The sequence below is a fragment of the Streptomyces sp. MUSC 14 genome, from assembly GCF_001866675.1.
Lineage (GTDB): Bacteria > Actinomycetota > Actinomycetes > Streptomycetales > Streptomycetaceae > Streptomyces.
Map to the genome: position 1 here is coordinate 1 of NZ_MLYN01000044.1, position 56,964 is coordinate 56,964.

The window sequence follows — 56,964 nt, forward strand, 5'->3', positions numbered from 1 at the left end:
GCTTTCCTCCGGGCTTCCCTTCGGTGTTTCAAACTCTATCAGGGTTTTTCCGTCTCTCTGACCACCGTTCCGCAGACACGCAGAATGGAGATCCGGAGATAGGATCTGACAAGTTTGGGTGCTGCTGAGCGAGGTCGCTTTCGCGTCCCTCCGCCCTAAGCAGGAGTACGACTGTACACGGAGCCTTGAACGCGGTGCAAATCCACTGGGTTGGTGGTCTAGACCACTAGCTGGTAGCTTCTATACGGAACCCCAACTTCCTATGACATACGCTGCTGCTCAGTGCCGTCCGGGACAGGCAGTGGCGGCCCGTAAGCAGCTCCACTCCTGGGAGGCTTCCCATGACCACCGTGACGTCCCCTCTTGCCGGACGCGCCATCGGACTGGCCAACGTGCCCGATCCGGTCTTCTCCGGGGCCATGGTCGGCCCGGGTACCGCCATCGACCCCGTGCGTGAGGCCTCCGAGGCCGTATCACCCGTGGACGGCGTCATCGTTTCTCTGCACCCGCACGCGTTCGTCGTGGTCGACGCAGACGGGCACGGCGTACTCACCCACCTCGGCATCGACACCGTGCAGCTCAACGGCGAGGGCTTCGAGCTGCTCGTCAACAAAGGCGACACCGTGCAGCGCGGGCAGGCCGTCGTGCGCTGGAACCCCGCCGCCGTCGAGGCCGCCGGCAAGTCGCCGGTCTGCCCCGTCGTCGCGCTCGAAGCCACCGCCGAGTCCCTCTCCGACCTCCGCGACAGCGGTGACGTGAAGGCCGGCGACAGCCTCTTCACCTGGAACTGACGGCAGTGCCGTCGCACGGCGGCGTTCAGCACAACCATCGCGGCGGCGGGACCCGCCGCACTATCGGAGACGGGTGAGATGGAAGCAACGCTGCGAGGCGTGGGCGTGAGCCATGGTGTGGCCATCGGCGAGGTTCGGCACATGGGTACGGCGGTGCTGGAGCCGCCGGCCAAGTCGATCCCCGCGGATGAGGCCGAGCGAGAGCAGGGGCGTGCCCGCCAGGCGGTCGACGCCGTGGCCGCCGATCTGACGGCGCGCGGCAATCTGGCGGGCGGCGAGGCGCAGGCCGTGCTCGAGGCGCAGGCCATGATGGCGCAGGACCCCGAGCTGATGGCCGACGTGGACCGGCGGATCGCCGTCGGCAGCACGGCCGAGCGTGCCGTGTACGACGCGTTCGCGGCGTACCGCGAACTGTTGGCCGGTGCGGGTGAGTACCTCGCCGGTCGCGTGGCCGACCTCGATGACGTGCGGAATCGTATCGTCGCCCGGCTTCTGGGCGTTCCGATGCCGGGAGTGCCGGACAGCGACCAGCCCTATGTGCTCGTGGCCCGGGACCTGGCTCCCGCCGACACCGCACTGCTGGATCCGTCTCTGGTGCTCGGTTTCGTCACCGAGGAGGGCGGGCCGACCAGCCACAGCGCGATTCTGGCCCGGGCGCTGGGTGTGCCGGCGGTCGTGGCGCTGCCCGGTGCCGGTGAGCTGGCCGAGGGCACGGTGATCGCGGTCGACGGCAGCACCGGCGACATCTTCGTGGACCCGACCGAGGCGAAGAAGGCGGAGCTGGAGGCCGCGGCCGCCGAGCGCAAGGCCGCGCTGGCCGCTTCCACGGGGCCTGGTGCGACGGCGGACGGGCACAAGGTGCCGTTGCTGGCCAACGTGGGCGGTCCGGCGGACGTGCCGGCCGCGGTGGAGGCCGGGGCCGAGGGCGTCGGTCTGTTCCGTACCGAGTTCCTGTTCCTGGACGACAGCAAGAACGCTCCTTCCGAGCAGAAGCAGGTGGAGGCCTACCGGCAGGTGCTGGAGGCGTTCCCCGAGGGCCGTGTGGTCGTGCGGGTGCTGGACGCGGGTGCGGACAAACCGCTGGACTTCCTGACTCCGGCCGACGAGCCGAACCCCGCGCTGGGTGTGCGGGGTCTGCGGACGCTGCTGGACCACCCGGAGGTCCTGCGCACGCAGCTGACCGCGCTGGCCAGGGCTGCCGAGGGGCTGCCCGTCTACCTCGAGGTCATGGCTCCGATGGTGGCGGACCGTACGGACGCGAGGGCGTTCGCGGACGCCTGCCGTGAGGCGGGACTGCGGGCCAAGTTCGGCGCGATGGTGGAGATCCCGTCGGCCGCGCTGCGGGCGCGTTCGATCCTCCAGGAGGTCGAGTTCCTTTCGCTGGGGACCAACGATCTCGCGCAGTACACCTTCGCGGCCGACCGCCAGGTGGGTGCGGTTTCCCGGCTTCAGGACCCGTGGCAGCCGGCGCTGCTCGACCTGGTGGCGCTGTCCGCGGAGGCGGCCAAGGCCGAGGGCAAGAGCTGTGGTGTGTGCGGTGAGGCCGCGTCCGATCCGCTGCTGGCCTGTGTGCTGACCGGTCTGGGGGTCACCTCCTTGTCCATGGGCTCGGCGTCGATTCCTTACGTCCGGGCGACGCTCGCGAAGCACACGCTGGCGCAGTGCGAGCGGGCCGCGGCGGCGGCGCGTGCCGCGGACAGCGCCGAGGAGGCGCGGAGCGCTGCTCAGGCAGTGCTGTCCGGCGAGTAGTCGCGGCGCGTTCGCGCGGTCGGTTCAGGGGCGTCCCGCCTTGGGTGGGGCGCCCCTGACGTGTGTCGGCGTCCGGTGTCTGCGGTCAGTGGTGGTGGTCCGGGGCCGTGCCGTCCTCTCCGAGGTCGGGGGGCGCGTCGTAGTCGACGCCGGACTCGGGGGAGATGATGTCGCCGGATTCGACGTCGGTGCAGTAGGCGTCGAACACCTCGGCGGCGGTGAGGGGTTCGAGTTCGCCGCAGCGCAGTCGCCAGCCGTAGACGCGGTCGGGCGTCCCGGGGCGGCTCGTGCGGATGACGAGTCCGCCGGGGCTGCGGGTGGCGAGGCCGAGCGCGAGGACGCTGGTGAATTCCAGGGCTTCGGCCTCGTCCAGGCGGGTTCCGCCGGCGGCGTCCTGGTCGGCGTGGAGGACGGAGATCAGGGTGTCCGGTGGGCCGGAGACGCTGGTCACGAGGTGTCGGTCGCCGGGCGGTGCGGTGTCGAGGATGCGGACGAGGAGGTCGGAGGCGCGGGTGAAGGCGGCCCTGCCGATGTCCTCGCCACAGGTGGGGCAGGGGCCGAGGCGGGAGAGGAGCGTGGTGGCGTACTCCCAGGTGGCCTGGCGGACGGCCTCGTCCACGAGGGCCGGTACGAGGGTGGCGAGGGGCCGGCCGTCGTAGGGGATGGTGGGGCCCGTGGCCGCGAGTTCGGCGGTGAACCTCGTGCGGCTGGCCGGCGCTTCGGGGTCAAGGCCGGTGTCCGCGCAGTACACGGCGTAGTCCTCGGGGTCGAACAGGGCGAGGGTGGTGTGGCTGCCCTGGGCGGCGCGGGCCATGAGGAGGGCCTCGACCTGCCGGAGGTAGGCGGTGTGGTCGTCGAAGGTGAAGCTGCGGTAGCGCCGCATGGCGCGGAAGTCGTGTTCGTCGGTGAGCAGGCCGATGGTGCCGGCGATCTCGCGGCGCAGTACGCGTCGCATGGCCCGGTCGTCGGTGTGCGCCATGTTTCCCCCAGAGTGCGCAGTCGATCAATGCTCACTCACCGTAACCGGCGGCACTGACAACGGGTGGTGCCGCCGGTGGACGGAGCGCGGGTGGTGGGGGTGTTCGCGCAGGTGGTGCGGGGTGGGTTCAGGCGCGTTTGCGGGCGAGTTCCTCATAGAAGTCCAGCAGCGAGAGGTTGTCGATGGATCCGGGGTTGACCGCCTTCTCCAGGGGGGTGCCCTGGAGCAGTCGTTTGACGGGGACCTCGATGCGCTTGCCGGTGAGGGTGTGCGGGATGCCGGGCACCTCGATGATCTCGTCGGGTACGTGGCGCGGGGAGAGATGTTCGCGGATGGCCTGCTTGACCCGGTCGAGGAGGGAGTCGTCGAGGACGGCGCCGGGTGCGAGGTGGACGAACAGGGGCATCCAGTAGCCGCCGTCGGGCTGCTCGATGCCGATGACGAGGGACTCCTTGATCTCGGGGAGGCGCTCGACGACCTCGTAGATGTCGGCCGAACCCATGCGCACGCCCTGCCGGTTGAGCGTGGAGTCGGAGCGGCCGTGGATGATCACGGTGCCGCGTGCGGTGAGGGTGATCCAGTCGCCGTGCCGCCAGACGCCGGGGTAGGTGTCGAAGTAGCTGTCGTGGTAGCGGCTGCCGTCGGGGTCGTTCCAGAAGCGGATCGGCATGGAGGGCATGGGGTTCGTGACGACCAGCTCGCCCACTTCGTCGATGACGGGGTGGCCGCTCGGGTCCCAGGCCCGGAGGTCGGTGCCGAGGCCGGGGGCCTGGAGTTCGCCGGTGTGGACGGGGAGGGTGGGCACGGCTCCGGCGAAGCAGGAGCAGACGTCGGTGCCGCCGCTGACGGAGGCGATCCAGAGGTCGGCCCCGCTCTGTGCGAACTCGTCGTGCAGCCAGTGGAAGCCGTCGGGGGGCAGGGGCGAACCGGTGGTGGCGACGCACCGCACGGCGGACAGGTCGTAGTCGCGCGCGGGGTGGACACCGGCCTTGCGGCAGGCCATGACGTAGGCGGCGGAGGTGCCGTAGAGGGTGGCCCGGGTGCGTTCGGCGACGCGCCACTGGGCGCCGGTGTCGGGGTAGCCGGGGCTGCCGTCGTAGAGGACGATCGTCGTCCCGGTGAGGAGGCCGGAGACGAGGAAGTTCCACATCATCCAGCCGGTCGAGGTGTACCAGAAGAAACGGTCCTCGGGGCCGAGGTCGCAGTGCAGGCCGAGCTGCTTGAGGTGTTCTACGAGGATGCCGCCCTGGGACTGGACGATGGCCTTGGGCAGGCCGGTGGTCCCGGACGAGTAGAGGACCCACAGGGGGTGGTCGAAGGGGACCTGTTCGAAGACGGGCTCGATGTCGGCCGAGGTGAGGGCGGCCCAGTCGAGGGCGTCTGCGGGTGCGTCGGTGCCGAGGAGCGGGATGTGGACGACGGCGCGCAGGGTGGGCAGTTCGCGGCGCAGTTCGGCGACGGTGTCGCGGCGGTCGTGTTCCTTGCCGCCGTAGCGGTAGCCGTCGACAGTGAACAGGACGACGGGTTCGACCTGCTGGAAGCGGTCGAGGACGCTGCGGGCGCCGAAGTCGGGGGCGCAGGAGGTCCAGACGGCGCCGACGGCGGCCGTGGCGAGGAGGGCGACGACGGCCTGGGGGATGTTGGGCAGGTAGCCGCTGACGCGGTCGCCGGGGCGGACGCCGAGGGTGCGGAGTTCGGCGGCGAGGGAGCCGACCTGGCGGCGCAGCTCGGACCAGGTCACGGGGCGCGGTTCGTGGGTCTCGTCCACGTGTAGCAGAGCCGGTTCGTCGGCGCGGTCGGCGGCGGCGCGCAGGGCGTGTTCGGCGTAGTTGAGGGTGGCGCCGGGGAACCATTGGGCGCCGGGCATCGAGCGGTCGCCGAGCACGCGCGTGTAGGGCGTGGAGAACCGTACGTCGAACCACTCGGTGACGGCTTTCCAGAAGGTGTCGAGCTGGTCGACGGACCACTGGTGGAGGGCGGGGTAGCCGCCGTCGGCGGGGGCGCCGTGGTGTTCGGCGGCCCATGCCTGGAACCGGGTGATGCGGGCCCGGGCGATCTGCTGGGGATCGGGCTGCCAGAGTGGCTGGGGGTTCGCGGTCGACATGGGGCGGCTCCCGGGCTGTGCGCGTCGTGGGCGTCGGTCCGCGCACGTGCTGGGGTGTGCGCGTGACGCGGCTGACAGGGACGATGCCATGTGATCGACTTCAGCACCAGGGCTCGCCCCACATAGTCCGTGTCGTGAAGATGTGGCCCTGACACAGGTGAACGGCAGTTGAACGACACGCACGCGTGGGGCGCACAGTGGCAGGGTGAGCAGCATGGACGGTCGTGACCTGGTGCGTTCGGTGAGTGTGGTCGGTTCGGGGAGGGCGCTTCGGGGGTTGCGCACCGTATGTGCGGCGTGGCGCAGGCGGCGGATCGACGCTGCCGGGCTGCCGCGGCGGGGGGCCGAGCGGGCGCGGGTCCCGGGGCAGGTGGCGAGTGTGGAGCCGGGGCCGGGCGGCGGTGTCATCCGGTTCGGCCGGTCCGAGCTGCGGATCATGGTCACGGTGAACGGGGCGGTGTTCTGGGGCTGGGACGGGGCGGGTCCGGAGCCGTCGTACGCGCTGGCCGGGAGTTGTCCGGAGCCGGATCCGCGGGCGGTGCTGGAGCCGGACAAGGACGGTGGCTGGCGGGTGGTCGCCGAGCGGGTGACGGTCGTCGTCTCACGGCACGGCGCGGTGCAGGTGTGCACGCCCGGCGGGGTGACGCTGCGGCACGATCTGCCGCCGCGCTGGTGGGAGCCGGTGGGCGGGGGTACGGCGCGGTGGCTGCAGCGCTCGGAGGTGGCGGCGGACGCCCGGTTCTTCGGTCTGGGCGGGCGGGCGTCCGGGCCTCGGCTGCGCAGTGGCTCGTACCGGCTGTGGAACACCGACCGGGGCCGGGCGTTCGGGCCCGAGGCGGATCCGCTGTATCTGACCATGCCGGTGCAGCTCGTGGTGGCCGACGCGGGCACGCATCTGGTGTTCCACGACTCCACGTGGGACGGCACGGTGGTGTTGCGGGAGGGCGAGGAGGGCGCCGGGTCGGGGCACGACCGGGTGGGGCGGTGCGAGCTGCGGATGGACGGTGGTCCGGTGCGCTGCTGGGTGATCGTGGGTACTCCCGCGCGCGTGCTGGCCACGTGGGCCTCGCTGACCGGTGTGCCGGCGTTGCCGCCGGCGTGGGCGCTCGGTCATCATCACGCGCGCTGGGGATTCGGCAGCGAGCAGGAGGTCCGCCGGATCGTGGCGGGCTACCAGGAGCGGGATCTGCCGCTGGATGCCGTGCACCTGGACATCGACCACTACGACGGCCACCAGGTGTTCACCGTCGACCAGGAACGGTTCCCCAAGCTTCCGGTGCTGGCGGAGGAGTTGCGGCGGAACGGGATCCGGCTGGTGTCGATCGTGGATCCTGCGGTGAAGGCGGCGCCGGGCAATGCCGTGTACGAGGGCGGTTCTGCGCTGGACGCGTTCGTGCGGGACGGTTCCGGGCGCGAGGTGCGGGGTGTGGTGTGGGCCGGGGAGTCGGTGTTCCCGGACTTCACGCGCGCGCGTGTGCGTGAGTGGTGGGGCGGGCTGTACGCGGAGCGGCTGGCGCAGGGCTTCGCGGGTTTCTGGCACGACATGAACGAGCCGACGTCGTTCAGTGCCTTCGGGGAGCCCACCCTGCCGCGTTCGGCCCGGCACGGCCTGGAGGGGCGCGGCGGCGACCATCGGGAGGCGCACAACGTGTACGCGCTGTGCATGGCCCGGGCGGGCTACGAGGGGCTGCGCGAACTGGCGCCGCAGGAGCGGCCGTTCGTGTTCTCACGCTCGGGCTGGGCCGGGCTGCAGCGTTACGGCGGCACCTGGTCGGGGGACCTGGCGACGGGCTGGCCGGGGCTGCGGGCGTCGCTGTCGCTGGTGCTGGGGCTCGGGCTGTGCGGGGTGCCGTACTCGGGTCCGGATGTGGGCGGGTTCGACGGGAGCCCGTCTCCGGAACTGTATCTGCGCTGGTTCCAGCTCGGCGCGTATCTGCCGCTGTTCCGTACGCACGCGGGTCTGCGGGCGGGGCGCAGGGAGCCCTGGGAGTTCGGGGCGGAGGTGCTGGAGCACGCGCGCGTGGCGTTGCTGGAGCGGCGGCGGCTGCTGCCGTACTGGGTGACGCTGGCGCATCTGGCCCGGCGGACGGGCGCGCCCTATGTGCGGCCGGTGTGGTGGGGTTCTCCGGAGGACAGGGCGCTGCGCGGCTGTGAGGACACGTTTCTGCTCGGGGACGCCCTCCTGGTGGCGCCGGTGCTGGACCCGGGGGTGAAGCGGCGGGCGGTGCAGCTGCCGCGGGGCCGCTGGTACGACACGGTGACGGAGGAGGCGTACGAGGGACCGGGGCAGGTGTACGTGAACGCGCCGCTGTCGCGGATACCGGTCCTCGCGCGCGCGGGTGCGGTGATTCCCGTGCGCGGCTCGGACGGCGAGGTGGAGCTGGAGGTGTGGGCGCCCGCGCGGGGCCGGACCGGGGGCGGTCTGGTCGTACCGGACGCGGGCGACGGCGGGGAGGAACCGGAGACTCAGCGCTACGTCGCCCGCCGGCAGGGCCGTTCGGTGGTGGTCACCCGGGAGCGGGAGGACGGTTCGGTACAGCCGCCCTACCTGGTGCGGGTGCGGGGGCTGGGCTGAACCGGACGGCTCAGTACCGGCCCTCGAACCAGGCCCGCACGGCCACGGTGTGCAGCGGGAAGGCGAGTTCCTCGGGCCGGCGCAGCAGCCGCCAGCCCTCGGTCTCGTCGGTGGGGCCGGTGGGCGGCAGGCCGTGGACCGGGCGTTCGGGGAGGACTCCGAACAGCAGCAGGTGGCCGTCGGGCGAGCTCATGGCGTCCACGAGCCGCACGTCCCGGGCGGCGGCTTCGATGCCGGTCTCCTCCTTGAGTTCGCGTACGACGGCCTGCTTCCAGTCCTCGCGGTCGTCGACGTAGCCGCCGGGCAGGGCGATGCCTCCGCGCGCGGGGGCGATGGTGCGGGTGATGACGATCAGGGCCGCGCCCTGGGCGTCGTACACGGGCTGGAGTGCGATGGCGACCGGCAGCGGGTTGCGGTAGGCGACGTTTCCGCAGGACGGGCAGGATCGCGGCCAGCCGGTGACGCCCTCTCCATAGGGCGCTCCGCAGCTCGAACAGTGCGAGTTCGGCCCGGAGTTGACAGTTAGGTGTTGAGTTTCGGACACGCGCGGACTGTATCCGATCGGCGGAGGGAGATCTTCCGATGGTCCGCTAGGGGGCGCGGCGGAGCGACTTCCAGGAGACGGGGAAGTCGAAGTAGGTGTCCGGGTAGGGCTCGGGCTGGTACGTGTAGTGCCACCATTCCTCGGCGAGGTTCACGAATCCGAGGCTCTCCATGGTGTTCTTGAGCAGCATCCGGTTGGCACGCTGCACGCCCTGGATGCGCGGGTCGAGCGTGTGCGCGAGGGTGTCGAAGCAGTCGAATCCGGTGCCCATGTCGACGGAGTTGTCGGGGAAGCGCTTGTTCTTGGGCGCGAAGCAGGGCACCAGTGGTTCTCCGGGGCGGTAGGGCCGGGTCGGCCGCGCGGGGAGCTTCACGATCGTCAGGTCCATGGTCGAGCCGCGGCTGTGGCCGGACTTCGCGGCGATGTAACCGTCCTCGAACAGCCGGGTCTTGTCGACGTTCGGGTAGAACTCGCCCTTCATCGACTGGGCGCCGAGGTCCTCGGCCCAGCGGACGAAGTCGTTCACGGCGCGCTGGGGCCGGTAGCAGTCGTAGACCTTGAGTGTGTAGCCCTTGCGCAGCAGTTCGAGCTGGGCCTTGTGGAGGGCTTCGGCGGCGGGGCGGGTGAGGATGCAGATCGGCTGCCGGTAGCCGTCGACGGGCTCGCCGACGAAGTTGTGCGGGGTGAAGTAGCGGATCTCCTGGATGATCGTCGGATCGACGGTGCTCAGGGCGACGAAGTCCCTGGGCGCCTTGGACCGCGTCGTCGTCCCGGCCGTCGCGGTCGCGGGGGTGACGGCCACGGCCAGCAGGGTGGCGAGGGCGGTGACGAGGCCGCGGACCGCACCGGTGAGTCGTGTCATGTCTCCTGCATCTACCAGGTCCGGGCTCCGGCGGGGAAGCGATCGGATGCGATTCCCCCCGGACGCCCTGCCCATTTCCCGCTGCCGGTGGCACACTTCTGACGCTTCGTCAGATTCAACACCGGGGAGGGACCTTGCCGCACACACGCACACCCGCGGTCGCCGGCTGGTTCGACGGAGAGGGGGAGGGGGAGGATTTCCGGCTGCTGGGCACGCGCTGCTCGTCCTGCGGGTCGGTGTTCTTCCCGCGCGAGGACGTGCACTGCCGCAATCCGCAGTGCGCGGGCGGCACGCTGGAGGAGGTTCCGCTGTCGCGTAAGGGGCATATCTGGTCGTACACGGACAGCCGCTATCGACCGCCGTCACCTTATGTGAGCAATCCGGAACTTCCGTGGGAGCCGTACGCGTTGATCGCTGTGGAGCTGGTGGCCGAACGGATCGTGGTGCTCGGACAGGCGGCTCCCGGGGTCACCGTCGCCGACCTGACGGTGGGCATGGAGGTGGAGGCCGTCCCCGGCGTGCTCGACGAGGACGCGGAGACGGCCCGGACGATCTGGCACTGGCGGCCGACGGGGGTGCGCGCATGACGAGGGACGTGGCGGTGCTCGGCGCGGGCATGCACCCCTGGGGCAAGTGGGGGCGCTCCTTCGTGGAGTACGGGACGGCGGCGGCCCGCGCCGCCCTCGCGGATGCCGGGGTCGACTGGCGGGACGTCGGCTCGGTCGTGGGCGCGGACACGGTGCGCGGCGGCTATCCCGGGTACGTCGCGGGGGCGACGTTCGCCAAGGCCCTGGGGTGGCAGGGAGCGCGGGTTGCGAGCGTGTACGCGGCGTGCGCGTCCGGGGCGCAGGCGATCGCCGCCGCGCGGGCGCAGATCCTCGCCGGGCTCGCGGAGGTCGTCCTCGTGGTGGGGGCCGATGCCGCGCCCAAGGGCTTCTTCCGGCCCGCGGGCGGGGACCGTCCCGACGATCCGGACTGGCTGCGCTTCCGGCTGCTGGGCGCGACGAATCCGGTGTACTTCGGGCTGTACGCGCGCCGGCGTATGGCGGTGCACGGGGACACACCGGAGGACTTCGCGCTGGTCAAGGTGAAGAACGCCGCCCTGGGGGCACTCAATCCGTACGCCCGGTACCGCAAGCGGGTCACCGCCGAGGAGGTCGCCGCGTCCGCGGTGGTCGCCGATCCACTGCGGCTGCTCGACATCTGCGCCACCTCCGACGGCGCGGCGGCCGTGGTCCTCTCCAGCGTCGGCTTCGCGCACCGGCACGGCGTGCGCCGGCCGGTGCGGATCCGCGCGGTGTCCACGGTGACGCCGAGCTTCCCGAACACGGTGCTGGACCTGCCGGACATCGCCACGGACTCCGCAGTCGCGGTGGAGCCGCCGGGCGAGACGTTCCGCGCGTCCATCGCGCGCGCGGCCTACGAGGAGGCGGGCATCGGCCCCGAGGACCTGTCCCTCGCCGAGGTCTACGACCTGTCCACGGCACTGGAGTTGCAGTGGTACGAGGACCTGGGGCTGTGCGGCGCGGGCGAGGGCGCGAAACTGCTGCGCGAGGGCGTGACGGCCCCGGGCGGGCGCATACCCGTCAACGCCAGCGGTGGACTCGCCTCCTTCGGGGAGGCGGTGCCGGCCCAGGCCATCGCCCAGGTCTGCGAGCTGACCTGGCAGCTGAGAGGCACCGCGGGCGATCGGCAGGTCGCGGGGGCCCGCGTGGGAATCACCGCCAACCAGGGGCTGTTCGGGCACGGCTCGTCGGTGATCGCGGTGCGGTGAAGGAGACGGAAGCAGAGCGGCGTGTGAGGCGTGGTGGCACAGAGGTTTTCCACGCTCTGTGATCACGCCGGAATCCTGTGTGAACGTCTCATGAACTGCGCCTGGGCACGCCCGGGCGGCGCAATCATGCTCCCGTGCACTCCTGGACGGATACTCTCCGCTTCGCCTTCCAGCCGGTGGTCAACCTGAGGACTGGCGCGGTCGCCGCACTGGAGACGCTCGCCCGCCCGGAAACGGGTGACGTCCTTGCCGAGGCCCGCCGGGATCCCGAACTCGACGGCAGACTCACGGTGTTGGCCCTGCGGGCGGCGACGCACAAGGAGACGCTGCTGCCGCTGCACCTGAACGTGTTCGCGGCGACGCTCGCCGATCTCGGCGGGCTCACCCCGCTGCACGACGCCGTGCGCGCGACCGGCCGCATGCCCTGGGAGGTGACGCTCGACATCGTCCCGCCGTACACGCACGTGCCGCAGCGGGCGCTGCTGGAGGCGGTGGCGGCCTTGCGCGAACAGGGGTTCCGGATCAGCGCGGACGGCATCGGCGACGGCGACATACCACTGCGGCTGCTCAACGACCTCTCCCCCGACCTGGTCAAGCTCGACAGCTCGCTGCTGGCCCGGCCCGCCGCCGTGCGGGCGATGCGGACGCTGTGCGAGGAACTGGGCGCCCTGGTCGCGGTGGAGGGGGTCGAGACCGAGCTCCAGTGTGCGGCGGCGCTCTCGGCCGGTGCCCAGCTGGCCCAGGGCGAGCTGTTCGCGCCGCCCGCGCGGATCCCGGCCGCGGACGTGTACGTTCCGCCGCGCTCCCCCGGTGCCGTGAGCGTGCCCCGGTCCGGGCCGTCCGTGCCCTCCGTGCGGGAGTTCGTGCGCCCGGCCGCCGTCCTGCCGGTGACCGCGTCGGCGGGGCAGGTACGGGCGCTGCTGACCGGGTCGCCGGACGTCTCCGGCGTGCTGCTGGTGGACCAGGCCGGCCGGCCCGTCCGGTCGGTGCACCGCTCGCGCTTCCTGCTGTCGATGTCCGCCCGCTACGGCCACGCCCTGTACGCCGACCGGCCCGCGTTCAAGCTGGGCGACGCGCCCCGCACGGTCGGCGTGGACGCCACGGCCTGGGAGGTGCTGGACGTGGTCGCGATCGGCGGCCGGGACCGGACCTCCGACGATGTGGCGGTGGTCGACGCGCGCGAGCGCTGCGTGGGGGTGGTACGGCTCGCGGACCTGGTGCGCGCCCTGGCCGAGAGCAGGGTCGAGGAGGCGGCCGGGCTCAACCCGCTGACCCGGCTGCCCGGTTCGGACGCGATCACGACCGAGGTCGACCGGTGGATCGCGGACGGGCGGACCTTCGCGCTCAGCTGGCTGGACATCGATCATTTCAAACAGGTCAACGACGGGGCCGGGTTCGCCGCGGGCGACGAGCTCATCCGGTCCGTGGGCCGCGCGCTCCAGCAGGCGGTCGTGGGGCACGCGCGCGTGGGCCACATCGGCGGGGACGACTTCCTGGTGCTGGCCGACGAGGACACACTCGGTCCGGTGGTCGCCGGCGTGCTCGACGCGCCGTGGTCGGCGGGCGGCCGGCCGGTCACGCTCTCCGTCGCGACCGTCGTGTGCGTCCCGGGCAGCGTGGGCGACCATCGCCAGGCCGCGGCCCAGCTCGCACCGCTGAAGAAGGAGGCCAAGGCGTTGCGCGGCGCGAGCTGGGTCCTCGGGCGCGCCGGAGCCGCCGGTCACGAGGTGCGGCGCGGCGGCACGGGGGCGGCTGCGGCGCAGGCCGGGTACGCGGCCGCGGAGCCCGGACTGTGAACACCCCCGTCGTATACGGCCCTTGAGCCACGCATGTGACGGGTGCGCCGGTGTCACCGTCGCCGTCGGCAACCTTGACGCCCCCGGAACACCGGTGAACACTTCCCGGTGTCGGCCGACATCGCCGCACATTCTCGGCGTTATCAGGCACCGTGCCATCGATCCGTCCTGCTCCCCGCCGTCGGCCGAAGTCATCAAGGGAACCGTTCCTGCACGGAGGCCCGGGGCGACGCGCCCCCCAACCTGCGCCAAGGGAGCCGCCATGAGCAACGGGCACATTTTCGTCGGCGAGGTCATCGGCACCGCGATCCTGATCCTGTTCGGTGCCGGTGTCTGCGCCGCCGTCACCCTCAGACACTCCAAGGCGCGGGCCTCCGGCTGGATCGTGATCGCGTTCGGCTGGGGCTTCGGGGTCCTCGCGGGCGCGTACACCGCCGCGCCCCTCTCCGGAGGCCAGCTCAACCCCGCGGTCACCCTCGGCATCGCGATCGACACCGGCAAGTGGGGCAAGGTCTGGGTGTACCTGCTGGGCCAGCTGGTCGGCGCGATGCTCGGCGCCGTACTCGCCTATCTGGTGTACCTCGCCCAGTTCCAGGCCAATGTCCGCGAGGAGGGCGACGGCGAGGCCGACGGGCCGGTGGCGACGCTCGGCATCTTCTCGACCATCCCGGAGATCCGGAACCCGGTCGCCAACCTGATCACCGAGATCATCGCGACCATGGCGCTGGTGCTGCCCGTCCTCGCCTTCGGGCAGACGAAGGGGCTCGGCGAGTCCGGCACGACCGCGCTGATCGTCTCGCTGCTCGTCGTCGGCATCGGACTCTCCCTCGGCGGCCCCACCGGCTACGCCATCAACCCGGCCCGCGACCTCGGCCCGCGCATCGTGCACACCCTCCTGCCGATCCCCCACAAGGGCACGTCCGACTGGGGTTACGCCTGGGTCCCGGTGGTCGGCCCGCTGATCGGCGGCACACTCGCCGGCCTCCTCTACAACGCGGCCTTCTGACCCCCGTACCGCCCCGGCGTCCGGGTACGCCCCGATCCCGTACGTCCTGATCCCCGCACGCCCTTCTCCGACCCCCGCACGCCTCAGCGACCCACCCAGCGACCCCGCACACCAGCGACCCAGGGACTGCCATGACGGACACCGCCGAGAAGTACGTCGCCGCCATCGACCAGGGCACCACGTCCAGCCGCTGCATCGTCTTCGACCACGGCGGCGCGATCGTCGCCGTCGACCAGCGTGAGCACCGCCAGATCTTTCCCAAGCCGGGCTGGGTGGAGCACGACGCGACCGAGATCTGGGCCAAGGTGCAGGCCGTGGTGGCGGGGGCGCTGGCCAAGGCCGGGCTGCGCGCCGACCAGTTGAGCGCGCTCGGCATCACCAATCAGCGGGAGACCACGGTCCTGTGGGACCGCGCCACGGGCAAGCCCGTGCACAACGCCATCGTCTGGCAGGACACCCGTACCGCGGCACTGTGCGCCGAACTCGGCGGCACGGACGGCCAGGACCGCTTCCGCGAGCGGACCGGGCTGCCGCTCGCCAGCTATTTCTCCGGGCCCAAGGCGGCCTGGCTGCTCGATCACGTGCCGGGGCTGCGGGAGCGGGCCGGGCGCGGCGAGATCGCGTTCGGAACCATCGACTCCTGGCTGATCTGGAACCTCACCGGCGGCACGGACGGCGGCCGGCACGTCACCGACGTCACCAACGCCGGCCGCACCCTGCTCATGAACCTCGACACCCTCCAGTGGGATCCCGCCATCCTGTCCGCCATGAACCTCCCCGCGGCGCTGCTGCCCGAGATCCGGTCCTCCGCCGAGGTCTACGGCACGGCGGTCGGGCAGCTGGCCGGGGTGCCCGTGGCCGCGGCGCTGGGCGATCAGCAGGCCGCTGTCTTCGGGCAGGCCTGCTACGACGTCGGCACCGCGAAGAACACGTACGGGACCGGCAGCTTCCTGCTGCTGAACACCGGCAACCGGCCGGTGCCGTCCAAGAGCGGGCTGCTGACGACGATGGGTTACAAGATCGGCGGGGAGGCGCCGGTGTACTGCCTGGAAGGGTCCATAGCGATAACGGGCGCGCTCGTGCAGTGGTTCCGCGACCAGCTCGGGATCATCCGTACCGCCGACGAGATCGAGACGCTGGCGGCGAGCGTGGACGACAACGGCGGCGCCTACATCGTGCCCGCGTTCTCCGGCCTGTTCGCGCCGTACTGGCGCGCCGACGCGCGCGGGGTCGTCACCGGCCTCACCCGGTACGTCACGAAGGCACATCTCGCGCGCGCGGTGCTGGAGGCGACGAGCTGGCAGACGCGGGAGGTCGTGGACGCGATGTACCAGGACTCCGGGGTGCGGATCAGCACCCTGAAGGTCGACGGCGGCATGACGAAGAACAACCTGCTCATGCAGCACCAGGCGGACGTCCTCGGGGTGCCGGTGATCCGCCCGCGGGTGTCGGAGACGACCTGCCTGGGTGCCGCGTACGCGGCCGGTCTGGCGACGGGCGTCTGGAACGACCTGGACGAGCTGAAGTCGCACTGGCGCAAGGACGCGGAGTGGACGCCCGCGATGGAGGCGTCGGCGCGTGAGCGCGAGTACCGGAACTGGCGCCGGGCGGTGGAGAAGAGCTTCGGCTGGCTGGAGGAGGGTGCCGGGGACGGCGCGTAGAGGCCACGCGCGCGTACGGAATCTCCGTACACGCGCGTGCTGTTCGCCGTACGCGCGCGTGCTTCTCACCGGACCACGGCCCGTGCCCCGGTCGGCGGGGGTACGGGTCGTGTCCGTCGTCAGCCGATGGCAGGTTCGCGGTGGTCGGCCGCGTGGTGCATCGCGTGCTGGACGACGCCGATGAGCACCTCCTTGACCGATTCGCGGTCACGCGCGTCGCACAGGACGACGGGGACGTCGTCGTCCAGGTCGAGGGCCTGCCGGACCGCGTCACCGGGGTAACGGGCCGAACCCTCGAAGCAGTTGACGCCGACGAGGAAGGGGATGGAGCGTCGCTCGAAGTAGTCGACGGCGGCGAAGCAGTCCTCCAGGCGGCGCGTGTCGGCGAGCACGACGGCGCCGAGCGCACCCTCGGACAGCTCGTCCCACATGAACCAGAACCGCTCCTGCCCGGGCGTGCCGAACAGGTACAGCACCAGGTCCTCGCGCAGGGTGATGCGGCCGAAGTCCATGGCCACCGTGGTGGTGTGCTTGCCCTCCACGCCGCTGACGTCGTCGACCGGGCGGCCGGCCTCGGTGAGCAGTTCCTCGGTGCGCAGCGGCCTGATCTCGCTGACGGCGCCGACGAGTGTCGTCTTGCCCACGCCGAAGCCGCCGGCCACCAGGATCTTGAGCGTGACGGGCTCGACCGGGGGCTTGCCGCGCTCAGAACGCCCGAAGATCATCGGTCTCTTCTCCTGCTTGAGGGGTCGGGGGGACGGTCACAGGGCCCGCAGGCCGTTGATCACGTCGCGCAGAATGCTCTCGTCCGGCAGCTCGGCCGGGGGTATCGGGCGGGACACACGGACGAGTTCCGCGTGCACGAGATCGCCGACGAGCACCCGGATCACACCGATCGGCAGGTCGACCTCCGCGGCGAGTTCGGCCACCGACTGCGGCTCGTCCCGGCACAGTCCCACGATCGCCACGTGCTCCGGCGAGAGCGTCGGGTCGGCCTCCGCGTCGCCGACGTCCGGTTCCGTGACGACCACCGCGATCAGGTCGAGGCGGTGCTGGGCCGGACCGGTGGTCCGGCCGCGCGTCATGGCGTAGGGACGGACGACCGGGCCGGCCTCGTCGTCGAACCAGTGGCTTCTTCCCTGACCGTCTGTGCTCATGTCATCTCACTACCCGCCTGCGGGCAGATCGGTGCGCGGCGAGGTACCCAGATGCGCACCGACCCGCTTGACCAGCAGGGTCATCTCGTAGGCGACCTGCCCGACGTCGGAGTCGGCGTCCGAAAGGACGGCGAGGCAGCTGCCGTCACCGGCGGCGGTGACGAACAGGAAGGCGTCGTCCAGCTCGACCACCGTCTGGCGGACGCTGCCCGCGTCGAAGTGGCGGCCCACGCCTTTGGCGAGGCTGTGGAACCCGGACGCCACGGCGGCCAGATGCTCGCTGTCCTCCCGGGTCAGGTCCTTCGACACGCCCATGGGGAGGCCGTCACCGGACAGGATGACGGCCTTGCGGATGCTGGCGACCCGGTCGACCAGGTCGTCCAGGAGCCAGTTCAGCTCGCCCTTGTCGGTCGTCGTGTGGCCGGTGGCCTTCGGTGCGGTCATCGACCGTCCCCCTTAGTCGTTCCTGGTGCTGTGCCGTTGCCGGACTCTTCGCCCGCGGCGTTCTCCTCCCGGCCGCGCTGCCAGCCGCGCTGGAGCGAGGCCATCCGGCTGCGGACCTCTTCGGCGTCGCGGTCGGCGGGCGGTCCCGTCCGGTCGGCGCGTCGTGCGGTGTCCTGCTTCAGCTGGGGAGCCAGGCTGGCCTGGCGCACCCGCCGGGGCAACGGCCCGCTGCCGTCCGGTGCCGCGTCCGGCCGGGCGGCCGCGGCACCGGAGGTGAGGTCTGGGGTCCCGTCGCGCGGCGGGGCCGCGTCCGCGCGGGTGACGACGCCTTCGCCGCTCGGCGGCGCCGGGTCGCCGGGGCGTGCCGCATCGCCGTCGGATCCGGCCGTATCGCTGCCGGGTCGGGCGGCGGCGCCGGCAGGCGGGGCTGTGTCGCCCGGCCGCGGCGCGGCGCCGCCCGTGGGCAGGGCGGCGCGGGGGCCGCGCCGGGGTGCCTCGTCCGAGGGGGCCGCGGCGCCGGGACCGCTCGCGGCCGTCCCCTTCGTCCGGGTGCGCCGGGGCAGTGCGGGAATCCCGGGCGACGCGTCGTCGGCGCCGGGGCGGGACGGGCGGCCGTCCTCGACACGCTCGGCGGGTTCGCCGGTGCGCCGGACGGTCGCGCCGCGCCGCCGGGTGGGCAGCGGGGCCGGCCCGCCCGCCTCGGGGCGGCGGGAGCCGGCGGCGGGCTCCTGGTCGGAGTCGGCGCGGGGGCGCTGGTCGGTGACGGGCTTGCCGTGCGAGCTGACCAGCTTGGGCGGCTGACGGCGCGGCGGCGGCACGGGGCCGCGGTCACCGGCCGGGTCACGCGGCAGGCTCTCGGCGGCCGGGGCGGGTGCCCTGTCCTCGTCGCGGGGGCGGGAGCGCCGGTGCCGGAACAGTCCGCCGCGCTCGCTGTCCTCGTCCCCGAGCACGCCGGGAAAGTCGTCGAGGGCGTCGAGATCGACGGGGGACTCCAGCTCGACGGGGCCGTCCAGCAGGGAGGTCTGGAGCGCGGGCAACTGCGCCGGCGGCGCGGAGCGGCTCAGGGCCTGTCCCGGCCCCCTCGCCGAGCGGTCCCGGTCCAGGCGGAAGCCGAGGCCGTTCGTGTCCGGTACGTCGTCGCTCAGCAGCGCGTCGGGGATGAACACGACGGCGGTGGTGCCGCCGTACGGCGAGGGCTGGAGGGAGACCCGGACGTTCTGCCGCTGGGCGAGGCGGCTGACCACGAAGAGGCCGAGCCGGTCGGTGTCGGACAGTTCGAACTCGGGGGTCTCGGCGAGGCGCAGGTTGGCGTCCAGCAGCGCCTCGGCGGTCATGCCGAGTCCCCGGTCGTGGATCTCCAGGGTGAATCCGTTGGCGACGCGCTCGCCGAGGACCTGCACGGCGGTGTGCGGGGGTGAGAACACCGTGGCGTTCTCCAGGAGTTCGGCCACGAGGTGGGTGAGGTCGGCGACGGCCGGTCCGGTGACGGCGACCCGCGGCAGCCGCCGTACCTCGACGCGCTCGTAGTCCTCCACCTCGGCGACGGCGGCCCGGACGACGTCCATCAGCTGCACGGGGCGGCGCCACTGCCGCGACGGCGCCGCGCCGGAGAGGATCACCAGGCCCTCGGCGTGCCGGCGCATGCGGGTGGTGAGGTGGTCCAGACGGAAGAGGTCGGCGAGTTCGTCGGTGTCCTCGGTCCGGCGTTCCATGGTGTCGAGCAGGGTGAGCTGCTTGTGCAGCAGCACCTGGCTGCGGCGGGCGAGGTTGACGAACACCTCGGAGACACCGGCGCGCAGTTCGGCCTGTTTGACGGCGGCCTCGACGGCGGCGCGCTGAAGGGTGTTGAGGGCCTGGCCGACCTCGCCGACCTCGTTCTTGTCGTACTCCAGGCGCGGCGCCTCGGTCTCGATGTCGACCTGTTCACCGGCGGACAGCCGGCGCATCACGCTGGGCAGCCGGACACCGGAGGCCTCGTGCGCCTCCAGGCGCAACTGGCGCAGGTCACGGATGAGGCTGCGGCCGACCCGGACCGACACGAAGAGGGAGAACAGCAGCGCGATCAGCCCGAGGACGCCCGGTACGGCCGCCTGGAAGATGATGGTCAGGGCGACGGGGCGGGTGCGGTGCTGGAAGCGGTCGCCCGCATGGTCGTCCAGGGTGCCGAGTTCGTCCAGGACGCCCGCCGCGGCGGCGTCCCAGCTCTTGGCCGTCACGTCGCGGGGCGTGCCGGAGCCCGTGGCGATGACGGACTGTTCGGCCGTACGCAGCGGTGCGGTGGTGGCGTCCCGCCAGAAACGTTCGTAGCGTGCGCGCTCGCCGACGGGCAGCAGCGGCAGGCTGATGTCGTACAGGAGGGTGCGCTGGGCGACCAGGTCGGATATGTCCCGGGTCTCGTCGCGGGTGAGGGTGCCGACGACGAGCGAGGAGCCGAGCAGGGCGTCCTCGCGGGAGAGCAGTTCGCGCGCGCGGGTGACGTTGACCAGCGCGCGGGCCTGCTTGTCCAGCCCGACGTCGTCCACGCCGTCGAGGCCGTCGAGCAGCGTGTAGCAGGGGTCGACGAGGCGGTTGTAGAGGTCGAGTGCCTGGGCTCGTCTGACCGTGCCCTGTTCGACGCCGCGGCGCAGGGAGTCGAGGCCGTCGAAGGCGTCCAGGACGTTGGTGAGGCGTTCGTTCTCGGCCGCGTTCATGCCGTCGGAGATGTCGTGGGCCCCGGCGTTCTTGCGGACCTCGACGATCGCCTGGTCGGTGGCGATGCGCGTGCGCTGCAGCGCGGCGAGCGCGTCGGCGGCGCGGGGGTCGGCGAGGTAGACGAGGGTCTGGCGGCGCTCCTGCTGCAGTGCGCGGACGGTGTCCTCGGTGGGATAGCCGATGTCCTTGACGACGTCGGTGGCGTGGAACAGCCGGGCGACCTCGCGCCCTGTGATCACCGTGGCAAAGGCCCAGACGGCGGTGAGGGACACCAGCGGCACGAGAAGCAGCGCCACGATCTTCCGGCGGATCGACTTCCCGCGAAAGCGCATGGCCTCCCCCAGCTCGACCCCCGCCGGCCGGGGGTGCACTTGTGTGTCAACAAACGGCGCGAGCCTACTACCGCCTCACAGTTAACTCGAAGACATGTCCGGAGGGCGAACTTCCGCTCCGGCGGCAAGAGATGCCGAGTTGTCCGGGCATTGCGGGAGATTGCACCCGCGATCGAGCGGCCGGCCCCGCACCGACCACGGCGTCACGGCCAGGTGGTTGGCCGGATTTTTTCGCTGGTGGGGAATCTTCCGGCGATCTCGTTCGTCCTTGTCTGTGGGAGGTCTTCGGGAAATGGGTGCGGAATGGGCCACAGGTGCCGCATCTCTGACCTCGGCGGCGTAAAACTGCGCAAGCCGGGCAGCCACTGGGGAGTCGGAGTCCTGGTACTCCGGGGCGAGCGGTGTGCCGGCGGTGGGGAGTGACAAGGGTGATGGGGACGGCGGAGGGGCGCGAGGCGCCATCCGAGCGCGTGGCGGAGCGCCCGGCGGCGACACGCGGGCAGCGTGAGCCGGATCGCGACATTCCGGTGCGCGGGCACGTCGGAGGGCCGGCCGAGGAGGAACGCCAGCCGGGGTACCGGCCGTTGTGGATCGAGGAGCCGGCCAAGCGGCACCCGCTGCCCGATCCGGTGCGGACGGCGGCGGTGCGGGCGGTCCTGATCATGGCGGTGACGCTGATCCAGGCGATGGTGGCCTTCCTGTGCACGATGGCCGGGTCCTGGCCGGCCTTCCCCATGGTGATCAGCAGCGTCGTGAGCACGGTGGTGGCCACCTGGGCGGCGGTCGACGTGTGGGTCACCCGCCAGGTGTGGAACCAGCGCAACGGCGTGGTCTCCGAGCCGAGCAGCACCGCCCGGGCCCTGCGCCGCGAGCGCCGTGCGCGCCGGCGCCGGGAGCGGGCGGCCCTGCGCGAACAGGAGCGGATACGCAGGCGGGGCGGCGCCGGTCAGCTGTCCCACCCCTGACCCGGCGCGGCCCCGCCTCACCGCATGACCGTCATGCCGGCTTCTTGAACATCCGCGTCGCCGTGATCTCGCTGCGCACCGCTTCTCCGGCCTGGGCCTGCTGGGGCAGCCCGGGCCGCAAGTGCTCCTCCACGCTGATGTACTTCAGACCCGCCCGGAGGTCCGCGTCGTTGCGCAGCCGGATGACCAGCGGGAACTCGGCGAGGGCGGTCGTGTCGAACAGGCCGGTGGTGTAGAGCAGTTGCACGCCCAGCGCGTCGGACACGGCCCGCTGGAGTTCCAGCAGGTACGTCGCGTTGGCGCGGCCGATCGGGTTGTCGAGGAACAGCGTGCCGGCGTGCCGGTGCTTCTCGCGGCCCCGGTCGTTCGAGCGCAGGGCGGCCATCGTGCAGTACAGCGCGATGGCGGCGGTGAGCAACTGTCCGCCGGAGAACACGTCGCCCATCTGTCCGACGGGGACGCGCTCGGCGCGCAGCACGGCGTCGGGCTTGAGGATCTCGACGGCCACACCCTTCGGCTGGAGGGCCGCCGCGACGCCCCGCAGCAGCAGGGACATGCCGTCGCGGCGCAGGTCGGAGTTCTTCTTCACGGCCGCGCGGGTGGCCTCGTCGATGACTTCGCCGAGGCGTTCGGTGAGCGTGAGCTGGTCCGGTTCCTCAAAGCGGATGCGGAGGAACTCCTGCCCGGACCACTCGCCGAGCCCCTCCGGCAGCCGGGAGAGCCGCTGGGCGGAGCGCAGCGTGGCGAGCGCGGACTCCACCAGCCCGCGCAGCCGGTCCACGATCGAGTCGCGGTTGCGCTCCAGCTGGGCCAGTTCGTCGGTCAGGACGCGCAGCCGGGGTGCGAAGGCGTCGGCCCACTTCTGGGCGTGCTCGGGCAGCGCGGAGGCGGGCAGTTCACGGATCTGCTGGCGGGCGGGGGTGCGGACCTGCTCGTAGCGCGTGGAGTTGGCGTGCCGGACGAGGACGTCGCTCGCCTCGCGCACGGCCGCCTCGGCGGCGGACAGGTCGCCGGCGCAGCCGCGCAGCGAGCGGCGGGTCTCGGCGGCGGAGTGCCGGGCGTCCTCCAGGCTGCCCGGGTAGGGATCCGGCTCCTCCGCGTCCTCCTCCGGGGCGTGCTCGCGCAGCAGGTCACGGAGCATGGCGGCGATCTCGTCGAAGCCGCCGGCCGCGTCCTCGGCGCCGCAGTGGGCGTCCAGCAGCTCGGCGTGCGCGTCGCGGGCCTGGGCCAACGCCTCGGTACGGGAGGTCAGTTCGCCCGTCGCGGTGCGCAGCAGAGCCTGGGCGTGCTCGGCGTCGCGCGGGACCAGTTCCTCGGGGAGCTCGGTGTGTGCCTCGCCGTCCTCGGGGGCGTGGCGCTCGGCCTCGCCGCGCAGCCGGCCGAGCTGCTCGCTCGCGGTGGACATACGGGTCTCCAGGAGCTGCACCAGCTCCTCCGCGCGCGCGGCGGCCGCCTGCCGGGAGGGGCCGTCGGAGCCGTCGGGCGACTGGAGCAGCTGCTCGGCGCGGGTGCGCACCTTGTTGGTGAGCCGGTCCAGTTCGGCGCGGGCGGCGCTCTCGTCGCTCTCCGCGCGGGCCTGCTCGGCCCGCAGGTCGGCGCCGACGCCGACCTTCTCGTACACCTGGGAGGCGGCCCGGTAGGCCTCGCGGAGGGCGGGCAGGGCCGCCTTCGGGGCGTCCACGTCCTCCACCGGTACGTCGTCGGGGGCGCCGGCGATCTCGGAGCGCTCGGCGCGCAGCGCGCGGGCGGTACGGCGGGCGTCGTCGGCGGCGCGCTGGGCGGCGCGGCGGTCCTCGTCGGCGGCGCGGGCGCGGTCCAGGCAGACCTGGGCGCGGGCCTCGGACTCGGCGGCCTCGTCGGCGAGTTCGCGGAGCCTGACCTGCCAGCCGGCGCGCTCACGGAGCCGGAAGGCGAGACCGGCGAGGGCGTCGGCGGCGCGGCGGGCCTTCTGCGCGGCCTCCTGACGCTCGTCGCGCAGCTGGGCGGCCTCGGCGGCGGCCTCCTCGGCCTCGGCGCGTGCGGTGCGCGCCTCGGCCAGTTCCGCCTCGGCCTCCTCGGCGAACTCGCCGGCCTCCTGGGCGGCCCCGGCGAGTTCGGTGAGGCGTCCGGCGGGGCAGCCGGTGCGCCAGGAGGCGAGCCGGGCGGCCAGCTCGCGGTCCTGGCCCAGCCGGGCGGCCAGGGTGCGGATCTCCTCGTCGCGCTCGGTGGCCCGGGCGCGCAGCGCGTGCCGTTCCTCGTCGGCGGCGAGTTCGTCGTGCATGGCCGGGTTCGGCGGCACGAGGAAGACGTCGTTCGAGGAGGCGTCGGTGGCGGGGGGCGGGGCGAGCAGGGCGGCGGCCGTACCGACGGCGACGGTCGAACGGGGCAGCAGGGCGGCGTCGGCGAGGGCGTCGCGGGCGCGCGCGTGCGTGTCCGGGTCGGTGATGATCACGCCGTCGACGAGTTCGGGCCGGGCGGCGAGCACGCGCGCGTGGTCGGCGGGGTCGACGGACTGGGCGAGGTAGCGCCAGCCGGGCAGCGCGGGGATGCCGTGCTCGCCGAGGAACTCCACGGTGGCCAGCACGTCCGGGCCGGGCGGCAGCAGCCCGCCGTCGCCGAGTGCGCCGAGGATCCGGGCGTCGTCGGCGGCCGCGGTGCGCAGTTCGAACAGGTGCCGTTCGGCGGTCGTCACGGCGTCGTCGAGGAGTGCGCGCAACTCGTCCGCGAACCGGTCGAGTTCTTCGGGCCGCAGCGGGCCGTCGGCTGCGGGGCGCGCCTGCGTGGCCGCCGTGACGCGCGTGTCGTCGTCGGTGTCGGTGCGCGGGCCGGGCACGCGTGCCCTGCTCGGGGTGCCGGGCAGGCTCAGCAGTTCCGCGAGCCGTTCCTCGGCGGCCAGGGACTCGGCGAGGCGCTGCTCGGCCTCGTGGGCGCGCGCGGCCGCGGCCGCCGCGTCGGCCGCGCGGGCCGCCGTCAGCTCCGCCCGGGACTCGGCGGAGGCCGCCTCGCGCGCGTGCTCGGTGACCTTGCGGGCGGCCTCGCGGGCCGCGTCCCAGGCGGCCACCGCGGTCTTCTCGGCGTCGCTGGCGGCGAGCGCGGCGCGGGCCGGGTCGGCGTCGGGGGCGCTGTCGTCGAGCCAGCCCGCGCGGACCGCCTCGGCGGTCTCCTGCTCGACCTCGGTGAGACGCTGGCGCAGATGCCCGGCCTCGCTGCGGGCTCGCTGGGCCTCGGTCGCGGCGGTCGTGGAGTCGCGGTGGGCGCAGTCGCCGACCTCCTGGAGGGCGGCGGAGCGCTCCTCCTCCTCGTTGGCGAGGGTCTCGGCGCTCTCGGCGGCGGTGTGCAGGGCCCGTACGAGGTCCACGGCGGCCTTGGCGCGGGCGGCGAGCGCGGGTGCCGCGTCCCGCTCGGCCTCCTGGATGGCGGCGGACACGCGCGCGACGCGGTCGGCGGCGGCCCGGTGCCGCAGCACGGCCTCGGCGGCCTGCCAGGCGGAGTGCAGGGTGCGGGCGTCGGCCAGCTCGCGTTTCTGCGCGGCGGCGGACTTCTCGGCGGCGGCGAGCGCCAGGGAGGCGTGCCGGTAGGCGAGTTCGGCGGCGGTGAGCGCGCTGCGCTCCCGCCCGCCCTCGGAGTGCGTGACGGCGTAGGCGGCGGCCGTGACGCGCTGGGCGAGGTCGGCGGCCCGCACCCGCTCCCGCACGGCCCGCGCGGACAGCCGCCGGGCGAGGGTGCGGGTGCGGCGCTCGGCACCGGCGTGGACGTCACGCGCACGCGCGCGGGTGTCGGCGGCCTCGACGATGCGCCCGAGCAGGTCGGCCGAGCCGGCGGTGAAGTCCCGTTCGGCGATCAGCTCGGCGCGCCGGCCGAGCTTGTTGCCGAAGCCGCTGACGAGGTCGGCAAGGCCGTCGGTGTCGCGGGTGTCAGTGACCGCGCGCAGCAGCAGGTCGGTGAAGTCGGAGTCCTTCTTGACCGCGAAGAGGCCGGCCGCCTCGCCCTCGTCGGCGTTCATCTCGCGCTGGTAGCGGAAGAGTTCGGGGTCGAGGCCGAGGTCGCCGAGGTGCTCGATCCAGCGGTCGTGGATCTCCTCCCAGTGCACCTCCAGGTGCGGGTAGGCCTTGCCCGCCTCCGTCAGGGCGTCACGGAAGCCCTTCATGGTGCGGCGCCGGCCCTGGGCGCCCGAGGTGCCCTCGACGGGCGGCCGCACGGCGGTGGCCTCGGCGACCGGCAGGTTGTCCAGGCTCAGTCCGGGTCCGGGCCGGAAGGAGTACCAGGCCTCGGCGAACTTGCGCGGGTCGTTGGATACCTGCCGCCCCCGCCACTCGCTGGCCTTGCCGACGACGACGCACTCGCCGGTCTGCACGTGCTGCCACTCCAGCGCCACGTGTCCGCAGTCGTCGGCGAGCAGGAACTTGCGCAGCACGCCGGAGCTGGCGCCGCCGAGGGTGTTGCGGTGGCCGGGCAGCATCACCGAGAAGATCAGCTTGAGCAGGACCGACTTGCCGCCGCCGTTCTCCAGGAAGAGCACGCCCGCGGGCGCGGGGCGGCGCGGCGGGCCGACCGGTTCCGCCTCGAAGAACTCCGCCTGCATGGGCGCCGGGTCGGGCACGGGCTCGCCCACGCCCCGCAGGTCAAGCACGGTGTCGGCGTAGCGCGCACCGGCAGGACCGATCGAGTAGAGGCGGACCCGGGACAGCTCGTACATGGCGGACTCTCGTAAGTCTGGTGAAAGGTGCGGTGGTTCAGGTCGTGACGGGGCCCGGCGGGCCTCAGGAGTGGAACGGCAGTCCGGCGTCGGCCACCAGTTCCAGGTCCTCGGTGTCCTCGGCGGGCAGCAGGCTGGCCGTGCCGTCGGTCACCGGGACGATGCCCAGGTCGAGCAGTTCGGCCAGCGCCGCGGCGCCGGCCATGTCGCGGACCTGGAGTTGGTAGCGGGCCGTGGTGCGGTACGTGCCGCCGCCGTCGTCGCCGGTGCGCTGGAGGAAGCCCGAGTCGGTGAGGAAGACGAGCGCCTTGGCGACGATGCCGGTGGTGGAGGCCGCGGGGCGGCGGGCGTCCTTGGTGGCGCCGGTGGCGCTGCGTCTGGCCCAGATCCGCCAGGCGGCCTCCAGGCCGGGCGCGTCGGTCGCCGGGTCGGTGTTCTCGCCCTGCTGCTCGGCCCGCTCCTCCAGGCGCCGGCAGGCCTGGCGTACGAAGCCGTCGACGCCGTTGACCGTGACGCGGCCGATGTAGGAGTCGTCGGCCAGGTCCTCGGGGCGCGGGAACGCCAGTGCGGCGGCGGCGAGATGGGCGAGGCCGTGCAGGAAGCGGTCGCCGGAGTCGGCGGCGGTGCGACGCGCGTAGTCGCCCATGCGGACGGCGAACACGGAGTCCTCGGCGGCCGTCACGGCCATCCCCGCGCGCGGGGACACCTCCAGCACGACGAGGCCGAGGCCGGCGGCGACGGCGTCGGCGAGCCGCGCGAACGCCGGGTCCTCGCGGTAGCGGCGCAGCAGCTCCGTGTACTCCTGGTCGCGCGCGGGCTGCACCTTGGGCTGCAGGCCGAAGGCGACGAGCCGCGCCGCGTCGGCGGCGTCGGCGGGGGTGACGGCGGCACCGGCCGGCGCGGCGGCGGGCTCGGGCTCACTCCAGTCGACGTGCTCGGTCACGGCTTCGGCTCCTTGTCGCGTGCTTGCTCGGTCATGCTGCTTCCGTCCGGTCCGCCGCCATCCCCGCCGCGTCCAGCAGCGCGGTGCCCACGATCAGGTCCGCCCCGCCGAACTCGGGATCGTCCAGCTCGGTCCCGTCGTCCACGGCGAACAGGAGCTTCTCCTCGCCCTGCCGGTACGCGGTGCCGACGGCCGGGCTGGCCGCGTGCACCGCCAAGAGGGCCACCAGATAGGCGAGATCGGGGTCACCGGTGCGGCGGGCCTCGGCCAGCAGCCCCGACAGCCTGCGCGGTGCGTCGGCCGGGAGGTCCAGCAGCTCCGTCGCGGCGATGAGTTGCTCCTCGCTGAACCGGCTGTCGTCGGGCGTGGCGATCAGGTCGGGTTCGGGCATCTCCGCGCCCAGGTGCTCCCGTTCGACGGGTGGGGTCAGCAGTATGTCGACGAGGTCCGCCACGCGCACGGAGACCGGCGTGCGCAGGCCCGTGCCCTGGGCGAAGAAGGCGTCCGTGACCCGGATCGCCTGCTCCAGGGGCAGCGGCAGGACGGGGGCGACGAGATGGCCGTACAGGTCCGTTCCGGACGTCGTAGCCGCGGTGGCGAAGGCCTGCCGGTCCTGCTCGGCGCGGAAGAGCGGACCGGCCTCCAGCAGGCGGGACTGGAGCTGGGTGTGCCGCCGGATGCAGTCCTTGACGATGTCGACGAGCTCGGCGGCGCGGCGCTTGTGCTCGGGCTCCTCGGTCTCGTCGCGGGCCTTGCGGATGTTGGTGAGGATCGCGTTCTCGTGGCGGTAGCGGTCCGCCACGTGGTCCAGGGCCTCGGCGATCATGTCCGGTACGGAGTTCAGCCAGTCGACCGCGCGGACGTTGCGGCGGGTGGCCTCCAGGGCGCGGCGCAGGGTCTCGGAGTACTGCACCGTGCGGTAGCGGGCCTGCTCGGCGGCGAGCTGGGCGTCGGCCAGCCGGCCGCGGTTGATCAGCACTTCGAGCTTGACCTCGGCGGCGATCTGGGCACTGGTGACGTCGGTGTCCAGGGCGCCGACCAGGACGTTGACCGCTTCGTCGGTGGTGCGCAGGTAGACCGTGCCGCCGGGGCCGGGGACCTCTTCGATCAGCTTGAAGTCGTAGTCCCGGCGGACGTATGTGCCGTCCGCGCCGAAGGTGCCGTACACGGCGCGGAAGCCGCGGTCGACGCTGCCGACGTTGATCAGGTTCTCCAGGACCCAGCGGGCCACGCGCTCGTGCTCGCCGGTGGGCCGCTGCGGGGCCTGGGCGGCGATGCGCGGGATCAGCCGGGCCACGATCTGCTCGTGGTCCGCGCCGGTGTCGAAGTCCATGTTGAGCGTGACGAGGTCGATGGCGGCCAGGGCCACCTCGGCCATTCCGTACACCGAGTACTCACCGGCGAGGTTGGCCTTGCGCGCGTCGAGGTCGTGCAGCGGCGCCGTGCAGGCGAGCGCGCGCAGCCGCCGCGCCAGCCCCTCGTCGGCGGCCGGGCCCGGAGCCGGGCGCGCCGCGGCGCTGAGCTGGGGCGGAACACTGTCCGTCGATGCGGGTGAAGTCACGGTGCACAGACTAGGTCCTCGGTCTGACATCGACCCAAACGACGCAGAAGCGACGGGCGTCACACAGGCTCAACAGAGCCCGGCGCCCTCCTCGCCCACCCTGCGCCGGTACACCTCCACCACCCGCTCCAGCGAGTCGGTGAGGTAGGTCTCCAGCAGTTCCTCCGCCCCGAGCCGGTCACCGGTCCGGAGCGCCCGGAGGATCTGGTGGTTGCGGGCGAGGTACGGCTCGTGCAGCCGGCGCGGGTCGTCCACGACGTGGAAGGCGAGCCGCAGTTCGGCGAAGACGCTGCGCATCAGTTCGTCGGTGCGTTCGCTGCCGGCGAGGGCGACCAGTTCGCGATGGAAGTGGATGTTGGCGGTGCCCAGCGCCTTCCAGTCGGTCGCGGCGGCCGCCGTCTCGCCCTCGGCGACGGCTGCGGCGAGCCCGCCCAGCGGGTACGGCGGCTCGCCGAGCCCGCGGACGACGGCACACTCGACCAGCGTGCGCGCGCGGTAGATGTCCTCGACGTCCTCGACCGTCAGGACCCGGACGAACACGCCCCGGTTCAGCTCGTGGACCAGCAGGCGTTCGTGCGTGAGCAGCCGGAAGGCCTCGCGCAGGGTGTTGCGGGAGACCCCGAGCGCCCCGCCGATGCCGTCCTCCGACAGCCGCGTGCCGGGCGGGAAGTACCCGTCGGCGATACGGCTGCGGAGGATGTCCGACACGCGCTCGGCCGTGCTCGTACGCCCGAGGAGGGCCCGGTCGCCGGCCAGTCCCGTCAGCTGCTCTGCCATGCCGGGAATTCAATCGCAGACAAGCGGAACGAGACAACATGGGCATTGTCGGATCGTTGAACGATTCATCTCCAGCGCGTCTAGCCGACTCCGTTCGCCGCCACCTCCGCGTCCTCCCGGTGGGACGCCGGCGATTCCGCCTCCGCGCGGTGACCGGCACCGCCGGGCGCTGCGGCGCGGTTCACGACGACACGGCGCAGCTGTGCCCCGTCGGTGGCACCGGTGCGCGCCGGCAGGGCGGCCAGGGCCGCGGACACCTCCGCCGACGCGCTCCGGTCGAGCCGGGCGCTGGTCCCGCGGGCCCGGTGGCGCATCTCGTCGGCGGCGAGACGCAGCAGCTGGGGCAGCAGGTCCTTGCACCGCCGCACCACCCACCCGGTGCCGGCGGTGGCCAGCCACAGCAGGCTCGCCGTACGGGTCGGCGCGGGGAACTCCGGCTCGGGCGAGGGAGGTTGGCCGCTCGCCCGGCCCGCCTCGGCGAGCAGGCCGTGGAAGTGGGCGGCGAACTGCCGGTGCCCGCGCTCGCTCGGGTGCAGCCGGTCCGCGCTCCACAGGGCCCGGTCGGTGATCCAGGTGCCGCCGGTCGCGTGCAGATGGACGGCGCCGTACCGCTCGGACAGCGTGTGCACGACGGTGTTGACCGCGCGCTGCCGGCGGGCCAGCGGGCAGGCGAGGGCGCCGGGGAGCCCCAGCATCGCGCCGGGGTCGGGCAGGCAGGCGGTGAGCAGGGTGGCGCCCTGCCGGGTGAGGGCGGCGTAGGCCTCGTCGAGGCGGGCGGCCACCGCGCGGATGTCGAAGGTGTGGCGCAGGGTGTCGTTGACACCGACGACCACGCAGGCCACGTCCGGGCGCAGGGCGAGGGCGGCCGGGAGCTGTCGCTCTCCCACGTCCCGGGTCTGCGCCCCGCTGACGGCGAGGTTGGTGAACTCCACCTCCCCCGCGAGGGACGGCGCCAGCAGCGCGGCCCAGCCCCGCCAGCCGGTGCCCACGGGGTCGCCCACGCCCTCGGTCAGCGAGTCACCGAGGGCGACGAAGCGGACGGCTCTCATGCCACGCCCTCCGCGACGGCACCGCGACGGGGCGCGGTCACCGGGGCGTCGTGCGCGGCGAGGAACGCCTCCACGGCCGTACCCCACCCGAAGCACTCGGCACGCGCGCGTGCCGTCTCGCGGCGCTCGGGTTCGCCGCGTTCCAGGAGCATGTCGACGGCGTCGGCGAAGGCCTCGCCGTGGTCGGCCGCGGTCGCGCCCGCGGACCCGATCACCTCGGGCAGCGCGGAGGAGGCGCTGGCCACGACGGGGGTGCCGCAGGCCATGGCCTCCAGCGCGGCCAGCCCGAAGGTCTCGGCGGGCCCGGGCGCCAGGGCTATGTCGGCGGACGCCTGGAGCGCCCCGAGCAGGCTGCGGTCGGAGACGTGCCCCAGGAAGGTCACCGGCAGCCCTCGCTCCCGCGCGCGCTGCTCCAGCCGGGCCTTGAGCGGTCCGTCCCCGGCGACCACGAGCACGGTCCTGCGGCCGCGCCGCAGCAGCGCCTCCAGGGCGTCCAGGGCGGTACCGGGACGCTTCTCGACGGAGAGCCGGGAACACATCACGAGCAGCGCCTCGTCTCCGCGCGCGTGGCGCTCGCGCAGTGCGGGGTCGCGCAGCGCGGGGTGGCGTTGCATCAGGTCGACCCCCAGGGGGGCGCGTACGACGTTGCGCGCGCCGATGCGGACGAACTCGCGCTCGGCGAACTCCGTGGTGCACACCACCCGCGAGTAGACGTGCGCGGTGCGGGTGTTGAGGGCGTCGGCGGCCTTGCGGGAGAGGTTCTCGGACAGGCCCCAGGTGCGCAGCACGCCGTCGGCGGTCTCGTGGGAGACCATCACGGCGGGCACGCGCGCGCGTCGGGCCCAGCGGCCCGTCCAGCGCAGGGTGGTCCGGTCGGAGACCTCCAGGCGGTCCGGGGCCAGCTCCTCCAGGACGGCGGCCACGCGCCGCTTGTCGGTGAGGACGCGGTAGCCGCCGGTGCCGGGCAGCAGCGGGCCGGGCAGGGTGATGACGCGGCCCTGCTCGGTGTCCTGGTCGGTGTGGCGTTCGCCGGGCACGATCAGCACCGGTTCGTGGCCGGCCGCGCGGAAGCCCTTGCCGAGTTCGCGCAGGGCGGTGCGCAGGCCGCCGGAGGCGGGGGCGACGAAGTTGGCGAGGCGGACGATGCGCAGGGAGGAGCCGGTGCCGGTCATGCCGCCACCGCCGTCTTCCGGGCCGCGAGGACGTCGCCGTAGTGCCCGATCAGCTGGTCGCCGACGGCGGCCCAGGTGCGGCCCTCGACCATGGTGCGGGCGGCGAGGCCGTACGCGATCCGGCGGTCGGGGTCGGTGACCAGGGTGCGCACCGCCTCCGTCACGGCGTCGGCGTCGAGCGCCGGGACGAGCAGTCCGGTGCGCTCGTGGGCGACCAGGTCGAGCGGGCCGCCTGCGGCGGGCGCGACGACCGGGACGCCGCTGGCCATGGCCTCCTGGACGGTCTGGCAGAACGTCTCGAAGGGGCCGGTGTGCGCGAACACGTCCAGCGAGGCGAAGATCCGCGCGAGGTCGTGGCCGGTGCGGCGGCCGAGGAAGGCGGCGCCGGGCAGCGCCTCGGCGAGGTGGGCGTGGCTCGGCCCGTCACCGACGACCACGACCTTCACGCCCTCCAGCCCGCAGACCCCGGCGAGGAGTTCGACGTGCTTCTCGGGGGCGAGCCGGCCGACGTAGCCGACGATCAGTTCGCCGTTCGGGGCGAGTTCCCGGTGCAGGGACTCATCACGGTGCTCTGGCTTGAAACGGACGGTGTCCACACCGCGCGGCCACAACCGGACCCGGGGCACGCCGTGGGCCTCCAGGTCGGTGAGGGCGGCGCTGGAGGGGGCCAGGGTGCGGTCGGCGGCGGAGTGCACGGAGCGGATCCGCCTCCAGGCGGCCGCTTCTCCGGCGCCCATGTACGTCCGCGCGTACCCGGCGAGATCGGTCTGGTAGACGGCGACGGCGGGGATCCCGAGCCGGGCGGCGGCGGCCATCCCGCGGACGCCGAGGACGAAGGGGCTGGCGAGATGGACCAGGTCGGCGCGGTGGTGGAGGAGGGCCGCGGCGAGGCGCCGGCTGGGGAGGGCGACGCGGACCTGGGGGTAGCCGGGCAAGGGGAGGGAAGGGACGCGGACGACCGGGCACGGGGCATCCGTGTCCGGCGCGCTGCCGGGAGCGGGGGCCGGCGCGACGACGAGCGGGGAGTGACCGCGATCAACGAGGTGCCGGGCGGTCTGGAGCGCGCAGTGGGCCACGCCGTTCACATCGGGGGGAAAGGATTCGGTCACGATGACGACACGCATACGGGTGTTGTCGCCGCGCTGGAAGTGGCCGCGTCAACGTCGATCTTTCCGCTCGGGGAACGTCCTGTGAGCGTTGGGCTGCACACCCGAGCAGGTCAGACGGCCGTCATGGCCGCCTGACCCGTGGGTCATCCCGTGTTCACCCGGCGGGCGGCCGTCCGCCCGTTCCGTACGCACGCGTGGGGGGGGTCAGCCGCCGGCGGTGTCGGGGCCGAAGCGGCTGCGGACGGCCGTCTGGACCTCCGCCTCCTCAGCCGGATCGGCGGCCAGGCGGCGCAGGCGCTCCACGACCCGGGTGTCACCGGTCTCGGCGTGCCGGGCGGCGATCTCGCGGGTGGTCTCCTCGCAGTCCCACAGGCATTCGACGGCGAAGCCGGCGGCGAAGGAGGGGTCGGTGGCGGCCAGGGCGTGGGCGGCGCGGCCACGCAGGTGGGAGGAGGCCGTCTCGCGGTAGACGTGCCGCAGGACGGGGGCGGCGCAGGCGATGCCGAGACGTCCGGCGCCGTCGACGAGGGTCCACAGGGTGGGCGCGTCGGGGCCTTCGCCGCGTACGGCCTCGCGCAGGGCGCCGAGGACCAGGTCCTTGTCGCGCGCGCCGCCCCGGCAGGCGAGCATGCGGCCCGCGGCGGCGCCGAGGGGGTCGGGGCGCTGGGCCCAGCGGCGGGCGCGGTCGACGGCGGCGACGCTGCGCATCCGTTCGAAGGCGTCGACGGCGGCCTCCACGACGACGGTGGCGCCGTCGGCGACCGCGGCCTCGATCAGGTCGAGGGCCTCGGCGTCGTTGCCGTCGGCGAGGTAGCGCAGGGCGGTGCAGCGGGCGCCGTCGGTGCCGGTCCGGGCGGCCTGGACGATCTCCGCGCGGTCCTCGGGGCCGGCCACGGCGACCAGACAGCGGGCGGCCGGCACATGGAGTGCGGCGCCGCGGTCCATGCCCGCCTGCGCCCACTCGAAGACGGCGCGCACGCTCCAGCCCGGCCGGGGACCGGTCGGCTGCATCTGCCGCTGCCAGCGGTCGAAACAGCCGGTCTCCTGCGCGGCACGCACACGCGTGGCGATCGATTCGCGCGGATCCTCCGCCCACAGCCGCCAGGGCCGGGGCTCGAAGGCGTCCCGGACGGCGGCGGCCAGCTCGGCCTCGCCCTCGGCGTCGGTGCCGAAGCGGGCCAGCACGGGGGCGGCGAGGGCGCGCAGGCCGGCGTCGTCGTCCCGCAGGGCCAGCTCGTCCAAGGCCCACGCCCAGCTGCTGCCCGTGGCGGCGTAGCGCCGCAGCAGTTCGAGCGCGTCGAGCCTGCCGTAGGAGGCGAGGTGCCCGAGCACGGCGAGGGCGAGACCGGTGCGGGACTCGTCGGTGTCGAGAACGTCCTCGGGGCCGAAGAGGTGGGCCGCGATCGCGTCCAGCTCGCCATTCAGGTCGAGGTACAGGCGCGCGTAGTAGAGCGAGCGGTTCTCCACCTGCCAGTCCTGGCGGGGGTCGCGCAGCACGCACTGGTTCAGCGCAGCGAGCGCTTCCGCGCGCGGCGCGGTGAGCGCGTGCAGCGTGCCGTCGCCGCGGCCCCGCTGCAACAGGCCGAGCAGCGTACCGCTCGGCGCTATGAACGGATCGAACATGGGAAACAGCCTCACATCAAGCGTCGACGCAACCGGGGAACACGAACTACCTGGCCGCGTGACACAACGTCGGAGCGCCCGCCGTCTCTTGCTTGCTGTAGACCATTTCTCTCTGCCTCTCGTCGGTGGCCCATGCGGACCGCATCACGGCCCGCGCGGTGCGGCAACACCTGCCCAGCCATCGCGTCCGTGAATCACGTCGTCATGATGACCCGCGGTGTGTGCTGCCGCGACCGTATTTCCGGCGGCCTTGTACCGCCTCCCCCGTTTTGTGTGTCGTACCTGGTCAGGACATATACATCAGGATGCGCCGAACAGTTCCAGGACTTCCGTCTTGCCGAACATGCGCGCGGTGTCGACGGCGGAGGGCGTGCCCGCGGCGGGATCGGCACCGCCCGCCAGGAGCGCCTTGATGACCTCGGCCTCGCCCTTGAAGACGGCGCCCGCGAGCGGTGTCTGCCCTCGGTCGTTGACGTGGTCCGCCGCCGCGCCGCGCACGAGCAGTTCGCGCACCGTCTCCGCATGGCCGTGGTAGGCGGCGAGCATCACCAGCGAGTCGCCCCGGTCATTGGTGAGGTCGGCCGGGACGCCGGCGTCGACGTATGCCACGAGCGCCTCGGTCTGCCCCTGCCGGGCCAGATCGAAGATCTTGGTCGCCAGCTCCACGACCTCGGGGTCGGGGGCTTCGCTCATCGGCCGGACCGCCTCTCCTGGGAACTTCGGTGACTTGGAGGGAGCGTACGGCAGCGAGCGGAACGCGGCCGTACGAGTGAATCGTCAGCGTACTGGCTCCCGGGGCACACGACCCGATGCGCCCGAGGTGAAGATCACGTTCACACCCCCACTCGGAGCATCGGCCCCGGCCGGCCGGGCGGAACCCGCTCCGTCAACCGAGGGAAATCGGTCCCATTTCACCCATTTGCACCTTTTATCATATGGACACATCCTGTGATCCTGGAACAACTCATGGTGACTGTCCCCCCTCGACACCAGGAGGCCTCAAATGGTCTTTTCCATGTCCGGCGTCATCATTCTCGGCGTGGTCGTCTTCCTTTTCTTCCGCAAGGACGGGCTGAAGGGCACACACGCCACCGTGACGACCCTGTTCGGCTTCTATCTCGCCAGCACGGGCATCGCCCCGAGCATCAAGGCCGGCGGCGAGAGCCTGGCGAGCCTCCTCGGCGGCATCAAGTTCTGACCCGGTCCGTCCCGCCCGCACGCACCATCAGGAGACAGCAGTGGCCCGGCGCCCTCTCCCCCGCATCCTGAGCAAGGACAGCGCCCAGATCGCCCGGATGCAGCTCGTCCGGAGCCGGGAACTGGCCCGGACGGCGGCCGACAGTGCCACCGACGTCCTCCACCCGCTGATCACCATCGCGCGCGGGATGCGCCGGCTGGCCACGGCCGGGCGGCGCAAGTGGGCGGACACGCCCGAGGACAGGCGTGGACCACTGCTGTTCCTGGTGGCAGCCGTGGTCCTGGTCGTGGCGCTGGCGCCGTACGGCCCGCTGCTCGCCGTCATGTCCGTGATGGCGGCAGCGGCCTGGTACGGCCGCGACCGCACCGAGCCGGCCCCCGAAGGGCCGGACGAGTCCCAACTCGTCGAGCGGCTCCAGTCCCTCTACGAGGCCCTGGTGCCGTACTTCACCGACCCCGAGGACCCGGCGCCGCTGTACGCGCACGGCGGGGAGTGGGAGAACGCCTTCGCGGCGCACGAGTTCGACGACGACAGCCGCATCGGCCACCTCGTGCTCCGCTATCCCGCCTACTTCCCGGACGGCGAGCCCGAGGCCCGCGCACGGATCGAGCACCTGCTCACCGCGAAGGCCGGACGCGGCCGCGAATACCACTTCGGATGGGACGAGGAGGGCAACGAGCTCACCGTCAACGTCCTCGACCCGCTGCCCACCGACATCGCCGCCCAGCACTTCGTCACCGCGCCGGGCGAGACCGTCCTCGGCTTCACCGACCCGAGCGAGGTCCAGCGCACGCTCCCCCTCTCCTGCGGCGAGGAACAGATCGACGTCCCGCCGGTCGTCTGGCGCACCGGCGCGCGCTCCACCGAGCCGCACCTGCTGGCCGTGGGCCAGCCGGGCAGCGGCGCGTCGACCCTGCTGCGCTCCCTCGCCCTCCAGGCGCTGCGGCACGGCGACGTCCTGATCGTCGACGGCGGCGGCACGGGCGAGTACACGTGTCTGACCGGCCGGGACGGGGTCATGGCCGTGGAGTGCGCGCTGCCCGGCGCCCTGGCGAGCCTGGAGTGGGCCGCGCAGGAGACCGAACGCCGGCTCATCGCCATCAACCTGGCCCGGCAGGCGGGCGACCCGCCGCCCGCGGACACCCGCCGCCCGCTGTGGATCCTCCTCGACCGCCCGGCCGTCCTCGCGCACCTCGCCGGCTCGGAGAGCCGCCCGGACCCGCAGGACCTGCTCCAGGTCCCGCTGCGGCACGGCCGTGCGGCCAACGTGACCGTCGTGGTGGCCGAGCAGTTCGACGGCGCGGAGGCGCTGAGCGACGTGGTGCGGCAGCACACGCGCGCGCGTGTCGTCCTCGGTCCCACCACGCCCCGCGAGGTGGAAGCGGTGCTCGGCGCTCCGCCGCACACCACGCCGCCGGCCCACGTCCCGCCCGGTCGCGGCTACGCCCGCCTGGGCTGCGGCCCGGTGCACCGCCTCCAGGTGCCGCGCACCCCGGACCCGTACGACGACGCCACGAGCGACGCCGACAGCGCCGCGGTGCTGGACCTGCTGCCGCCCCGGACCGCGGTGATGGAGATCCAGCCGCCGGAGCCGGCGGATCTGACGAAACCCGCGGCGAGCACGGAAGCCGTGGGGGCGGAGACCACGTAAGGGACTCCGCGATCGGCGCCGCCCGCGGAGCCGCCCAGGAGGCGTCAGGCCACGAACGTCCGCGGCGCCTCCACGCCCCCCGTCGCCCCCGTCTCGACCAGACGGGCCGCGGCCACCAGCCGTACCGCCGCCTCCTCAGCCACCGCTCCCCCGACGGTGAACGGCAGCCGTACATAGCCCTCGAACGCGCCGTCCACGCCGAAGCGGGGGCCGGAGGGGACACGGACGCCGGTGCGCTCGCCCGCCTCGGCGAGCCGGGAACCGGACAGGCCGCCCGCGCGGACCCACAGGGTCAGACCGCCCTGCGGCACCTCGAACTCCCAGGTGGGCAGTTCACGGCGGAGCACCGACACCAGCGCGTCCCGGTTCTCCCGGGCCTGAGCGCGGCGCAGGTCCACCGCCTGCTCCCAACCCCCGGTACTGAAGAGCCAGTTGACGGCGAGCTGTTCCAGCACCGGGGTGCCGAGATCGGCGTACGCGCGCGCGGCGACCAGGCTGCGGATCACGTCCGGCGCCGCCCGCACCCAGCCGATGCGCATGCCCGCCCAGAACGCCTTGCTGGCCGAGCCGACCGTGATCACCGTGGAACCCGCCGGGTCGAACCCGCACACCGGGCGGGGCATGTCCGCCGCGCCCATGCCCTCGTCCAGCCACAGCTCGGTCATCGTCTCGTCCACGACGAGCACGGTGCCGGCCGAGCGCGCCGCGTCCACCAGCCGCCGTCGCTGGTCCTCGTCGGCGAGCGCGCCGGTGGGGTTGTGGAAGTCGGCGACCACATAGGCGATGCGCGGCGCGGCCTCGCGCAGCACCTGGCGCCAGCGGTCCATGTCCCAGCCCGACAGCCCCTCGGCCATGGCGACCGGGACCAGGCGGGCGCCGGCCTCGCGCATCAGCTGGAGGATGTTGGCGTAGGACGGGGATTCCACCGCGATGCGCTCGCCGCGGCCCGCGAACAGATGGCAGATCGCGTCGATGGCGCCCATCGCCCCCGTCGTCACCATGATCTGCTCGGGCATGGTGGGAATCCCGCGCGCGGTGTAGCGCTCGGCGATCATCTCGCGCAGGGCGGGCAGCCCGGCCGGATAGTCGCCGTGCGTGTGGGCGTACGGCGGCAGTTCCTCAAGGGCACCCTGCACGGCCCGGGTCAGCCAGGGCTCGGGGGCCGGGAGCGAGGCGCAGCCCAGGTCGATCACCGAGCCCAGCGCCTCCGGGGGCAGGGGTTCGAGGCCGCGGGCCGGAATCGGGTTCCCGGCCGGCACGGCGGTCCAGCTGCCGGCGCCGCGCCGGGACTCCAGGAAGCCCTCGCTGCGCAGCGCCTCGTACGCGGCCGCGACGGTGGTACGGCTCACGGACAGGCCGAGGGCGAGTTCGCGTTCGGCGGGGAGGCGGGCGGCGACCGGCACGCGCCCTTCGAGCACCAGCAGCCGGATGCCGTCGGCCAGGGCGCGGTACGCGGGCGGGCGACGGGTGCCCGGACCGGCCGGGCGCTCCTGCTGGGAGTTGAGGAGCCGGGCGAGTTGCGCGGCACCCATCGCAGAGGTCCACTGCGCCATGACGATCAGTCCACCTTCCCCGAATTGGCCATGGATGACTCTTCATCCCAAGCCACAGAGTGACATGCGTCAAGCCACCGGCACCACCCAGGGGGGTATTGCATGTCCACTACCGATCGTCTCGTACGGCGGTTGATCCAGCTGTACGCCGGCCTCGCGCTCTACGGCGTGAGTTCCGCGCTGCTCGTGGCGGCGGGCCTCGGCCTGGAGCCCTGGGGTGTGCTGCACCAGGGGCTCGCGAAGCTGACCGGGCTGACCATCGGCGTGGTCTCGATCGTCGTGGGCGCGGCGGTGCTGCTGCTGTGGATCCCGCTGCGCCAGCGCCCGGGACTCGGCACGGTCTCCAACGTCTTCGCCATCGGCCTCGCCATGGACGGCACGCTCGCGCTGATCCCCGACCCGCGCTCCCTCGCCGTACGGATCCCGCTGATGCTCGCGGGAATCGTGCTGAACGGCGCCGCGACCGGCCTGTACATCTCCGCGCGCTTCGGCCCCGGTCCCCGCGACGGGCTGATGACCGGGCTGCACCGGCGCACCGGCCGCTCGATCCGGCTGGCGCGGACGACGATCGAGGTGGCGGTGGTGGTCACCGGTTTCCTCCTGGGCGGCACGATCGGCGTGGGCACCGTGCTGTACGCGGTGTCCATCGGCCCGCTCGCGCAGCTCTTCCTCCGGGTGTTCGCCATCCCGGCGGAATCGGCCCGCAGCACGGTCGTTGCCGAAGCGACACCGGAACGAGTGATACTGCGTCCGTGAGCCTCACGACACCGGCCAAGCGCCATCCGTACCTCGACCACCCAGGCCCCATCCCCTTCGCCCACCGGGGCGGGGCCGCCGACGGCATCGAGAACACCGTGGCGCAGTTCCACCGCGCGGTGGAGATGGGCTACCGCTACATCGAGACCGATGTGCACGCCACGGCGGACGGCCGCCTCGTCGCCTTCCACGACTCGACCCTGGACCGGGTGTCCGACGGGGCGGGCCGGATCGCGGACCTGCCCTGGGAAGACGTGCGGCACGCACGCGTGGGCGGTCGCGAACCGGTGCCGCTGTTCGAGGAGTTGCTGGAGGCCTTCCCCGGGGTCCGCTGGAACGTCGACGTCAAGGCGGAGCCCGCCCTGCGGCCGCTGCTGGACCTGATCGAGCGCACGGACGCCTGGGACCGGGTCTGCGTGGGCTCCTTCTCCGAGGCACGGGTGCTGCGCGCCCAGCGGCTGGCCGGACCGCGCCTCGCGACCTCGTTCGGCACCCGCGGGGTACTCAGCCTGCGGCTGCGCTCGTGGGGCCTGCCGGCCGCCGTGCGCCGCTCCGCCGTCGCCGCCCAGGTACCCGAGGCGCAGTCGGGCGTGCCGGTGGTCGACCAGCGCTTCGTTCGCGCCGCCCACGCGCGCGGGCTGCACGTGCACGTGTGGACGGTCAACGAACCGGAGCGCATGCACCGGCTCCTGGACCTGGGTGTCGATGGCATCATGACCGATCACATCGACACATTGCGCAAGGTCATGGAGGACCGCGGCGTCTGGGCCTGACCGGCCCCGCGGCGGCCCGAGCCTTCGCAGTTCAGCGGGGAAAGCGAGGGCACGGGTGGAGACAGACACCGTGCGCACACGGGCTGCGGACGAGACCGCCGCCCTCCGGCGCGAGCAACGCGGCTGGTACTTCTACGACTGGGCCTGCTCGGTCTACTCGACGAGCGTCCTGACCGTGTTCCTGGGGCCCTACCTCACCTCGGTCGCCGAGCGGGCCGCGGACTCCGGCGGCTACGTGCATCCGCTGGGCGTGCCGGTCCGGGCGGGGTCCTTCTTCGCCTACTCGGTGTCCCTCTCGGTCATCGTGGCCGTGGTGCTGATGCCGCTGGTGGGCAGCGCCGCCGACCGCACGGGCCGCAAGAAGCCCCTGCTCGCCGCGGCGGCGTACACCGGTGCGGCCGCGACCACGGGCATGTTCTTCCTCGACGGAAACCGGTATCTGCTCGGCGGGGTGCTCCTCGTCGTGGCCAACGCGGCGCAGTCCGTCGGGATGATGCTCTACAACTCGTACCTGCCGCAGATCGCCCCGCCCGAGGAACGCGACGCGATCTCCTCACAGGGCTGGGCCTTCGGCTACGCGGCGGGCTCCACGGTCCTCGTCGCCAACCTGGTGCTGTACTCGGCGCACGGCTCGTTCGGGCTGTCCCAGACGGAGGCGGTGCGGATCTGCCTGGCCGCGGCGGGCCTGTGGTGGGGCGCGTTCACGCTCGTACCGCTGAGCCGGCTGCGCGACCGGCACACGCGCGTGGAGCGCGCCACGGCACCCGGGCTGCGCCAGCTGGCGGCGACGGTCCGGGACATGCGCCGGCATCCGCTGACGCTGTCGTTCCTGCTGGCGTACCTGATCTACAACGACGGCATCCAGACGGTGATCTCCCAGGCCTCGGTCTACGGCTCGCAGGAGCTGGGGCTCGGGCAGTCGACGCTGATCGTGGCGGTGCTGCTGGTGCAGGTGCTGGCGGTGGCCGGGGCGCTGACGATGGGGCGGCTGGCCCGGACGTACGGCGCGCAGCGCACGATCCTGGGCTCGCTGGTGGCCTGGACGCTCACCCTGGCGGCCGGCTACTTCCTGCCCGCGAAGGCGCCGGTGTTCTTCTTCGTGCTGGCCTCCGGGATCGGCCTGGTCCTCGGCGGCAGCCAGGCCCTGTCCCGGTCGCTGTTCTCGCATCTCGTGCCGCCCGGCAAGGAGGCCGAGTACTTCTCGGCGTACGAGATGAGCGACCGCGGGATGAGCTGGCTGGGGCCGCTGCTGTTCGGCGTGACCTACCAGATGACCGGCAGTTATCGCTCCGCGATCATCTCGCTGGTGGCCTTCTTCGTGATCGGTTTCGCCCTGCTCGCCCGGGTTCCGGTGCGGCGGGCGATCGCCGAGGCCGGGAACCCCGTCCCGGAAAAGATCTAACGCGGATTTAGCGCTCAAGGCGAAAGGGCGGTAGTGTACGCGTTTGGCCTGCCAGGCGTACCGTTACTGCGCGTCAAAGATGCCGAAACGCTGGGTGACATCTGCTAGCAGATGTGACAAACCGGGCGCTGGTGGGTACAACAAGGGGCGGCTACGACGGCGACGCACGACCCGGAACGGGACTCGGAACGGGAATCTTTACCGCCGACCGGACGTTGACCGGATGACGACGACAGCGACACCTGTCCTGTGGGCGACAAGCCCGGGAGGCACGATTCATGAGTGAGCGAGCTCTTCGCGGTACGCGCCTCGTGGTGACCAGCTACGAGACGGACCGCGGTATCGACCTGGCCCCGCGCCAGGCCGTGGAGTACGCATGTGAGAAGGGGCACCGCTTCGAGATGCCCTTCTCGGTCGAGGCGGAGATCCCGCCGGAGTGGGAGTGCAAGGTCTGCGGGGCCCAGGCACTCCTCGTCGACGGCGACGGCCCTGAGGAGAAGAAGGCCAAGCCCGCGCGTACCCACTGGGACATGCTGATGGAGCGGCGTACCCGTGAGGAACTCGAAGAGGTCCTTGAGGAGCGCCTGGCGGTTCTGCGCTCGGGGGCGATGAACATCGCGGTTCACCCTCGGGACAGCCGTAAGTCCGCATAACGCAGCAGACGACAAGACCGCGGGCGCCGTACGTGAATCTCACGTACGGCGCCCGCGGTCTTCGTGCGGCCACGGGACGCTCAGCGCGTCAGGGGCGGGTACTGCTCCCCCGGCTCCGGGCGCCGCCCCGCGCCGTCCTCGCGGATGACCTCGCCCTGCACCACCTTGCCGTCGGGCCGGTGCATACGGGCCTGCTGGAAGGCGTCGCCCAGACTGCCCGGGGCCGCGGCGCCCAGCCGCTTCTCCAGGGCGCTCTCGGCGAAGCGGCTCACGGCCTTCTGGACCGGCGGCACGAGCAGCAGAAGACCGGCCGCGTCGGAGACGAGACCGGGGATCATCAGCAGCAGGCCGCCCAGCATCATCAGGCCGTTGCCGCCGCCGCGCGCCGGGGAACCGCCCTGCTGCAAGGCCTCGTTGAGGCTCTGGAAGGCGCGGCGGCCCGCCCGCTTGATGACCACGGAACCGCCGACGAGGCCCGCGACGAGCAGCAGGAAGACGGCGAGCCCGCCGGCCGCGCCCGCGACCAGGGTCAGCAGCCAGATCTCCAGCACCAGCCACGCGGCGACTCCCAGCGGCAGATACCTGCGCAGCCGGGAGCGCCGGGGCCGGGTGGTGTACGCGGAGGTGGGAGCGCCAGTCGTCATGCTCCCAGTGTGCCTGGCAGCCCCTCAGCGCGGGATAAGGGGTCGGCGCTAGGCCCGCTTGCCCTTGAGCTTGGCGACACGGTCGCCGGCGCCCCAGGCGGTGACCCGCCACAGCGCCTCGATGAGGATGTTCTTGCTCATCTTGGAGTCGCCGAGTTCGCGCTCGACGAACGTGATCGGGACCTCGACCACGTGGTAGCCGGCCCTGACCGCGCGGCGGGCGAGGTCGACCTGGAAGCAGTAGCCCTGCGAGGCGACCTCGTCCAGGCCCAGGCCTTCGAGCGTCTCGCGCCGGAAGGCCCGGTAGCCGCCGGTGATGTCGCGCAGCGGCAGGTCGAGGGCGATACGGGAGTAGAGGCTGCCGCCGCGCGAGATGAACTCACGGGACTTGGGCCAGTTGACCACCCGGCCGCCGGGTACCCAGCGGGAGCCGAGCACCAGGTCGGCGCTCTTGAGGGCGGTGAGCAGCCGGGGCAGCTCCTCGGGCTGGTGGGAGCCGTCGGCGTCCATCTCGATCAGGACACCGTAGTCGTGCTCCATGCCCCAGCGGAAGCCCGCGAGGTAGGCGGCGCCGAGGCCTTCCTTGCCCTTGCGGTGCATCACCTGGACGTGGTCGTCCTCGGCGGCCAGTTCGTCGGCGAGCTTGCCGGTGCCGTCGGGACTGTTGTCGTCCGCGATCAGCACGTGGGCCTCGGGGACGGCCTTGCGTACCCGGCCGACGATGGTCTTGATGTTCTCCGCCTCGTTGTAGGTCGGAATGATCACCAAGGCCGTGCCGAGCGGTCCGAACTGCCTCCCCTGGGTGTTGGCGTCCAGGGTCCCGTCGCCGTCGTTCACTGCTGCCCCTTCTGGTCGTACGCAGGGGTCCCACCATAGTGGCCGTGGCCTGGCCGGTCGCGCCGACATCGTTCGTATCGTGGTGTCGATTCCACAAGAGTGGGGTAAGAACGCGTTTTTCGGCCCCTTTGCGGTGGGCATTGAGTATCTTTCCGCCACCTGTGCCCTCTGTGACCCCTGTGCCCCTGCGGATGGAGGCCCGGCGCCCTTCGGGCCGACCTGGGACCCGCTGGCTGCGGATCGACCGAAAGCCGTTGTCTACTGAGCGCCGGGCTCCACCCGGGTCACACCTTGCCGACCGGCCGGAACGTTCCCTCGTCGGCGCGGGCGCTGAGCCTGGCTCCCAGTGACGGTGCCCGGTGCGGCACACCATCCCTGACCCAGCGGCGCTGCGACGAGTCGCGTGAACGCTCCCCGGTCGGACGTCCGGTGGTGGACTCGGACGAACCTACCGGCCCGTGGGCGCCGACTGTCAAACACCCCTCGGACCGGCCACGACGGCGAGGGCGCCGGTCCGGCCGGGGAGGATGCGCAGGTCGGGCGGCGCGACCGCGGCGACCGGCCGGCGCCGCGCCACCCCGGTAGATCACTCGCCCGGCCGTACGAACACTGTTCGTCCGCCCACCACCGTGCGCAGGCAGACCGGCAGGTCGCGGCCCGGGGTGAGGTCAGGGAGGCCGGGAGTGCCGGAGCGCGGGTCGGTCGACCAGCGGGCCACCCGGTCGTCGGGCGCCTGGACGACCAGCTCGTCGGTGCGCCAGACCGCGTAGTCGGCGGGGGCGCCCGGCACCAGGATCCCCGCGTCGTCCCGCCCCACGGCCCGCCAGCCGCCGCGCGTGTGGGCCGCGAACGCGGCGCGCACGGAGACCCGGTGCTCGGGCGTGTGGTGGAACGCGGCGGCGCGCACGGTGCCCCACGGGTCGAGCGGGGTCACCGGGCTGTCGGAGCCGAAGGCGAGCGGCACGCCGGCACGCAGCAGGGCCGCGAACGGGTTGAGGGTGCGGGCCCGCTCCGCGCCCAGCCGTCGCGCGTACATGCCGTCCGCGCCGCCCCACAGCGCGTCGAAGGCGGGCTGCACGGAGGCGATCAGGCCCAGCTCGGCGAAGCCGGCGACCGTCTCCGGGGTGAGCATCTCGGCGTGTTCGACACGGTGGCGGGCGGCGCGGACGCGGGCGAGGCCCAGCTTCTCGGCGGCGGCGCGCACGCCCTCCACGACGGCGCTCACGGCGGCGTCGCCGATAGCGTGGAAGCCGGCCTGGAGGCCCGCCTCGGTGCAGGCGACGACATGGGCCGCGATCGCCTCGGCGTCCAGGTAGCCGGTGCCGGTGTGGGCGGCGTCGGCGTACGGCTCGTGCAGGCAGGCGGTGTGCGAGCCGAGCGCGCCGTCGGCGAAGAGGTCACCGGCCGCTCCCACGGCGCCCAGTTCGCGCGCCCTGGCCACACCTTCGTCGGCCCGCTCGGCCCAGTAGCCGACGACCCGCGGACCCGGCACCTCGGCGGCGAGCGCGAGCAGGCCGGTGAAGTCGTCCTCGGAGGAGATCTGCGGCCCGCCGCACTCGTGCACCGTGCCGATGCCGAGCGAGGCCGCGCGGGCCAGGGCGGTGCGCTGGGCCTCGGCACGCTGGGCCGGGGTGACGGCGGCGTACGCGGCCCGGCGTACGGCGTGGTGGTCGTCCTTCGTGAGCGGGGCGTCCGTGCGCGGGAGGTCGCCGGGGACCAGGTCCAGCAGGGCGGTGGTGACGACCGCGGAGTGGACGTCGATCCGCGAGAGGTAGAGCGGACGGCCGCCGGTGGCCTCGTCCAGTTCGGCGCGGGTCGGCGGGCGGCCGCCGGGCCAGCGGGCGGCGTCCCAGCCGTGGCCCAGCAGCACGCGGTCGTCCGGGCGGGCGGCGGCGAACGCGCGGATCCGGGCGAGGGCCGCGTCCAGCGTGGGGGCCGCGGACAGGTCGAGGCCGGTCAGGGCGAGGCCGGTGGACGTGGTGTGCACATGGGCGTCGGTGAAGGCGGGGGTGACCAGGGCGCCGTCGAGGTCGACGACCTCGTCCACGCCGTCGGCGAAGGCGTCGGCGGCGCCCTCGGAGCCGACCCAGGCGACGTGGCCGGCCTCCACGACCATCGCCGTCGCGAACGGGTCCGCGGGGCTGTGCACCTCGCCGCGGCGCAGGAGGACGGTCTTGGGGGGCTCGGCGGTGCGCTCACTCATAGCGGACAGTTTCTCTCGCCCCAGCGGCGGCGCCGCACCAGGGGCACCTCCCGGTGCGCCCGCCGCCGGGGAGTCAGATCTTCGGCGGCCTCGCCTCGTACGGCGTCGACAGCGCCACGGTCGTCCGGGTCGAGACGCCCGCCAGGCTGCGCAGCCTGGCCAGCAGCTCCTCCAGCTCGTGCGGGGTGGCCACGCGGACCTTGAGGATGTAGTTCTCGTCGCCGGCGACGCTGTGGCAGGCCTCGATCTCGGGGACGCCGGCGAGGCGGTCCGCGATGTCGTCGGGGGCGCTGGGGTCGAACGGCTTCACCGAGATGAAGGCGGTGAGCGGCAGCCCGACGGCCTCGGGGTCGACCACCGCGGCATAGCCGCGGATGACGCCCCGCTGCTCGAGCCGCCGCACCCTCTGGTGCACGGCCGACGTGGACAGGCCCGTGGCCTTGCCCAGGTCGGTGTAGCTCATCCGCCCGTCCTTGACGAGCAGCTGCACGATCTGTCGGTCCAGCTCCTCCATGGCGCCAAAACCTACCGTGCGGCTGATCTCCTGGGGTAGCCGAGAGCGCAGGTCATGGCCGGTTCGCGCCGAAAAGCACCGCGAATCGCCCAGCGCACGCACCTGCACGTGGCATGTGACGAACGACACACTTCTCGAACGGTCTCCGTGATGTTCTCGTGATTACCCCCGGGACCGGACGGGAAGTGCTTGCTGTGGTCGAGGCCGCAGCGCCTTCACGGCCCAGCCTTAGGGGGAGAATCCCATGCAGAGTGTCCATCGCCCTGGTCGCACCACGTCCAAGCGGCAGCAGCCGGTCGTCGAGCCCGAGCCGGAGTGCGTCGAACCCGACGCCCTCGACGACGAACTGGACGCCTACGACACCTTCGAGATGTACCGGGTGATCTGCCCGGACTGCGCGCAGCCGATCGCGCTGCTGGCGGACGAGGAGATCCTGCCGGAGCACGCGCTGTGCGTCTCACCGTGGAACCCGTTCGGGCTCACGGTCTGTGCGGGTACGGGCCGTGCGGCGGCCGAGGCCCGCTCGGCGGACGAGTCCGCCGAACCGCAGGAGCAGGACACCGCCCTGTTGCTCACGCTGCCCCAGGGTCTGGACTGGCGGACGCAGCCCTTCTCGCACGTCGGCGGCCCGGGTTCACGCCCGATGCGCATGCCGGAGATGCGCCACCAGGCCGCCTGAGCCGCCGCGGTCCCCGTCGGCCGGCCCGGCTCAACTCCCGTACACGCCCTGCACCATGGCGCGCAGACTGTCGTGGTGCAGGATCAGCGTGTCCGGGTCCGCCGGTACGGCGGCCTCCCCGAAGTGCACCTGGCGATAGGCGACGCGCAGCATGACGATCGCGTGCCGCAGGGCGGCGTAGAGGATGTAGAAGTCCATGTCGCGCGGGGTGTGCCCGGTCAGTCGTGCGTAGCGGGCCTCGACCCGGTCGCGGCGCAGGAGTTCGGGCAGGCCGCGCTGCCCGGAGCCGACCGTGAGGTCGTGGAAGAAGCGGTGCAGATAGACCGTCCAGCCGAGGTCGACCTCGCGCGGTGCGAGCGCCGCCATCTCCCAGTCGAGGACCGCGACGGGGTCGAAGCCGTCGTAGACCACGTTCCCGATGCGCGCGTCACCCCAGGTGAGAACGGGTGCGCCGGGCTCGCCCGGCCACATGCGGGCCAGTCGGTCGAAGGCGGCCTCGATCAGTGGCGATCGGGGCAGTCCGTCGATCACCCAGGCGTAGTAGGCGCGTTGGGCCGACACATGGCGGTGCAGCGCGTCGCCCTCGCCGGGCATGGACAGGAAGTCGGCCTCCCCGGCCGGGACTTGGTCGTGCAGCCGGGCCAGCAGCCCGATCGTCGCCGCCTCCAGGTGCTCACGCTCCGCCTCGCTCGCCGCATGCAGCCAACTGCCCTCGTACGTGTACGGCATGACGTCCGGCGGCACCCGGCCCGCCACCCGTGCCATGACGAAGAACGGCGCCCCGAGCGGCTCCGGGTCCTCCTCCAGCCACAGCACCCGGGGCACGGGCACGTCGGTGCGCTCGGCCACGAGGCGCAGGGTGCGGTACTGGCGGGCCATGTCGTACTCCGGGAAGACGGTGTACGCCGACGGGTCCGCGGCCAACCGCAACGCGCAGGAGCGCAGCGGTGGTCGGGGGTGCTCGATGTCGAACAGCAGGGTCTCGCTGGACATGCCGTTGGAGGCCGGGACGGTGATCCCGGTGGCCTTGGCGCCGGGCAGCCGGGTGCCGAGCCAGGCCGTGAGGCGGCGGCCGAGTTCCTCGGGGTCGCGGGTGCTGGTGCGGGGGCGCATGCGGGGCTCCTCCCTCAGGGCGCGACCGAGTCGAAGCCGGTGAAGCCGCTCGGGTCGTGCCGGCCGAACGAGCCGTGTTCGAAGATGCCGTACCCGGTGCGTCCGTCGAGCCGGAAGCGGGCGGAGTGGTCGGTGACGCCGTAGGCGGCGAGCGGGTGCGGCGCCGTCATGTCGTACGTGCGGCGGTCGGTCCAGCCGGGTCCGCGCCAGGTGCCGTGCTGCCAGTCGTCGGCGGGCGGGTAGCCGGCGCCGACGGCGAGCGGCGAGGAGGTCAGGATCTCGACGTCGAGCTTCCGGGAGCTGCGGCCGTCGCCCAGGTGGACCACCGCCCGCTGCGGGTGGCGGGTGCCGGGGCGGTAGCTGATCTCGGCCTGGGGCCAGCCCAGTTGGCGGTCGCGGTGGCCGGGGCGGACGAGGGTCGCGTCGTTCAGGGAGCGGTGGCCGTCGGCGTCCTCCTGGGTGACGACCATCAGGAAGCGGTCCTCGAAGCGGACCGGGCACCAGATCCAGTGGAAGCCCTCGGTGGGGTGGTTCTCGGCGAGCGGTCCGCCGTCCTCGCCCGGGATCGGCCGCACGCCCCAGCTGCGGTCCCGGGTGCCGGTCCAGTCCGCGGCGGTGACCCGGAACTCCTCTCCCCCGGCCCGGATCACGCCCTCGGCGGTGCCGGCCTGCACGAAGCGGCGGCCCTCCAGGGTGAGCCGGTCGCCCCGGCGCTGGAGGTGGTGCGGCTCCCACAGCGCGGGGAAGGCGGCCGTCCAGGTGAGGTCGTACGAGAGCTGCTCGTCCGCGCAGCTCAGGCGCAGCCGGCGCAGCGGCTCGGCGACCTCGATGCGCAGCGGGCCGACGGCGAGCCGCATGCGGTCCTCGCCGAGGGCGTCGCAGGCGCGGACGGCGTGCAGGGTGTCGCCGGTGCGCAGGGTGGCGTAGGCGTCGATCACGCCGAGGTTGGGGTAGACGCCGAGGCCCAGGATGAGCAGGGCCCGCCCGGCGTGGTCGAGGACGTGGAAGATGCAGCGGTCGTAGGCGTTGCGGTCCCCGGTGGCCACGTGCTTCATGGACAGCGGCACCTGGTGCACGGGGTACTCGTCGAGCGGTACGGGACGGTCGTCGGCCACGGACACCCCCTGGTGGACGGTCCGCTGACGGTACGTCAGATGATGGGAGGTGGCCAGAGCGGGAACCGGACGCCCGTGAACTGACGCCCGATTCCACGGGGCGGTGACCTGTCCGGCCTGGACGGCGTTGCCCGGGTATGACCATCATGTACGAAGACACCGGGCGTCAGCGCCGGCTCTTCGTCCCACGCCCGGCGGAATCGGTTCCGCCTCCGCCGACGCCGCAGGATCCGCCCATCTACCGCGCCCTCATGCGGGCCTGGGCCGACCGGGGCCGCACCCTGCCGGGCCGCCACGACCCGGAGTGGACCAGGCTGGCGGCCCCCACGGTCCTCAGGGGGGAGTTCAGCGACCCTCGGGTCCCGCCACATGACGGGCGATGACCATCCGCTGGATCTGGTTGGTGCCCTCGACGATCTGGAGGACCTTGGCCTCGCGCAGGTAGCGCTCGGCCGGGAAGTCGGCGGTGTAGCCGTAGCCGCCGAGTATCTGCACGGCGTCCGTGGTGACCTTCATGGCCGTGTCGGTGCAGTGCAGCTTGGCCATGGCGGCCTGCCGGGCGAACGGCCGGCCCGCGTCGCGCAGCCGGGCCGCCGCGAGGTAGAGCGCGCGGCCGGCCTCGATCTGGGTGGCCATGTCGGCGATCATGAAGCGCAGCCCCTGGAAGTCGGCGATGGGGCGGCCGAACTGGCGGCGCTCGGTGGCGTACGCGACCGCCTGGTCCAGCGCGGCCTGGGCGAGGCCGATCGCGCAGGCCGCGATGCCGAGCCGGCCGGAGTCGAGCGCGGACAGGGCGATCGAGAAGCCCTGACCCTCCTCGCCGATCCGCCGGTCGTCCCCGATGCGGACGCCGTCGAGGTGGACCTGTGCGGTGGGTGAGCCCTTCAGGCCCATCTTCTTCTCGGGCGCTGCCCCGCTGAGGCCGGGTGCGTCGCCGGGGACCAGGAAGGCGGTGATGCCGCGCGGGCCGTCCTCGCCGGTGCGGGCCATCACGGTGTAGAAGTCGGCGATCCCGCCGTGGGTGATCCAGGCCTTGGTGCCGTCCAGCACCCAGCCGTCGCCCTCCCGCACGGCCTTCGTCCGCAGGGACGCGGCGTCCGAACCGGAGGACGGCTCGGAGAGGCAGTAGGCGCCGAGCAGACCGCCGCCGAGCATCGCGGGCAGGTGCTCGACCTGCTGCTGCTTGGTGCCGTAGGTGGCGAGCGCGTAAGAGGCGAGCGTGTGCACGCTGACGCCCATGCCCACGGTGAGCCGGGCCATGGCCAGCTCCTCCAGGACCTGGAGGTAGACCTCGTAGGGCTGGTCGCCGCCGCCGCACTCGGCGCCGTAGGGCAGGCCGAGCAGGCCCGACTCGGAGAGCAGGGTGAAGACCTCGCGCGGGAAGCGGCCCGCTTCCTCCTCCTCGGCGGCCCTCGGCGCGATCTCGCGCTGGGCGATCTCACGGACGAGGGCGAGCAGATCCCTCGCCTCTTCCGTGGGCAGTTGACGCTCCACCGGCTGCGGGGCGCGGTCGGACATGGCGTCGGTCTCCTCCCTGTCGGGCGCAGGCGGGTGGCCCGTGGGGTGGGAGCGGCTCCGCCTGATCGTTCCGGATGGCCGCGGGCGCCCGCTCCCGGGTCTCGGGAGTTGCTGACCAGCGGCTCTGCGCTGTGAGTATGCCCGATCGGGGACCTCCCGTCACCAGTTAACGACCGCTTACTTCAAGAAAGCTGCGCTACCGAGTGCGCGCAGCTGTGAGCGGAAAGTGACGGGGGTCTTCACGCTGCCGTACGTACGCCGGACGACCGGGTGTCAGCCGTCGCGGCGGGCCGGCTGCGGGGCCGGGTGGGCCGGATCCAGCTCCTCCACGGCGCGCAGGACGCCGCCCAGCGTCTTCACCAGCAGCTCGCGCATGAGGTCGCGGGACAGCCCGGGGCGGTCGATCCAGTCCAGGGTCGCGCCCTCGACGCTGCACACCCAGGACAGCAGGCCCATCCGGGCGGGCGCGGAGATGTCCCGGCGGCCGTAGGCGCCCTCGGCGATGGTATCGATGATCGCCTCGCGCACGCCGTCCCGTACTGCGTGCACCTCGGTGTCGAAGCCGACGCCGCCGCTGACGATCGTGCGGTACGCGGCCTGGTGGTGCTCGGCGTAGCGCAGATAGCCTTCGATGGTGCGGTGGACGCGGTCGACGGCGGCCAGGTCGCGCCCGCTCGCCGCGAAGGTGACCAGGTCGGCGACGGAGTCCTGGATGATCGCCAGGTAGTAGCCCCGCTTGGACTGGAAGTAGTAGTAGATCAGCCCCTTGGCGACATGCGCCTGGCGGGCGATGTCGTCCATGGACAGCGCGTCGTAGGACGTGTCGGCGAACAACTTCCGCCCGATGGCGATGAGTTCGGCGCGACGCGCGACCGAGCGCTCGGTACCGCGCATCCGGGGACGGACGGCGGCACGCTGGTGCGGCATGTTCAATTTCGACCCTGTTCCAGGCGGTCGGCGGGACATCGGCAGTATGTCAGAACAAGCCGCACGCGTGAGCGGGTCGGATCAGAGCAGGCCGAGCTGGGTCACGAACATCGCGACGACGGCCACGAGGACCCATCCCATGACGTGCTCGACGATCTTCGGGCCGTCGTCGCGGGGCCCTCCGGTGCGGGCGCGGGTGGCGGTGGCCGGGTGTGCGGTCATGGTGGTACTCGCAGAGGTCGGACGTACAGAACAGGTTCCCCACCCGTTTGTCCACCTTGCCACCCGCGACGGCTTTTGCGGTGATGAGCTTGCTCACACGGTCAGCACACGCCCACCGCCGCGAGCGCCTTGCGCCGACGCGGGCCCGGACGCGCCGGGAAGTAGAGGTAGCAGACTCCCCCGCTGCCGGAGACGACCTTGCCGGCGGCGTTGTACCGCTTGGTCCGCAGCCAGATGTTCTCGAACTCCCGCCTGCGGTAGACCCGTCGGACCGCCGTGTCGTCCGGCGAGGCCGGATCGTTCGCGATGACGTCCCCCTCCGCGGTGAAGCCGATGACGGTCATCAGATGCCCGGAGGTGCCGTAGCCCGCGCCGGTCAACTCGGCTGCCAGGAAGGACTGGGACGTGATGACCGGGATGCCGGCCGCGACCAGCGTCTCCACCTCGGTGAGCGAGGCGAGCCGGGTGACCACGCCCTGGATGCCGTCGAAGGTGGCCGCGTAGGCGGCGTTGAACGGCCAGTTGCCGCAGCCCTCGTACTGGTAGTCGTAGGTGAACCGGGCCGCGTTGTCGACCTGCGGGTCGGCATAGGCCGGATCCACCCAGGCCAGTTGCCCGGGGGTGAGCCGGCCGCCCCAGTACTCGATGATCATCTGTGAGGAGGTGGGGCTGCACCAGGCCTCGCCGCCGTTGTCGTACTGCGGGTACTGGCCCTTGTGGATCTCCTGCGAGTAGCGCGGGACGGTCAGTTCGTGGGTGAGGCCGGGGGCGGAGGCCGGGACCGTGAAGCGGTCGGGGATGTCGGAGCCCATGGCGCCGAACCGCCAGACGGTCGGGGTCAGTTCGGTGCCGGGTCTGCGGTAGAGGGTCAGGCGCAGCCGGTACGAGACCAGGCGCAGGCCGGTGCTCGCGTCGTCGATGGCGAAGGTGTCGGTCGAGACGGCGCTCCTGCCGTCGGCCTGGCCGTCCACCGAGGTCCGCCTGATGTCCTGGTCGCCGGCCGCCCAGCGGCCCATCACGTACCAGGGGGTGACGGTGCCGTCGGAGTACGTGCCCCGGAGCTCGGCCTGGAGCCAGGTGCCCTCGGGGGTGCGGGCGTTCCAGGAGGCGACGACCTCGGTGGCCGGGACGGTGAGCAGGTGGACCGGGGAGGTCCACACGGCGTACTCCCAGGTGGCGGTCGTGCCGGTGTGCGGGTCGGGGTAGTCGGTGCGGCCGGCCGGGATGCCGATCACGACGCCGGGGCGGGCGCCGGAGACGGCCCGGACGCCCTCGGCGGTGCCTTGGCGCCACTGGCGGTGCGTGGTCCAGGCCCGGTAGTCGATGGGGCGGGCCTGCGCGCGGGCGGGCTCGTCGGCCTCGGCGGACGGCCGCTGCGCGGCGGCGGCAGCGGGGGCCACGGCACCGGCCGTGGCTGCGGCGACCGCCGCGGCTGCGGTGAGGACGGTTCTGCGGGACGGCTGCTGGGCTCTGCTCATGGGCGCGGTTACCCCCAGGTGTCCGGGTCGGGCTGGTCCGGTAGGTGGTTTGCGCCAACTATGAAGCAGGCGGCATGGCCCTGCCAGCGCTTCGGCGGATGCCGCGCGACGAATATTGGTCTGCGCCTCTGACGGCGTTCCCCGCGCCCCTGGGGGCACGGGGCGCGGGGTGCACGGGTGCGGGTGGTCAGACGAGGTCCATCGCCGCCACCTCGTCGGGGCCGCCGTAGCTGACCGGGCCCTGGAAGCGGCGGCGGGCCGTCGCGAACCACCACACCGTCGCAACGAGCAGGACGGCGGCGAGCGCGATCGGCGCGTAGTTGAAGGAGTCGACGGTGATCGGCGAGGCCTGCGGCAGCATGAACAGCACGCTGCTGAGCAGGATCCAGACCACCGCGAGCCAGCCGATGAGCCGGCCCCAGCGGCCCAGGTGCCAGGGGCCCGGTTCGAATCCGTCGCCGAGCCGCAGCCGCAGGAAGATCGGCACGGCGTAGGCGAGGAAGAGACCGACCACGTTGACGCTGACGATCGCGGTGAACGCCGTGTGGGACCACCAGCCGGGCACGACGAGGGCCAGCGAGCAGGCCACCGCGAGCCAGACCGCCTTCACGGGCGTACGGGTGCGCGTCGAGACCGAGTGCCACCAGCGCGAGCCGGGCATCGCGCCGTCCCGGGAGAAGGCGAAGATCTGCCGGGTGTTGCTGGTGAGGTTGGCGAGACCGCAGAAGAGCATCGCGCCGATGACGATGAGGAGCATGACCTTGGCGGTGCCGAGGCCGAGTGCGTCGATGAGGATCTGCACGGGAGGTGCGCCCGCGCCCGCCTCCTTGGCGTAGTCGCCAATGCTATAGACCAATGCGAGCATCAGGATCAGACCGGTGACCGCCGAATAGCCGATGGCACGGGTGATCCCCTTCGGTGCGTTGACCGTCGCATGGACCGTTTCCTCCGACATGTGGAAGCTGCCGTCGAAGCCGGTGAAGGTCCAGCTGGTCACCAGCAGACCGAGCATGCCGCCGTAAAGTCCGCTCGTGAAGCCGGTGTTGTTCTCGAAATGCGTCACGAACGAAGCCGGTTGATGATGATCGGGGATCACTATGAGTGCGCCTACGATCACGACCAGTCCGATCAGCAGCCACCAGACGGAAATGCGGTTCAGTACGGCGACGAGCTGCACGGTGTAGGTGTTGGCGAGCCCCTGCACCACGATGATCAACGCTGTGATCAGCACCGTTTGATGCGTGGTCGGCTGGTAGGAGGGCCACTGGAGGCTCACGAAGGCCTGGATGAAGGTGGCGGCCGCGTAGCCCGTGGCGGCGGTGCCACCGATCTGGCCGACGAAGTTCAGCCAACCCGTGAACCAGGACCAGGCCCCTTTGTGCCGCTTGGCGAGTTTTCCGGCGGAGAAATACAGGGCACCGCTGGTCGGATAGGCCGAGGCGACTTCCGCCATGGCCGCGCCGATGAGCAGCACCATCACGGAAACGCCGATCCAGCCGAAAACGAGAATGCGGGGGCCGCCCGCACCCATTCCGAATCCGAAGGAGGAGAAAATACCCGAGAGGATATTGATGATGGTGAAGGAGATCGCAAAATTGTCGAACGCCTGGAAGCGTCGGGTGAGTTTGCGCGGATAACCCATCGCATGCAGGGTCGCGTCGTCGTCGAGCGCGACCGCCTCTTCGCCCGCACGGGCCTTCGCCCGTGGAGCCGACATCCGTTCCGACACTGTTCGCCTTTCTCTCGGTGAGGGCGGAGCACGCGTCTCCCGGGGGTGGAGACCGTGCGGGGTCAGGCGGGCCCGGGGACGGGTAAGCCGCAGGCGCGCCGGGCCCGGGAGAGTTGTTCGGCCGGGTCGCCGAAGGCGCTCCAGGGCATGCGCGAGGCGTACGGGCCCATCGCCGTGAACACCGCCCGGGCCTCGAACTCGCGCTGGCCCATGACCAGCGCGTGCGCGAGGTAGGCCAGGTCGAGCACCGGGGTGAAGCGGTAGCCGGCCACCGCGGGCAGCCAGTTCTGGTAGATCGCGAGCGCGGTGGCACGCCACTGCGGCTGCTCCCAGACCTGGTCGGCGAGCAACTGGGTCGGGTTGTAGCTCTCCACCAGGGCGACCAGGGGCAGCAGCCGCAGGGCGGAGTCGGCGGGCGCCCGTTGGCTGAGGAAGGCGGCCACGTCCCAGGCCGCGTTCACGGAGCCGCCGTGGCGCGTGAAGAAGGAGGAGAGGAAGCGATGGTGGGCCTCGCGGTGCCAGGGGTCCAGCGAGAGGACGTGCGCGAACAGCCGCCAGGGGCCGGGCGGGGCGGTGAGCAGGCCGTGCGGGGCCGGGTCGCGCAGCCGGTGCAGCCGGGCCATGGCGAGTTTGGCCGCCCAGGGTGTGGGGTCCGCGGGGGCCAGGGCGGCGGCGCGGTCGCAGGCGGTCAGGGCGATCCGTTCCAGCGCCTCGGCGCGCTCGTCGTGCGCGTCCGCGGCCCGCAGCGCGCGCTGCACCGCGACCCGGGCCCACATCAGCGCGGCCTCGGGGGTCGGCTCCTCGGCGAGCCAGCGCTCGACCAGATCGGTGCCGGCGGCCTCGGAGGCGATAACCAGCGAGCGATGGGCACGCAGGCCGAAGTCGGAACGCGTCTCGGCGAGCGCCTCGTACGCGTATCGATAACGCCCGGCGCGCACATCGACGCATACACTCGCCAGTACCCGGTCGTCGGCGGCCGGATGCCACACATACTGCCCTTCGAATAACTCCGCAGCCATGTCCCCCTACCAGTCCCCGTACGACGCATGGTCAGTTGCGCTGGAGGCACCCTACTCACGGGCGGGCACCCCCGGAACGCCGAATTCGACATATCGGTCAGGTGATTTCCCGAATGTTTTTCCGGCCATTGACTGGCCGCCAGCCGATGGTTCAAGCCTCGACTAGACTGTTTCCGGGAATCCGCCCACACCGCCGCACACCTCGGGAACCGTCATTCGCGACCTCGCCGCCCGGCTCCGCCGGCTCCCGCCCTCCCTCGGGCCGGTCCGGCTGATCGGCGTCGACGGGCACGCCGGCTCCGGAAAGACGACGTTCACCGGGCGGTTGGCCGCCGCGCTGGACGGGGCGCCGGTGCTGCACCTCGACGACGTGGCGAGCCACGAGCAGCTGTTCGCCTGGACCGACCGGCTCATGGCCCAGGTGATCGGGCCGCTCGCCCGCGGCGAGAGCGGGCACTACGCCCCCTACGACTGGCGCGCCCGCGCCTTCGCGGCGCCGCGGCCGCTGCCGGCCGCGCCGGTGATGCTGCTGGAGGGCGTCGGCGCCGGGCGCCGGGAGCTGCGGCCGCATCTGGCGCGGCTGCTGTGGATGGAGCTGCCCCGGGAGGAGTCCTGGGCGCGCGGCCGGCTGCGGGACGGGA

At 72.8% G+C, this 56,964-nt stretch carries 47 protein-coding genes (1 of these 47 only partly in view); 17 read left to right on the forward strand and 30 right to left on the reverse strand.

What is annotated here, in order from left to right; genetic code table 11:
* Nucleotides 1-341 precede the first annotated feature (341 nt).
* Nucleotides 342-791 (forward strand): PTS glucose transporter subunit IIA, encoded by a 450-nt coding sequence (locus BIV25_RS27100; protein ID WP_071375056.1) that lies wholly within the window; start codon nucleotides 342-344, stop codon nucleotides 789-791.
* A gap of 78 nt (nucleotides 792-869) precedes the next feature.
* Nucleotides 870-2,540, forward strand: coding sequence for a phosphoenolpyruvate--protein phosphotransferase (gene ptsP, locus BIV25_RS27105; RefSeq protein WP_071375057.1), 1,671 nt, complete (start codon nucleotides 870-872; stop codon nucleotides 2,538-2,540).
* Nucleotides 2,541-2,625: 85 nt separating this feature from the next.
* Here the strand turns inward: ptsP and BIV25_RS27110 are convergent, their stop codons facing one another.
* Both BIV25_RS27110 and BIV25_RS27115 read right to left on the reverse strand, forming a co-directional pair.
* Nucleotides 2,626-3,519 carry a hypothetical protein gene (locus BIV25_RS27110; RefSeq protein WP_071375058.1) on the reverse strand — a complete coding sequence of 298 codons (894 nt, stop codon included), beginning with the start codon at nucleotides 3,517-3,519 and terminating at the stop codon, nucleotides 2,626-2,628.
* A gap of 127 nt (nucleotides 3,520-3,646) precedes the next feature.
* Complete coding sequence (locus BIV25_RS27115; RefSeq protein WP_071375059.1) at nucleotides 3,647-5,623, reverse strand: acetoacetate--CoA ligase; 1,977 nt, start codon at nucleotides 5,621-5,623, stop codon at nucleotides 3,647-3,649.
* Between the two features lie 214 nt (nucleotides 5,624-5,837).
* Between BIV25_RS27115 and BIV25_RS27120 the strand changes: the two genes are divergently transcribed.
* Nucleotides 5,838-8,198: a glycoside hydrolase family 31 protein gene (locus BIV25_RS27120; RefSeq protein WP_079176918.1), complete on the forward strand. Its 2,361-nt coding sequence runs from the start codon at nucleotides 5,838-5,840 to the stop codon at nucleotides 8,196-8,198.
* Between the two features lie 10 nt (nucleotides 8,199-8,208).
* On the opposite strand, the gene BIV25_RS27125 is transcribed toward BIV25_RS27120, so the two are convergent.
* Complete coding sequence (locus tag BIV25_RS27125) at nucleotides 8,209-8,742, reverse strand: NUDIX domain-containing protein (RefSeq protein WP_071375061.1); 534 nt, start codon at nucleotides 8,740-8,742, stop codon at nucleotides 8,209-8,211.
* 46 nt (nucleotides 8,743-8,788) lie between these two features.
* A complete protein-coding gene (locus BIV25_RS27130) occupies nucleotides 8,789-9,604 on the reverse strand; it encodes a M15 family metallopeptidase (protein WP_079176919.1) in 816 nt (271 codons plus the stop codon).
* A 134-nt stretch (nucleotides 9,605-9,738) separates the two neighbouring features.
* On the opposite strand from BIV25_RS27130, the gene BIV25_RS27135 reads away from it, so the two are divergent.
* The 5 genes from BIV25_RS27135 to glpK all read left to right on the forward strand — a co-directional run bounded on the left by BIV25_RS27135 (nucleotide 9,739) and on the right by glpK (nucleotide 15,841).
* Nucleotides 9,739-10,191 carry a Zn-ribbon domain-containing OB-fold protein gene (locus tag BIV25_RS27135; protein ID WP_071375062.1) on the forward strand — a complete coding sequence of 151 codons (453 nt, stop codon included), beginning with the start codon at nucleotides 9,739-9,741 and terminating at the stop codon, nucleotides 10,189-10,191.
* On the forward strand, nucleotides 10,188-11,378 hold the full coding sequence (locus tag BIV25_RS27140; RefSeq protein ID WP_071375063.1) for a lipid-transfer protein: 1,191 nt from the start codon (nucleotides 10,188-10,190) through the stop codon (nucleotides 11,376-11,378). Before BIV25_RS27135 ends, BIV25_RS27140 begins: the two co-directional genes overlap by 4 nt.
* 134 nt (nucleotides 11,379-11,512) lie before the next feature.
* Nucleotides 11,513-13,174 (forward strand): GGDEF domain-containing protein, encoded by a 1,662-nt coding sequence (locus BIV25_RS27145; protein ID WP_071375064.1) that lies wholly within the window; start codon nucleotides 11,513-11,515, stop codon nucleotides 13,172-13,174.
* Nucleotides 13,175-13,436: 262 nt separating this feature from the next.
* The gene (locus BIV25_RS27150; RefSeq protein ID WP_071375065.1) at nucleotides 13,437-14,180 is read left to right on the forward strand and encodes an MIP/aquaporin family protein; all 744 of its coding nucleotides are present in this window, start codon (nucleotides 13,437-13,439) and stop codon (nucleotides 14,178-14,180) included.
* A gap of 131 nt (nucleotides 14,181-14,311) precedes the next feature.
* The gene (gene glpK, locus BIV25_RS27155) at nucleotides 14,312-15,841 is read left to right on the forward strand and encodes a glycerol kinase GlpK (protein ID WP_071375066.1); all 1,530 of its coding nucleotides are present in this window, start codon (nucleotides 14,312-14,314) and stop codon (nucleotides 15,839-15,841) included.
* Between the two features lie 119 nt (nucleotides 15,842-15,960).
* Here glpK and BIV25_RS27160 read toward each other — a convergent pair whose 3' ends face one another.
* The 4 genes from BIV25_RS27160 to BIV25_RS27175 are packed head-to-tail and all read right to left on the reverse strand — an operon-like array spanning nucleotide 15,961 to nucleotide 20,465.
* Nucleotides 15,961-16,566, reverse strand: a complete 606-nt coding sequence (locus BIV25_RS27160; RefSeq protein ID WP_071375067.1) for an ATP/GTP-binding protein — start codon at nucleotides 16,564-16,566, stop codon at nucleotides 15,961-15,963.
* Nucleotides 16,567-16,602: 36 nt separating this feature from the next.
* Nucleotides 16,603-16,998, reverse strand: coding sequence for a DUF742 domain-containing protein (locus BIV25_RS27165; RefSeq protein ID WP_071375068.1), 396 nt, complete (start codon nucleotides 16,996-16,998; stop codon nucleotides 16,603-16,605).
* Nucleotides 16,999-17,007: 9 nt separating this feature from the next.
* The gene (locus BIV25_RS27170) at nucleotides 17,008-17,442 is read right to left on the reverse strand and encodes a roadblock/LC7 domain-containing protein (protein WP_071375069.1); all 435 of its coding nucleotides are present in this window, start codon (nucleotides 17,440-17,442) and stop codon (nucleotides 17,008-17,010) included.
* Nucleotides 17,439-20,465, reverse strand: a complete 3,027-nt coding sequence (locus BIV25_RS27175; protein WP_071375135.1) for a nitrate- and nitrite sensing domain-containing protein — start codon at nucleotides 20,463-20,465, stop codon at nucleotides 17,439-17,441. Before BIV25_RS27175 ends, BIV25_RS27170 begins: the two co-directional genes overlap by 4 nt.
* Nucleotides 20,466-20,896: 431 nt before the next feature.
* Between BIV25_RS27175 and BIV25_RS27180 the strand changes: the two genes are divergently transcribed.
* A complete protein-coding gene (locus tag BIV25_RS27180) occupies nucleotides 20,897-21,430 on the forward strand; it encodes a hypothetical protein (RefSeq protein WP_071375070.1) in 534 nt (177 codons plus the stop codon).
* A gap of 31 nt (nucleotides 21,431-21,461) precedes the next feature.
* Here BIV25_RS27180 and BIV25_RS27185 read toward each other — a convergent pair whose 3' ends face one another.
* From BIV25_RS27185 to BIV25_RS27225, 9 genes are all read right to left on the reverse strand, one after another.
* Nucleotides 21,462-26,105 (reverse strand): hypothetical protein, encoded by a 4,644-nt coding sequence (locus BIV25_RS27185; protein ID WP_071375071.1) that lies wholly within the window; start codon nucleotides 26,103-26,105, stop codon nucleotides 21,462-21,464.
* Nucleotides 26,106-26,169: 64 nt separating this feature from the next.
* Nucleotides 26,170-27,048 (reverse strand): hypothetical protein, encoded by an 879-nt coding sequence (locus tag BIV25_RS27190; RefSeq protein WP_071375072.1) that lies wholly within the window; start codon nucleotides 27,046-27,048, stop codon nucleotides 26,170-26,172.
* A 31-nt stretch (nucleotides 27,049-27,079) separates the two neighbouring features.
* Nucleotides 27,080-28,609 (reverse strand): hypothetical protein, encoded by a 1,530-nt coding sequence (locus BIV25_RS27195; RefSeq protein WP_071375073.1) that lies wholly within the window; start codon nucleotides 28,607-28,609, stop codon nucleotides 27,080-27,082.
* Between the two features lie 69 nt (nucleotides 28,610-28,678).
* Nucleotides 28,679-29,386, reverse strand: a complete 708-nt coding sequence (locus BIV25_RS27200; protein ID WP_071375074.1) for a GntR family transcriptional regulator — start codon at nucleotides 29,384-29,386, stop codon at nucleotides 28,679-28,681.
* An 80-nt stretch (nucleotides 29,387-29,466) separates the two neighbouring features.
* Entirely contained in the window at nucleotides 29,467-30,435 is a 969-nt protein-coding gene (locus BIV25_RS27205) for an SGNH/GDSL hydrolase family protein (RefSeq protein WP_079176921.1), read from the reverse strand.
* A complete protein-coding gene (locus BIV25_RS27210; protein ID WP_071375075.1) occupies nucleotides 30,432-31,607 on the reverse strand; it encodes a glycosyltransferase in 1,176 nt (391 codons plus the stop codon). Before BIV25_RS27210 ends, BIV25_RS27205 begins: the two co-directional genes overlap by 4 nt.
* Nucleotides 31,604-32,731 (reverse strand): glycosyltransferase family 1 protein, encoded by a 1,128-nt coding sequence (locus tag BIV25_RS27215; RefSeq protein WP_071375076.1) that lies wholly within the window; start codon nucleotides 32,729-32,731, stop codon nucleotides 31,604-31,606. Before BIV25_RS27215 ends, BIV25_RS27210 begins: the two co-directional genes overlap by 4 nt.
* Before the next feature lie 189 nt (nucleotides 32,732-32,920).
* Nucleotides 32,921-34,339 (reverse strand): hypothetical protein, encoded by a 1,419-nt coding sequence (locus tag BIV25_RS27220; protein ID WP_071375077.1) that lies wholly within the window; start codon nucleotides 34,337-34,339, stop codon nucleotides 32,921-32,923.
* Between the two features lie 300 nt (nucleotides 34,340-34,639).
* Nucleotides 34,640-35,032, reverse strand: a complete 393-nt coding sequence (locus tag BIV25_RS27225; RefSeq protein WP_071375078.1) for an ankyrin repeat domain-containing protein — start codon at nucleotides 35,030-35,032, stop codon at nucleotides 34,640-34,642.
* Between the two features lie 310 nt (nucleotides 35,033-35,342).
* Here BIV25_RS27225 and BIV25_RS27230 point away from each other — a divergent pair, with 310 nt between their 5' ends.
* Nucleotides 35,343-35,537 (forward strand): hypothetical protein, encoded by a 195-nt coding sequence (locus BIV25_RS27230; protein ID WP_071375079.1) that lies wholly within the window; start codon nucleotides 35,343-35,345, stop codon nucleotides 35,535-35,537.
* 40 nt (nucleotides 35,538-35,577) lie between these two features.
* Nucleotides 35,578-37,188, forward strand: coding sequence for a hypothetical protein (locus BIV25_RS27235; RefSeq protein ID WP_071375080.1), 1,611 nt, complete (start codon nucleotides 35,578-35,580; stop codon nucleotides 37,186-37,188).
* A 44-nt stretch (nucleotides 37,189-37,232) separates the two neighbouring features.
* Here BIV25_RS27235 and BIV25_RS27240 read toward each other — a convergent pair whose 3' ends face one another.
* Entirely contained in the window at nucleotides 37,233-38,741 is a 1,509-nt protein-coding gene (locus BIV25_RS27240) for a PLP-dependent aminotransferase family protein (protein ID WP_071375081.1), read from the reverse strand.
* A 102-nt stretch (nucleotides 38,742-38,843) separates the two neighbouring features.
* On the opposite strand from BIV25_RS27240, the gene BIV25_RS27245 reads away from it, so the two are divergent.
* The 4 genes from BIV25_RS27245 (at nucleotide 38,844) to BIV25_RS27260 (ending at nucleotide 42,325) form a co-directional block, all read left to right on the forward strand.
* Complete coding sequence (locus tag BIV25_RS27245) at nucleotides 38,844-39,497, forward strand: YitT family protein (RefSeq protein WP_071375082.1); 654 nt, start codon at nucleotides 38,844-38,846, stop codon at nucleotides 39,495-39,497.
* Nucleotides 39,494-40,270, forward strand: coding sequence for a glycerophosphodiester phosphodiesterase (locus BIV25_RS27250; RefSeq protein ID WP_071375083.1), 777 nt, complete (start codon nucleotides 39,494-39,496; stop codon nucleotides 40,268-40,270). The genes BIV25_RS27245 and BIV25_RS27250 overlap by 4 nt, the downstream gene beginning before the upstream one ends.
* A 55-nt stretch (nucleotides 40,271-40,325) precedes the next feature.
* Nucleotides 40,326-41,672 (forward strand): MFS transporter, encoded by a 1,347-nt coding sequence (locus tag BIV25_RS27255; protein ID WP_071375084.1) that lies wholly within the window; start codon nucleotides 40,326-40,328, stop codon nucleotides 41,670-41,672.
* Nucleotides 41,673-41,950: 278 nt separating this feature from the next.
* Entirely contained in the window at nucleotides 41,951-42,325 is a 375-nt protein-coding gene (locus BIV25_RS27260) for an RNA polymerase-binding protein RbpA (RefSeq protein WP_003977404.1), read from the forward strand.
* A gap of 80 nt (nucleotides 42,326-42,405) precedes the next feature.
* Here BIV25_RS27260 and fxsA read toward each other — a convergent pair whose 3' ends face one another.
* The 4 genes from fxsA to BIV25_RS27280 form a co-directional block, all read right to left on the reverse strand.
* Complete coding sequence (gene fxsA / locus BIV25_RS27265) at nucleotides 42,406-42,969, reverse strand: FxsA family membrane protein (RefSeq protein ID WP_071375085.1); 564 nt, start codon at nucleotides 42,967-42,969, stop codon at nucleotides 42,406-42,408.
* Between the two features lie 48 nt (nucleotides 42,970-43,017).
* Nucleotides 43,018-43,806, reverse strand: a complete 789-nt coding sequence (locus tag BIV25_RS27270; protein WP_071375086.1) for a polyprenol monophosphomannose synthase — start codon at nucleotides 43,804-43,806, stop codon at nucleotides 43,018-43,020.
* A 586-nt stretch (nucleotides 43,807-44,392) separates the two neighbouring features.
* Complete coding sequence (locus tag BIV25_RS27275) at nucleotides 44,393-46,009, reverse strand: amidohydrolase (RefSeq protein ID WP_071375087.1); 1,617 nt, start codon at nucleotides 46,007-46,009, stop codon at nucleotides 44,393-44,395.
* 73 nt (nucleotides 46,010-46,082) lie between these two features.
* Complete coding sequence (locus tag BIV25_RS27280) at nucleotides 46,083-46,523, reverse strand: Lrp/AsnC family transcriptional regulator (RefSeq protein WP_071375088.1); 441 nt, start codon at nucleotides 46,521-46,523, stop codon at nucleotides 46,083-46,085.
* A gap of 244 nt (nucleotides 46,524-46,767) precedes the next feature.
* Here BIV25_RS27280 and BIV25_RS27285 point away from each other — a divergent pair, with 244 nt between their 5' ends.
* On the forward strand, nucleotides 46,768-47,202 hold the full coding sequence (locus BIV25_RS27285) for a hypothetical protein (protein ID WP_071375089.1): 435 nt from the start codon (nucleotides 46,768-46,770) through the stop codon (nucleotides 47,200-47,202).
* Between the two features lie 30 nt (nucleotides 47,203-47,232).
* Here the strand turns inward: BIV25_RS27285 and BIV25_RS27290 are convergent, their stop codons facing one another.
* The 8 genes from BIV25_RS27290 to BIV25_RS27325 all read right to left on the reverse strand — a co-directional run bounded on the left by BIV25_RS27290 (nucleotide 47,233) and on the right by BIV25_RS27325 (nucleotide 56,323).
* Nucleotides 47,233-48,315 carry a phosphotransferase family protein gene (locus BIV25_RS27290; RefSeq protein ID WP_071375090.1) on the reverse strand — a complete coding sequence of 361 codons (1,083 nt, stop codon included), beginning with the start codon at nucleotides 48,313-48,315 and terminating at the stop codon, nucleotides 47,233-47,235.
* 14 nt (nucleotides 48,316-48,329) lie between these two features.
* Nucleotides 48,330-49,430, reverse strand: coding sequence for a hypothetical protein (locus BIV25_RS27295; RefSeq protein WP_071375136.1), 1,101 nt, complete (start codon nucleotides 49,428-49,430; stop codon nucleotides 48,330-48,332).
* Nucleotides 49,431-49,775: 345 nt separating this feature from the next.
* A complete protein-coding gene (locus BIV25_RS27305; protein ID WP_071375092.1) occupies nucleotides 49,776-50,948 on the reverse strand; it encodes an acyl-CoA dehydrogenase family protein in 1,173 nt (390 codons plus the stop codon).
* 273 nt (nucleotides 50,949-51,221) lie between these two features.
* The gene (locus BIV25_RS27310; RefSeq protein ID WP_071375093.1) at nucleotides 51,222-51,875 is read right to left on the reverse strand and encodes a TetR/AcrR family transcriptional regulator; all 654 of its coding nucleotides are present in this window, start codon (nucleotides 51,873-51,875) and stop codon (nucleotides 51,222-51,224) included.
* A gap of 81 nt (nucleotides 51,876-51,956) precedes the next feature.
* Nucleotides 51,957-52,097 (reverse strand): SCO1431 family membrane protein, encoded by a 141-nt coding sequence (locus tag BIV25_RS49560; protein ID WP_107486351.1) that lies wholly within the window; start codon nucleotides 52,095-52,097, stop codon nucleotides 51,957-51,959.
* 101 nt (nucleotides 52,098-52,198) lie between these two features.
* Entirely contained in the window at nucleotides 52,199-53,575 is a 1,377-nt protein-coding gene (locus tag BIV25_RS27315) for a peptidase C39 family protein (RefSeq protein WP_071375094.1), read from the reverse strand.
* Between the two features lie 187 nt (nucleotides 53,576-53,762).
* Nucleotides 53,763-55,304 carry an amino acid permease gene (locus BIV25_RS27320; protein ID WP_071375095.1) on the reverse strand — a complete coding sequence of 514 codons (1,542 nt, stop codon included), beginning with the start codon at nucleotides 55,302-55,304 and terminating at the stop codon, nucleotides 53,763-53,765.
* 62 nt (nucleotides 55,305-55,366) lie between these two features.
* Entirely contained in the window at nucleotides 55,367-56,323 is a 957-nt protein-coding gene (locus tag BIV25_RS27325) for a hypothetical protein (RefSeq protein WP_177235430.1), read from the reverse strand.
* A gap of 214 nt (nucleotides 56,324-56,537) precedes the next feature.
* Between BIV25_RS27325 and BIV25_RS27330 the strand changes: the two genes are divergently transcribed.
* Nucleotides 56,538-56,964, forward strand: the 5' portion of a protein-coding gene (locus BIV25_RS27330) for a uridine kinase (protein ID WP_079176922.1). Its footprint extends 194 nt past the window's final position; the window shows 427 of its 621 coding nt (coding positions 1-427); it begins with the start codon at nucleotides 56,538-56,540; its stop codon lies beyond the right edge, outside the window.

Bases quoted from the DNA above. Each gene is read 5' to 3' on its own strand.
- BIV25_RS27205 (WP_079176921.1), bottom strand. From the start codon at position 30,435: ATGAGAGCCGTCCGCTTCGTCGCCCTCGGTGACTCGCTGACCGAGGGC.
- BIV25_RS27140 (WP_071375063.1), top strand. From the start codon at position 10,188: ATGACGAGGGACGTGGCGGTGCTCGGCGCGGGCATGCACCCCTGGGGC.
- BIV25_RS27185 (WP_071375071.1), bottom strand. From the start codon at position 26,105: ATGTACGAGCTGTCCCGGGTCCGCCTCTACTCGATCGGTCCTGCCGGT.
- BIV25_RS27290 (WP_071375090.1), bottom strand. From the start codon at position 48,315: ATGCGCCCCCGCACCAGCACCCGCGACCCCGAGGAACTCGGCCGCCGC.
- BIV25_RS27220 (WP_071375077.1), bottom strand. From the start codon at position 34,339: ATGTTCGATCCGTTCATAGCGCCGAGCGGTACGCTGCTCGGCCTGTTG.
- BIV25_RS27160 (WP_071375067.1), bottom strand. From the start codon at position 16,566: ATGATCTTCGGGCGTTCTGAGCGCGGCAAGCCCCCGGTCGAGCCCGTC.
- BIV25_RS27240 (WP_071375081.1), bottom strand. From the start codon at position 38,741: ATGGCGCAGTGGACCTCTGCGATGGGTGCCGCGCAACTCGCCCGGCTC.
- BIV25_RS27230 (WP_071375079.1), top strand. From the start codon at position 35,343: ATGGTCTTTTCCATGTCCGGCGTCATCATTCTCGGCGTGGTCGTCTTC.
- BIV25_RS27180 (WP_071375070.1), top strand. From the start codon at position 20,897: ATGGGGACGGCGGAGGGGCGCGAGGCGCCATCCGAGCGCGTGGCGGAG.
- fxsA (WP_071375085.1), bottom strand. From the start codon at position 42,969: ATGACGACTGGCGCTCCCACCTCCGCGTACACCACCCGGCCCCGGCGC.
- ptsP (WP_071375057.1), top strand. From the start codon at position 870: ATGGAAGCAACGCTGCGAGGCGTGGGCGTGAGCCATGGTGTGGCCATC.
- BIV25_RS27130 (WP_079176919.1), bottom strand. From the start codon at position 9,604: ATGACACGACTCACCGGTGCGGTCCGCGGCCTCGTCACCGCCCTCGCC.
- BIV25_RS27200 (WP_071375074.1), bottom strand. From the start codon at position 29,386: ATGGCAGAGCAGCTGACGGGACTGGCCGGCGACCGGGCCCTCCTCGGG.
- BIV25_RS27175 (WP_071375135.1), bottom strand. From the start codon at position 20,465: ATGCGCTTTCGCGGGAAGTCGATCCGCCGGAAGATCGTGGCGCTGCTT.
- BIV25_RS27165 (WP_071375068.1), bottom strand. From the start codon at position 16,998: ATGAGCACAGACGGTCAGGGAAGAAGCCACTGGTTCGACGACGAGGCC.
- BIV25_RS27150 (WP_071375065.1), top strand. From the start codon at position 13,437: ATGAGCAACGGGCACATTTTCGTCGGCGAGGTCATCGGCACCGCGATC.
- BIV25_RS27210 (WP_071375075.1), bottom strand. From the start codon at position 31,607: ATGACCGGCACCGGCTCCTCCCTGCGCATCGTCCGCCTCGCCAACTTC.
- BIV25_RS27225 (WP_071375078.1), bottom strand. From the start codon at position 35,032: ATGAGCGAAGCCCCCGACCCCGAGGTCGTGGAGCTGGCGACCAAGATC.
- BIV25_RS27120 (WP_079176918.1), top strand. From the start codon at position 5,838: ATGGACGGTCGTGACCTGGTGCGTTCGGTGAGTGTGGTCGGTTCGGGG.
- BIV25_RS27310 (WP_071375093.1), bottom strand. From the start codon at position 51,875: ATGCCGCACCAGCGTGCCGCCGTCCGTCCCCGGATGCGCGGTACCGAG.
- BIV25_RS49560 (WP_107486351.1), bottom strand. From the start codon at position 52,097: ATGACCGCACACCCGGCCACCGCCACCCGCGCCCGCACCGGAGGGCCC.
- BIV25_RS27280 (WP_071375088.1), bottom strand. From the start codon at position 46,523: ATGGAGGAGCTGGACCGACAGATCGTGCAGCTGCTCGTCAAGGACGGG.
- BIV25_RS27275 (WP_071375087.1), bottom strand. From the start codon at position 46,009: ATGAGTGAGCGCACCGCCGAGCCCCCCAAGACCGTCCTCCTGCGCCGC.
- BIV25_RS27245 (WP_071375082.1), top strand. From the start codon at position 38,844: ATGTCCACTACCGATCGTCTCGTACGGCGGTTGATCCAGCTGTACGCC.
- BIV25_RS27110 (WP_071375058.1), bottom strand. From the start codon at position 3,519: ATGGCGCACACCGACGACCGGGCCATGCGACGCGTACTGCGCCGCGAG.
- BIV25_RS27115 (WP_071375059.1), bottom strand. From the start codon at position 5,623: ATGTCGACCGCGAACCCCCAGCCACTCTGGCAGCCCGATCCCCAGCAG.
- BIV25_RS27305 (WP_071375092.1), bottom strand. From the start codon at position 50,948: ATGTCCGACCGCGCCCCGCAGCCGGTGGAGCGTCAACTGCCCACGGAA.
- BIV25_RS27260 (WP_003977404.1), top strand. From the start codon at position 41,951: ATGAGTGAGCGAGCTCTTCGCGGTACGCGCCTCGTGGTGACCAGCTAC.
- glpK (WP_071375066.1), top strand. From the start codon at position 14,312: ATGACGGACACCGCCGAGAAGTACGTCGCCGCCATCGACCAGGGCACC.
- BIV25_RS27285 (WP_071375089.1), top strand. From the start codon at position 46,768: ATGCAGAGTGTCCATCGCCCTGGTCGCACCACGTCCAAGCGGCAGCAG.
- BIV25_RS27215 (WP_071375076.1), bottom strand. From the start codon at position 32,731: ATGCGTGTCGTCATCGTGACCGAATCCTTTCCCCCCGATGTGAACGGC.
- BIV25_RS27170 (WP_071375069.1), bottom strand. From the start codon at position 17,442: ATGACCGCACCGAAGGCCACCGGCCACACGACGACCGACAAGGGCGAG.
- BIV25_RS27325 (WP_177235430.1), bottom strand. From the start codon at position 56,323: ATGGCTGCGGAGTTATTCGAAGGGCAGTATGTGTGGCATCCGGCCGCC.
- BIV25_RS27100 (WP_071375056.1), top strand. From the start codon at position 342: ATGACCACCGTGACGTCCCCTCTTGCCGGACGCGCCATCGGACTGGCC.
- BIV25_RS27315 (WP_071375094.1), bottom strand. From the start codon at position 53,575: ATGAGCAGAGCCCAGCAGCCGTCCCGCAGAACCGTCCTCACCGCAGCC.